Raw genomic sequence first — 57,671 nt, forward strand, 5'->3', positions numbered from 1 at the left:
CAGCCGCACGGGCTGCAGCAGGGGCGTGCCGGCAAAGACCGGCAGTGCGGGCGAATGCACCCGCAGCGTGTGTGACAGCGTGGACATGAAACCTCCCTGGTCTCGCGCCGGCGGCCTTCTGGGGATGAGGCGGCTCGGCTGGGGCGGGAGGTTAGCGGCGCGACGCGCGCGGCGCGGCGTCCGGCTCGGACCGCCGGCTCAACTTTGCAGGAGAGCGTGCATTAGTTCCGCCTCGGGCCGAGAGGCATCCGCACAGCGACGTCCGCCCCGGCCCGCCCATGCCCGCCGCAACGAACGGACCACGACACCGGTCAATCGCCGGCCGACTCCAGCACGGCGACCGGTGCAGCCTCGACGCGGTTGCGTCCGCGGTCCTTGGCCTGGTAGAGCGCCTGGTCGGCTTCGCGAAGCAGGTCCTCGATGCCGCCGCCGTCGCGGGGATGGCGGCATGCGACGCCCACGCTGACGGTCACGCCCGCAGGCAGTGCCCAGCCGGCATCGCGCGAGGCATCGATCACGCCCTGGCGCACCCGCTCGGCCACCTGCATCGCGTCGCGCAACGGGGTGGCCGGCAGCACGATGGCGAACTCCTCACCGCCCGGCCGCGCCGCCAGATCCTGCTCGCTGCGGCAGGCGTGGGCCAGCGCCGAGGCCACCGCCTGCAGGCAGCGGTCGCCTGCACCGTGGCCGTGGGCGTCGTTGTAGAGCTTGAAGCGGTCGACGTCGACGGACAGCAGGGCCACGGGCATGTCCTCGCGCAACGCACGCGCCCACACGGTGCCCAGCCATTCCATGTAGCTGCGTCGGTTGGCCAGGCCCGTGAGCGGATCGGCCCGGCTGAGCAGCTCGAGCTCGAAGTTGGCCTGCTCGAGCGCATGGCTGCGCGTGGCCAGGTCCTGCGCCAGGCGCTCGTTGTCCAGCGAGACGCGCAGCGCCTCGACATAGATGCGGCCCATGCGCCGCGCCACGGCAAGCTGGGCAAGGCAGAGCACCACCGATGCCACGGAGAGCACATGCGCGAAGCCCGGCCGCGCGATCAGCACCGCCACCGCCAGCGAACCGAGGATGGGCACCTGGAAAGCCGCATGGGTCTGCCAGTACGCCATGTTGGTCATGGTCATGGCCACCGCGCCCAACGCCGTGCCGACCACGACCGGCACCTCGTCGGCTTCGCCGTGGACCAGCATCCAGCCCAGGCCGATGCCCCAGGCCAGGCCGGTCAGGGCCATGAGCACCAGCGAGGCCCACACCCAGCGCAGGCCGGCATCGCCCCGTCGGCGGCTGCGCCGGTACGCCAGGCGCAGCCCCATGCGGGCGAAGATGGGCAGGCAGGAGGCCACCAGCCAGCCCATGACCAGCGCATGCCGGTCGGGCCGCCAGAAGACGCTGGCGAGCATGGCGGCGCCCGCCAGGCCCATGAAGCCGGAGACGGGCACGGTGTCGTAGAGCGCCTCGACGCGGCGGCGTCGCAGGATCGGATCGGCGTCGTTCAAGGAGAAGGCACGAGGGAAGGTACGCCCCTCACTGTAGACGCGAAGCGGTGCGCAGGGCCATGCGCTGGGGCAGGCTCTGCGCCGGCACCGCCACGCCGCCCGCGCGCTGCGCGGCCTTCACGTCCGGCCCGCGCACCGGCGGCGCCATCGGCTGCTGCACCACGGCCCGCGCCGGCGGACCGGCGGGCACGGTGGGCGCGCCCTGTTGCGTCATGCCCAGGCCGTCCGGCCCCAGCAGCGAGCGCGCGGGGCCGCCCACGATCTCGTCCACCCAGGGACTGACGCCGTCGGGCTCCACGCGCAGCTCGCCGGTGGCCCGGGCCAGCCGGAACTCGGTGACGCGCAGGTCGAACACGGCATCGATGTAGTCCAGCAGCAGGTTGTTGTGGTCGAGCTGCGCATCGAGCACGTTGGGCAGCGTCTCACGGCCGAACTCCAGCAGCCGGCTGCGCCCCCGGAAGGCCTCGCCCGACTCGGACACGGCCTCGCGCAGCTGCTGCTCGCGCTCGCGGCCGCTGGCGGTGCGGCCCCAGGCCGAGGCGGTGAGCTCCAGCAGGTTGCGGCGCACGCCGTCGAGCTTGGCCTCCTGCGTCTGTACCTCGGCCAGCGCCGACTTGACGCGCAGTTGGCGGTCGAAGCCGCTGCCGAAGTTCCAGTTGAGCTCCAGCGCGGCGCGCGTGGGCTCGGAGGTGGTCACGCCGCGCGGGTCCTTGGTCTTGACCACCACGGCATCCACCGTGGGCCAGACGCTGGCCTCCTGCTGCTCGACCAGCTCCCGCGCGCGTGCCACGCGCTCCTGGGCTTCGGTCAGCTCCGTGCTGCGCGATTCGGCGCGGGCGATGGCCTCCTGTTGCGAGGCGATCTGCCAGGCCGGCGGCGTGCGCAGCAGCGGCAGGCGCGCCGGGTCGGGCACGAAGCGGAAGTAGCTGTCGAACTTGGCGATGGCCTCGGCCAGTTGGGCATCGAAGTCCGCCTCGCGCGCGGCGATGCCGGCGCGGCGGGCGCTGGCCATGCGCAGGTCGTTCTGGCCGGCGCCCCCCAGGGCGACGCGGCGCTCCTCGCTCCTGGCAAGGTCCTGCACGATGCGGGTGGAGCGGCGGGCCACCTCGCGTTTGAGGTCGAAGCGCTGCACCTGCATGTAGGCCGTCAGGGCGTCGAGCACGACCTTCTGCGAGGTGGTCTTGACGGCCTCGCTCTGGGCCCGGCTGCCGGCCTCGGCGGCCCGCTCGCGCGCGCTCATGGCGCCGCCGTCGATCAGGCTCATGCGGGCCTCGGCGGTGAGCAGGGTGTAGGTCTCGCTGGAGGCGCCCTCGCGGCCGCTGTTGTAGGTGCCGCTGGCGGTGCCGACCTTGAAGCGCGGGTAACGCGCCTTCCTGGCCGCCTCGACCTCGAAGCCGCTGCTGGCGGCGGCGGCATCGGCGGCCAGCACTTCGGGATGCTCCAGCGCCAAGGTGCGCAGCGACTGCTTGAAGCGCTGGGTCTGGCCGGTGATGACGAGGCCCGGTGCGCCGGCCGCGGCGCCTGCAGAGGCCGGCGCGGCCGATGGCGTGGAGGCGGGCGCCACGGGCAGCGAGATGGGCACCGGCGCCGGTGTAGCGGCTGCTGCGGAGGGCGTGGGTGTCGTCGCGCTGCGCAGCGACGCTGGCGCCACCGCCGCGATGCGTTCACCGACCGGCATCGGCGCGGGTGACTCCGGCATCGACAGCCGCGTCGCCGTCAGCAGCCGCATGCCGTTCTCGTCGTACACGGCCACGGGCACGCCCTGCCGGCGGATCTGCACCTGAGCGGCGGCGGGCAGGCAGGCGAGCGCACAGGCCAGGGCGATGGCGGCGCGCGCCGGAGAGCGCAGCGGCCAGGCGGCGAGGCACTTCATGCGACGCCCTCCTGGCCGCGCATGGGCACCCTCCCCCTCTGGAGGAGGGCGGGGGTGGGGGCCTGCGGCGCTGGAAAGTGGCGGGCGGCGCTGGCCCCCATCCCTGCCTTCCCCCAGAGGGGGATGGGGCCAGACAACCACGCGGCCGACAGCGGGCGCATCGGCGCGACCGGTCTGACGATGGCCTCTCCTCCTCGCATCCGCTCAAGGTTCACGGAACGCCTCCCGCTGCAGCTTCAGCACGGGCCGCAGGATGTACCAGATGAAGGGATCGGTGCCCACGATCAGGTCCACCTCGGCCTCCATGCCGGGCGTGATGCGGTTCTCGGGCCGGCCCACGTGCGAGGCGCTGGTGCTCACCTGCAGCCGGTAGTAGGGCGGCGCGGTGGGCAGCGTGGCGTCGCGGTCGGCGTCGGCCGCCACCAGGTCCACGCGGCCATCCACCGTGCCGTAGCGCAGGAAGTCGTAGGCCGTGATCTTCACGCGGGCCTTCTGGCCGGCATGCACGAAGCCGCGGTCGTTGGGGCTCAGGCGCGCCTCGACCATCACCTGCGCGTCGTCGGGCACCACCTCCAGGATGGCCTCGCCGGGCTTGATGACCCAGCCGGGGCTGCCACTGCGCAGGCCCTTCACGATGCCCTCGCCCGGCGCCGTGACCACCGTGCGCGAGCGCTGGTTGCGGGCGCGCTGCAGGTCCTCGTTGAGGCTGGCGAGCTGGCGCTCGACGGTGGAGAGTTCGTCGGACGCGCGGCGGCGGAAACTGCCCTCGGTCTCGGCCAGCTTGGCCTGTGCCTCGCCGATGGCGGCGCTGGCCGAGATCACGCCCTGCCGCGCCACCGCGAGCTCGGCGCCGGCCACCTCGGCCTCGCGGCGCTTGTCGAGCACCTCCAGCTGGCCGATCAGCTTCTCGGCGGCCAGTTGCTCGGAGATCTCCAGCTCCTTGCGCGCCAGGGCCACGCGCTGCGTCAGGCCGGCCACCTTGGCCTGCTGCTCCATCTGCTTGCTGCGCGCGGCCTCCAGCGCGGCCTGGGCGCCGGCGGCGATGCCGCGCTGCTCCAGCGAACGGGCCTGGTACGCGCCCAGCTCGCCGCGCACCACGTCGGCGTCCATGGCGGGCGGAAAGCTCTCGCGCCGCAATGGCTCGCCGCGGCTCTCGGCCGTCAGGCGCAGGCGGGCAGCCTGGGTGGCGGCCTGACGGGCGGTCAGTTCCTCCAGGTTGAGGCCGCTGCCGCCCAGATCGATCTCCACCAGCGGCTGGCCGGCCTTGACGCGCTCGCCTTCGCGCACGAGCACGGCGCGCACGATGCCGCCTTCCAGATGCTGGATCGACTTCACGCGGTCGGACGGGATCACCTTGCCGTTGGCGACCACCACGGTCTCCATGGGAAAGGCCAGCGCCACCACGGCCAGCACGCCGATGGCGCCGCCGATGAGCCAGCGTCGGCGCCGGCCCGGACCGTCCGGCAGCGGCGCGCGGTCCTCGGCACGCAGCAGGACCTGGGGCAGATCGTTCTTCATGCGGCCACCTGTTGAAGGTCGGCGCGCTGGCTGCCGAAGAGCCGCGGCACCATCACCGCTGGCGCGCCCTGCTCCACGCCGCCATCGCCGGTGACGTGGTAGACGTTGTTGGCGGCGGCCACCATGCGCAGCGAATGGGTGACCACGATCACCGTGCGCGTGCGGGCGATGGCCACCAGCGTGTTGATGAGCTGGCGCTCGCTGTGGAAGTCGAGGTCGTTGCTGGGCTCGTCCAGCACCAGCACCGAGGGCTTGCGCAGGAAGGCCAGCGCCAGGCCCAGCTTGCGGCGCTCGCCCACCGACAGGCCGGTGCCACCCTCGCCGATGCGCGTGCGGTAGCCGGCGGGCAGGCGCGAGACGAAGTCGTGCGCGCCGGCCAGCTTGCAGGCCGCCACGATCTGCTCGTCGCTGTGGCCGGGCGCGCAGCGGCGCAGGGTCTCGATGATCTCGCCGGCGAACCAGTAGACCTCCTGCGAGAGGTAGCTGATCCACTTGGCGCGGTCGTCGCGGCCGAACTGGGCCAGGTCGTACTCGCCCAGGCTCACGGTGCCGGCGCTGGGCGCATACAGGCCGCAGATGAGCCGCACCAGCGTGGACTTGCCGGCGCCGTTGCGGCCCACCACGGCATGCAGGCCAGCCGGGCCGATGGCGAGGTCGAGCTTCTCGAACACCGGTCGGCCCTGCGCATGGAAGCGGAAGTCCACATCGCGCAGCTGCACCAGGCCGGGCGGCTGCGGCAGGTTCAGGCCGCTGGGCTCGCGCTCCACGGGCTCGCAGAGCACCTTTTCGAGCCGGCTGGCCGCCTCGCCCGCCGTGGCCAGCGCACGCCAGTTGGAGACCAGCCCGGCCACCGGCTGCAGCGCCCGCATGGCCAGCATGTTGGCCGCCACCAGGCCGCCGACGGTCATCCACTGCTCCATGACCGACAGCGCGCCCACCGTGATGACCACCGTCGAGAAGATGGTCAGCAGCACCGTCGTGCCGTCGCGGGCGGTCTCGATCTCGCCGTTCTTGCGGAAGCTCTCGCCCAGCCAGTGGTCGTAGGTCTGGCGCCAGCCCTCGATGGTGGGGCCGTCGTTGGCCTGGGTCTTGAGCGTTTCGCGCGCGGCGCAGATCTCGGCCGTCATGCGTTCGAGGTTGCGGCTGCGCTCGGTTTCCTCGACGCGGCCGGCGCGCACCTCGTCGGCCCACCACCAGGCCAGGAAGGACATCACGCCCAGAAAGACCACCACCACCGGCAGCACCGGCAGCGCCACGATGCCGATGACCACCAGCGCGAACAGCGCCATGGGCAGATCGAAGATCGATTGCGCGAGGCCGCTGCTGAGCGTCATGCGCACCGCGCCCACGTCGCGAAACAGCAGGAACCAGGCGGCGGCGGGCCGCTCCTCCAGCGCCCGCAGGGGTCGGTTGAGCATGGACTGCAGCAGGGCGCCGGAGATGCCGTGGTCGATGGTGGCGCCCGCGTCGCGCAGCAGGCGCGAGCGGCGGCTGCGCAGCACGAACTCGATGGCCAGGAAGAACAGGATGCCGCTGAACAGCGCCCACAGCGTGGAGGTGCCGCTGCGGTAGATGACCCGGTCGTACACCTGCAGCAGGAAGATCGACGGCAGCAGCCCGAACAGGCTGATCGGCACCGACCACCAGGCCGCCTGCCGCACGGCCGGATAGGCCGCGCCGAAGGCCCGGCCGAGCGCGTCGGCATGCGGGCTGGGCGGCTCATCGCCCTCGGCCGTGACCGAGGGAGCGACCAGCTGGCTGGGAAGCAGGTACTTCAGCATGGGCGGCCGTCGATGTTGAAAACCATGAACAGATTGTTACTCACTGAGGCGGACGCAGGTCAGGTTGAAGACAGAAAGCCGGGTAAACGCCGAGCCGACCCGATCAGGCCATCGCCTTGACGGCCTTGGCGAGGCGGGCCAGGCCGATGCGCGCGCCGCCCTTGGCCAGCACCCAGTCGCCCGGCGCCACGATGTCGCCGAAGGCGGCCACGAGCTCGACGGCGTCGTTGAACCACCGCACCGGCACCAGCGGCTTCAGCCGCTGGGCCAGAGGGCCCATGAGCGGCCCGCACAGCAGCACGCGGCCCGGCTGCGCAGCCAGCACCTCGGTCTGCAGCGCCAGGTGGTGGCGCTGCGACTCCGCGCCCAGGCCCTGCATCTCGCCCAGCACCGCCACCCGCTGCCTCGGCGCGCAGGGCGCCTGGGCCAGCAGGGCGAGTGCGGCCCGCATGGAGGTGGGATTGGCATCGTGCGTCTCGTCCACGAAGTGGAAGCTGCCGCCGGCGATGGGCACTTCCAGCACGGGCCCGCGCCATTCATGCCGCTCGAAGCCGCCCAGGGCCACCAGCGCCGCGCCCAGTTGCGCCTGCCATTCCAGGGCCAGCACGGTGGCCAGCACCGCGGTGGCGCCCAGGCCCACATGCGCGCCCACGGCCTGCAGCTTCATCCGCACCGGGCTGCCCACGACCTCGGCGCGCAGTTCGCCATGCCCCAGCGCCGTGAGGCGCACCTGCGCATCGCGATGGCTGCCGTGGTCGAACACGCGCAGGCCCCGCCGCGCCGCCAGCATGGCCAGGCCGTCGTAGCCCGGCATGTCGCGGCACAGCACGAGGCAGGCGTCTTCGGGCATGGCCTCGAAAAGCAGGGCCGCCTTGCGCTGCACGTCGGCTGCGGCAGGTTCGGCGGGATCGATGGCCAGCACCAGCACCTGCGGGCGCGCGACCTGCACCATGGCCGGCGCCGGGGCCTGGCCCAGCTCCAGCACCCAGGCGGCGGCCTCCTGCGGCAGGCAGCTCAGGGCCCAGGCCACGCCCAGCGGCAGGCGCTGGCGGGTCTCGGGCTCCCCCACCTCGCCCCAGGCGCCCAGTGTCTTGACCAGCATGGCGGCGGTCGTGTCGCGCGCGGCATTGCCGGCCACGGCGACCACACGGCCCGGAAACTGCGCGCGCGCCTGGGCCCCCAGGTCCAGCATGGCCTGCCGCACGTCCTCCACCCGCAGCACCGGCAGGCCGCGGTGCAGGTGCGGCGCCGGATGGGCGCACAGCACCGCCGCGGCGGGCCGCAGGCCGTCCAGCTCCAGCGGCGCCGGTGTGCGGCCGGCGCGCTCGTCGTGCAGGCACAGCAGGCGCTGCGGCTGCGCGAAGGGCCGGGTCGCCATGCCGACGGCATGCCAGCCCTCGGGCGGCGCGACCACCCAGTCACCGCCTGTGATGCGGGCCAGCTCGGCCGCCGACCAGCGCACGCCACGGGCCGCCGGCTCCGGCGCGGCGCGGCCGGCGGTCTCGCGCTCGGCCATCAGCCGGTGGTAGGCCACCATGCCCGACAGGTAGTGCTCCACGTCGTCGATGCGCACGCGGAAGGAATGGTGGCGGATGAAGAAGGACCCGACGACGGCGGAGGGCCGCCTGAAGTACATCGCCATCTCGGGCCAGAAATAGCCGTTCTGCAGGTAGTTGGCGCGGTAGTGCAGCGCGCGCTCGAACTTCTCCAGGTCGATCTCGTCCAGCAGGTGGACCAGGGCCGGGATGCCTTCGAGCCGGCGGATCATGGCCTGGGCCGCAAGCATCAACTCCAGCAGCGTGGGGAAGGTGGTCTTGCGGTCGAGCACGAAGTCCAGGTAGCCGGCCACGTTCTGGATGCCGAAACGGAAGTACTTCTCCAGCGGCCGCCAGCGGGTGAGTTCGTTGACGCTGTAGCTGAGCCAGTGGTCGTGCGCCTGCCAGTGCTGCTGGCCGATGAAGTGCTCGAAGGCACGCTCCACCACGGCGAGCCAGCGCTCGTCGCGCGTCAGCGCATACAGCCGCAGCAGGCCGAAGGCCGCCTCGCCGTCGTAGTAGATGATGCGCGAGACCTCCTTCACCGACAGGTCCTGCGCATGCAGCACATGCACGAAGCGGCCGGTAGCCGCGTCCTGCATGGCGGCGATGCCGGTGGCCAGGCGCTCCATCAGCGGGCGCCATTCGTCGGTACCCAGAACTTCGCTGTACTTGACCAGCGCCAGCAGCGCAACGGCGTTGCCCCCCAGCTTGATCTCGTCGCCCACGTCGACCAGGAAGGCGGCGGCGCGGCCATCGGCCAGCGTGTAGTCGCGCACCAGCTGCTGCGTCAGGTGCTGCAGGCCGCGGTCGATGGCCTGGCGCAGCGCCGGGTCGCGCGTGAGCTCCCAGGCTTCGGCCATGGCGTAGAGCGAGCTGGCATGACGCAGCGTGTTGTAGCTGGGGATCAGCCGGTCGAAGCAGGGGAAGTAGCCGTAGACGAAGCGGCCGTTGTCCTGCACCTGGCGGGCCAGATGCGCGGAGCCGGTGCGCACCAGCTCCAGCGCCGCGGCGGCATCGAGCGGCGGCACCTGGCGGCGGCCGGTGTCCAGGCCATGGCCAGCCAAGCGGTGCACCACGCCATCCTCCTGGCAGAAGACACCGCCCAGGGCCAGCAGGTAGACCTTGTCCTGCGGCTCGAGCGCCGGGGCCGGCTGGCCGCGGTAGCGCTGCTGCAGGTAGAGGCCCAGGTTGTGGCGGTTGATGACCGCATGCGGGATCTCGGGGCCGCCGTAGAGCAGCGCGTTGGCATTGATCTCCTGCTCGGTCAGGGCCATCGCGAAAGCGCCGTCGAAGGCCAGCCCCAGGCGGAAGTAATTGCGCTTGACCTGGCGCAGCTGCTGCTCGAACTCGCCGACGGGCAGTTCGCCCACGCCCTGCACCCAGTCCACACGCAGCCAGGGCGACTGCAGCTGCTGCCGCAGCACGAAGGCGCTGGCGCGGCGCGCACCGGCCTGCCAGGCCTCGTCGAAGCTGGCGCCCGTCGCATGCAGCACCTGCGCGCGGCGTTGGCCGTCGGTGACCGAGAAGAAGAGCGTGAAGGCCGGGTACGGCGCCGGGACGGGCGCGCACATCACCGCCACCTTGTCGCGGCAGGCGGCGAGCTGGGCGGCAAAGCCGCGCTCGCCGGGCTGCCCGGGCGAGCCGGCGAGCGGCAAGACCGCCCCCCCGGCGCCCGGCCGGGCGGGGGCGCTCACGTCCTGGTCCATCGTGCGGCGCCGGTCAGCGGTAGACGAACTCGACGCGGCGGTTCAGCTGGTAGCCGGCCTCGGTCTTCTCCAGCGAGGCGGGCTTTTCCATGCCCCAGCTGATGGCCTCCATGCGCTCGTTGGGCACGCCACCCAGCTGCATGGCCTGGCGCACCGCCTCGGCGCGGCGCTGGCCGAGGGCCACGTTGTACGAGCGGCCGCCGCGGGCATCGGTGTGGCCTTCGAGCACCACGCGGGCCTGCGGGCGCTCGCGCATGTAGCGCGCATGGGCCTCGACGATGGAGCGGTACTCGGGCTTCACCTCGTACTTGTCGAAGTCGAAGTACACGATGCGGGCCACGCCCGCCGGCCCCGACAGGGCCGGTGGCGGGGGCGGCGCCTGCACCGGGGCCACGGCGCTGCGGCCCTTGGGATTGGCGTAGTAGTAGGTGGTGTCTTCGCTGCCGTCCTTGGGCGCCGTGCCGCAGGCGGCCAGCAGCACGGAGACCGACAGCGCAAGGCTGAGGCGTTGGAGTGACTTCATCATGGAGGGACCTTTGGTCAACGACCGGCCCGCACGGCGGGCCGGCCACTCGACAGGGGACGACGAGGGCGCCGGACTCATCAGCCAAGCAGGTTGTGCAGCAGGCCGCCGACCGGGCTGGCCGGGCTGGTGGTGCTGCCACCGGTGCCGCTGGAGACCGGCTCGGTGACGCTGCCGAGGCCGCCGAGCAGGCCGCCCACCAGGCCGCCACTGCCGCCGCTGCCACCCAGGACATTGCCCAGCAGGCCATTGCTGCCGGCGACGGTGTCGAGCACGCCGCTGACCACGCCGTGGTCGCCCGCCACCGTGTCGAGCAGACCGCCGACCACGCCGCTGCTGCCGGTGATGCCGTCCAGCAGGCCGCCGGCGCCGCCGTCGCTGCCCGTGACGCTGCCCAGCGCACCGCCGAGCACGCCGTTGTCGCCCAGCACGGCGTTCAACAGATCGCCGGCACCGCTGGCACCGTCGGCGGCGCCCAGCACACCGCCCAGCAGGCCATCGGCACCCAGCACACTCCCCACCAGATCGCCCCCCAGGAGTTCGCCGCCGGCCACGGTGTCGAGCAGACCGCCCACGATGCCGGTGTCGCCAGCGATGCCGCCGAGCAGGTCACCGCCGGTGAGCCCACCCAGCAGACCGTCCTGGCCCAGCACGCCGCCGAGTAAGTCACCTCCCAGCAGGTCACCCCCAGTGACGCCACCCAGCAGGCCGTCGCTGCCGAGCACGCCGCCCAGCAGGTCGCCGCCGAGTGCACCGTCGGTGATGTTCGCCACGCCGTCGGTCACGTAGTCCACCTGCTGTGTCACGCCGGAGAGGACGTCGTGCACGATGTTCGAGCCCAGCAGCCCTTCGCTCAGCGGCGAGACCAGGCCGTCCACCGCGCCGGTGGCCGTGCCCACGACGTCATCCACGGGGTCCAGCACGTTCGGGTCGTTGGCCGTGAAGCTGTCGCCCAGCAGCGGCGACAGCGCACCGCTGACCGTGCCGCCCACGTTGTCCACCAGACCCGTGACCGGTGCCAGCGTGTCCGACAGGCCCAGCTCGCCCACCAGGGGCAGGCTGTCCAGGCTGGCGACGGTGTCGGAGACCACGCCCACCGCGGGGTCCAGCAGCTGGTTGCCCGTGCCACCGTCGCCCCCGCCGGTCAGGTCGCCGAGCAGGCCGCCCAGCAGGCCGTCGTTGCCCACGACGCCACCGAGCAGATCGCCGCCCAGCAAGTCACCACCAGTGAGGCCACCGAGCAGGCCGTCTTCACCGAGAACGCCGCCGAGCAGATCCCCACCCAGCAGGTCACCACCGGCGAGGCCGCCCAGCAGCCCGTCTTCACCGAGAACGCCGCCGAGCAGGTCTCCGCCAAGGAGCTCGCCTCCCAGCAGGCCGCCCACGACGCCGTTCTCGCCGACCAGTCCGCCCACCAGGCCGTCCTCGGTCAGCAGACCGCCGACCAGGCCGTCGTCGCCCAGCACGCCTCCCAGCAGCCCCTGGTCGCCCAGCACGGCATCCAGCGGGCCGCCGAGCGTGCCCCCCACCAAGCCGCCGATCAGACCGTCCTCGCCCAGCAGCGTGTCGGTCAGCCCGTCGACGATGCCGCCGTTGCCGACCACGCCACCGAGCAGGCCGTTGTCGGCCACCAGGCCGCCGACCAGGCCATCCTCGGCCAGCAGCCCGCCCACCAGGCCGTTCTCGGTCAGCAGCCCGCCGACGAGGCCGTCGTCGCCGAGCACACCGCCCAGCAGGTTGCCGACGACGCCGTCCTCGGCGAGCAGGCCGCCCACCACGCCGTCCAGGCCGGTGGCGCCGAGCACGCCGCCCAGGGGGCCGTCGCTGCTCACGAGGTTGTCCAGCAGGTTGACGACGGCGTCGGTGACGTAGTCGACCTGGGTGTCGAGGGAGCCGAGCACGGCGCCCGTGGTGCCGCTGCCCAGGAGGTCGTCCACGACAGGGGTGAGCACGGTGCCCAGGCCGTCGGTGACGCTGTCGACGCTCTGGTCGACGGGGTCGAGGGCGTTGGGGTCGTTGGCGGTGAATTCGGAGCCGACCAGGGGCGAGAGGGTGTTGTCCAGCACGGTGGTCACGTTGTCGACGACGCTGACCACGGGGTTGAGCGAGTCGCCCAGGCCCAGGGCATCGGAGACGCCCCCGACGACGGTGCCGCCGAGGCTGTCGGTGGGATCGAGCAGGGCATCGGCATCGGCATCGGCATCGGCGTCTGCGTCTGCGTCTGCGTCTGCGTCTGCATCGGCATCTGCGTCTGCATCGGCATCGGCATCGGCGTCGGCGTCGGCGTCGGCGTCGGCGTCGGCGTCAGCATCGGCATCCGCATCCGCATCCGCATCCGCGTCAGCGTCAGCATCTGCATCTGCGTCCCCATCCTCGCCCGGCTGCGGGACGAGCAACGGGAGCACGCTCCCGTCATCCCCACCGCTGTCGGCGGCGGCCACCAGGGCCGCGCCGCCCAGGGCCGCCAGCGCGAAGTCGGCCAGGCCCAGTCCGCCCGTGGCAGCCAGGGTCTTCTTCACCGCCAGCGCCGCGCCTTCGGCATCGCCGGCGGGCGCCACGGCCAGGTCGCCGGCAGCCAGGTCCACATCGACCTGCTGCAGGCCGCCCGGCAGGGCCGTCGCGGAGATGGTGGCGTCCGTGCCGCCGGTGAAGGTGCCGACCAGTGGCGCCTGGTTGGCACCGGCGCCGGGGAAATTCACGGCCGCCTGTCCGCCATCGGGAACCAGCACCCGGTCGCCGGGCAGCAGCGCCTGCGTGCCCTCGACGGGCAGGCGCACGCCCTCGCGGATCACGGCGACGCCGGGCGTGGCATTGGACAGGGTGCCCACGCCCGCCGTCGCGGCACCGCCACCCGTCGCAGAAGCAGCGACAGGCGCGGCAGAAGTCTGGGCCATCAGAACCGGCTTGTCGCCAGCAGAGGACGCCGAAAGGGCGGAGGAAGCGGAGGTCGAAGTCTGGAGCGTCATGGAGGGCCTCGTTGTGCGACGGAGATGAACCTGTGGGGCAACATGCATGCCGCCCGCGCCACCCGCCAACCGCGCGACGGACCCTGCAACCCAAGTCTTTGTCAGACAAGGAATTTCCTGCAATGCCCGCGGGCGCCTCCGCCCGCACGCGGCGCATTCGCCCGCGCTTGTTACGGGGCCGCCGCCCGTAACGCCGTAACGACATCGCCACGCCCCGGGGCCATCGATCCCGTCCGATGCCCCGATTTCCTTTTATTGCGGTCCTGCCGCTTTCCTCCCAAATATTTACATTCATTTATCAACGATATTCAAACATCTTCAATGGTCTTTTTGCCTTCTCAACAATAGGCGCGAAATTTAACAGTACACCTTTTCTGTCCTGTCTAATGGCGTCGCTTCCCCTCCAAATCGAATTACCGACCCATTTCAGGAGAGCGCGATATGCGTATTGCAGTTGTGGACGACGAGCCGGCGTCGCTGGATTTCCTGCACCGGACCATCACCCAGGAAGGCCATGAGTGTTTCGGCTTCACCACCGGGCTGGACCTCCTGCGCACCCTGCGCCATCACAGCTTCGACCTGCTGGTGATCGACTGGACCCTGCCCGACCTGACCGGGGCCGAGCTGATCCGAATGATCCGCAACGGCCTGCCCAGCACGGTGCCAATCATCTTCATCACCACCGGCGAGAGCGACGCCGACATGGTCGAAGGCCTGGGCGCCGGCGCGGATGACCACCTGTGCCGCCCGGTGCGCACCGGCGAACTGGCCGCCCGCATGCAGGCCCTGCTGCGCCGCACCTATCCGCAATTGACCGAGGCCGAATTGCATTTCGGCGTCTACACCTTCATGCCCCGCCGCCGGCAATTGACGGTGCGCAGCACCCTGGTGCCGCTCACCAACCGCGAATTCGAACTGGCCCTGCTGCTGTTCCGCAACCTGGGCCGCCTGCTGTCGCGCGAACACCTGTGCGGCACCGTGGTGGGCCCAGGCGCAGAGACCACCTCGCGCTCGCTGGATACCCATGTCTCGCGCCTGCGCCACAAGCTGGACCTGCGGCCGCACAACGGCTACCTGCTGTCGGCGATCTACCGCATGGGCTACCGCCTCGACGCCATCGAGGAGCGCGCCGTCGGCACGGCGGCCGACACCACGGCGGGGGGCGCGGAGCGTCCGCTGCTGCCGGGCCGCAGCCGCACACCGCCAGCGGCCTGACCGCCACCCTCCCGCGCCGCATGAAAGGCCGCCATCGCTGGCGGCCTTTTCGTTTTCGCAGTCCGTGTTCCGCACAGGGGGCCTCTCGGTGCAAACCCGAGGTCCGCACGCCCTCTGCATCCAGTGCATGCGCAGTGCCGTATCCGATCCACCGATGCGAAATCGGTCGAATCCCACTGCCCATCACTCCACCTACAGAGGTCACGCCGATGAGACTGTCCATCCCTGCCAAGGCGCTCGGCTTTGCCGCCGGCGCGCTGCTGATTGCGGGCGCCCACGCGTCCAGCCACCGCGAGGCGCCGTCGATCGCGGGCATGCCCAAGCTGGACGCCACCGACTTCTACATGTTCCGCAGCTACGAGGCCGGCCGGCAGGACTACCTGACGCTGATCGCCAACTACCAGCCCGACCAGAGCGCCTACGGCGGGCCCAACTACTTCAGCATGGACCCGAACGCCCTGTACGAGATCCACCTGGACACCAACGGCGACGCGGTGGAAGACCTCACCTTCCAGTTCCGCTTCAAGAACACGCTGCGCGACATCCAGCTGCCCGTGGGTGGCAAGCAGGTGTCGATCCCGCTGATCCAGGCCGGCGGCATCACGGGGCCCAACCAGGCCACCAGCAACCTGCGCGAGACCTACACCCTGAGCGTGGTGCGCGGCGACCGGCGCAAGGGCACCGTCCAGCCGGTGACCGGGCCCGGCGGCGCCACCGAGTTCGACAAGCCGACCGACAACATCGGCGAGAAGACCTTCGGTGCCGGCGCGGGCTATGCCAACTACGCCAACCAGCACATCTACGCCGTCAACATCCCCGGCTGCAGCGCGCCCGGACGCGTGTTCGTGGGCCAGCGCAAGGACCCGTTCAGTGTGGCGCTCGGCCAGGTGTTCGACCTGGTCAACCTCAACCCACTGGGTGCGCCCGATGCCAATGCCGACGCGCTCGCGGCCAAGAACGTGACGACGATGGCGGTGGAACTGCCCATCGCCTGCGTGACGACGGCGAGCCAGCCCATCGTCGGCGGCTGGACCACCGCCAGCGTGCGGCAGGGCCGGCTGATCGCCAGCCCGCCCAAGAGCGGCCACGGCACGACCGCCATCCAGGGCGGCGCCTGGGCCCAGGTCTCGCGCCTGGGCATGCCGCTGGTCAACGAGGTGGTGATCGGCCTGAAGGACAAGGACCGCTTCAACAGCTCCAAGCCCATGGACGACGCCCAGTTCGCCAACTACGTGACCAACCCCACGCTGCCGGCGCTGGTGCAGACGCTGTTCTCGGCGCCCGCCCCCACCAACTTCCCGCGCACCGACCTCGTCGCCGCCTTCCTCACCGGCGTGGACGGCCTGAACAAGCCGACCAACGTGAAGGCCTCCGAAATGCTGCGACTCAACACCAGCATCGCCGCGACGCCCAAGGCGCAGCAGAGCAACCTGGGCGTGCTGGGCGGCGACAAGGCGGGCTTTCCCAACGGCCGCCGCCCCGGCGACGACGTGGTGGACGCCGAACTGCGCGTGGCCATGGGCGCCCTGTGCGTGGCCACCGGCGCCGACGACGCGCTCAAGGTGGGCTGCAAGCCGTCGGATGCGCCCGCGGGCGGCGCGGCGCTGACCGATGGCGCCGCGCAGTCGCCGGCCCAGTTCCCGGACGCCTTCCCGTACCTCAACACACCGCTGCCGGGCGCGACCCTGGCCCGCCAGTGAGGGCGCCGCGATGAGCCGCCTGTCCATGCATCTCGCGAGCGCCCTGCTGGCTGCCGCGGCCCTGGGGGGCTGCGGCGGCGGTGGGGGTGACAGCTCCTTCGCCTTCGTGCCGGCAACGGCGCCCGGCACGGGGAGCAGCAACCCGCCCACGCCCACCAACCCCGCACCGCAGACGAGCGCCTACGACCAGTTCCTGGCCTACGTGCTCGCCCTGGTCGGCACCCAGCAGGATGGCGCCGAGCCCGCGGATGTGGCGGCGCTCGATCCGGCGCCCACGTCCGAGACGGCCGAGCCGATCGCAACACCATGAGCGGCGGGCCGCCACGCCGCCGCCACGGCGCGCACTGGCGCCCGCTGGCGCTGGGCCTGGCGGTCGCCGGCAGCGCGCTGGCGACCGTCCATGCGGCGCCGCGCCTGCCAGCGTCCGACGACCAGGTCGTCGAGACGCTGCCCGGCGGGCCGGGTGCCGCGAAAGCCAAGCGCCGGCTGCGCGCGAGCCTGCAGGAACGCGCCGGCGAGCCGGCCGCCGCGGTCGAGGCCGCCCAGGCCTACCTCACCCTGGCGCGGACGCAGGGCGATGCCCGCTATGCCGGCCAGGCGCTGGCCGCGCTGCGCGCCTGGGACGCCGTGCCGGCAGCCCAGACACCGCCGGAAGTCCTGGTGATGCGGGCCACCATCCAGCAGTTCGTCCACGACTTCGACGGCGCCGAGGCGTCGTTGAAAGCCGCCCTCGCCCGACGCCCGGCCGACGCGCAGGCCTGGCTGACGCAGGCCACCCTCCTGCGCGTGCGGGGCCGGCTTGCCGAATCCGACGCCGCCTGCCGGGCCACGGGCCGGGCGGGACCAGCCGTCTACGGCATCGCCTGCCTGGCCGAGAACGCCGCGCTGCGCGGCCGCCATGACGAGGCGCGTGCCACCTTGCGCACGCTGCTGCAGGACGCGCCGCTCCAGACCGACAGCCTGGCCGGCGTGCGGCAATGGCTGTGGACCACGCTGGCCGAAGTCGAGGAACGGGCCGCCCAGCCCGCCGCGGCCGAAGCCGCCTACCGGGAAGCGCTGCTGCTCGGCCGTGACGGCTATCTGCGGCTGGCCTATGCCGACTTCCTGCTGCAGCAGGACCGCGCCAGCGAAGTGCCGCCCTTGCTGAGTGCAGAGCCGCGCAGCGATCCGGTGCTGCTGCGCCTGGCCATCGCCGAGCGGCGCACGTCGGGTCGCCCCGGAGAGGCGGCGGAGGAACTGGCCGACCGTTTTGCGGCGGAGGCCCTCCGACCCGCAGGCGCTGCGGGCCATGCGCGCGAACAGGCACTCTTTGCCCTGGACGTGCAGGGCAATGCGAAACAGGCCCTGGCGCTGGCGCGGCAGAACATCGGCCAGCAGCGCGAGCCGACGGACCTGCTGCTGCTGGCGCGCGCCGCCCACGCCGCCGGGGACCCGGCCGCCCTTGCCGAGGCGCGCCGGGTGCGTGACGAGATCGGCCTGCGGGATGCCCGGATCGATGCGCTGCTCTGACCCCTGGCGCCGCGCCATGCGCCCGCTGCTGCTCATGGCACTCCTGGCGCTGTCCGCGCTCCTGTGCCCCCTGCCCGCACTGGCGCACAAGTCCAGCGACGCGTATCTGTGGATCACCCGGGAAGGGCCTCGGCTCGCCATCCGATGGGACATCGCCCTGCGCGACCTGGACGCCGCCCTGGACCTCGACGCCGACCAGGACCAGCGCCTGCAATGGGGCGAGGTGCGCAGACGCCTGCCGGACATCATGGCCTACGCCAGGGCGCGGCTGCAGCTGCAGCAGGGCCGCTGCATCCTGCGGCCGGGCCCGGCCGAGGGCATCGAGGAGCGGGTGGACGGCGCCTACCTAGCGCTGCGCTTCGACAGCGACTGCGCCGACACCGACCTGCTGACCATCGACTACCGGCTGTTGCGCGAGGTCGACCCCACCCACCGCGGCCTGCTGCGGCTCGGCGCGGCGAGCGACACGGCCGCCCCGAGCGCCAGCGTTCGCTCGCTCGACCCGGGCGGTGGCCCGGTGCAGGTGCGCTGGCCCTCCGACGAGGCGCCGCCACCCGCGGGCGGACATGGCTTCTTCGCCGATGGCCTGCACCACATCCTGATCGGCTACGACCACCTGCTCTTCCTGCTGTGCCTGCTGCTGCCGGCGGTGATGCGCCGCAGCGCCGCGGGGTGGACGCCGGTGGGCCGCTGGCGCGATGCCCTCTGGCCCATCGTGAGCTGGGTCACGCTGTTCACCCTGGCGCATTCGCTCACGCTCGCACTGGCGGCGCTCAAGGTCGTGAGCCTGTCGCCGCGCATCGTCGAACCGGCCATCGCCGCCACCATCCTGCTGGCGGCGCTGGACAACCTGCGGCCACTGCTCGGCACGCGCCGGCGCTTCTTCAGCTTTGGCTTCGGGCTGATCCATGGATTCGGCTTCGCGGGGGCCCTGGCCGAGCTGGACCTGCCCACCCGCGCCTTCGCCAGCGCCCTGCTGCAGTTCAACCTGGGCGTGGAGGCGGGGCAATTGCTGGTCGTGGGCATCGCCATGCTGGTGCTGCTGGGCCTTCGGCGCTGGGGCGGCTATGTGCCCATGGTGCTGCACGGTGGATCGGTGCTGGCGGCGATGCTGGCGCTGGTGTGGCTGGTAGAGCGGGTGTTCGACCTGTCGGTGCTGCCAATGGGTTGAGGGCGGTGGCCGCGAGCTGATGCGCTCGATGGCGAGCCTCTGCCCGCAGCGGGCCCATGGAGGCATGTGACCTCGGCCTAAGATAGCGCGCCCCAGACCGGGGCGGCCCCGGGGCATCCGGACGCAGCACGACCTGCGCCACGCATGCTCTTCTGGCGCCTCGGCATCCGAACGACTCGGCGTCCCACTTCATCGGGGCGCCCCCTCTGCACTCACCTTTCTCCCGACCCTGTGCCCATGACCGAACCGACCGCTCCCATCCAGGAGCCCACGCTGTGGAGCGACGAGCGCTGGACCGCGCGCGTGATCAAGAACGAAGACGACGACGGCTGGGCGGTGTCGATGACACGGCAGGGCGATGCGGAGCCGGCACTGGTCGGCCCCTGGACCATGGGCCGCGACAAGAAGAACCCCAAGCCCCTGGACACGGCCGCCTTCCATACTCTGGTCAAGACCGCCAACGAGGTGCTGCGCCGGCACGAGCAGCAACTGCATGCCCGGCTGAACAAGAGCGTGAGCGTTGGCGCGGGCTCCGAGCGCATCCGCGTGTCGCTGCAGATCGTGCCGGACGAGGACAACCCCTACGCCATCCTGCGCGCGATGGACGAGGCGGGCGAGGCGCTCGGCGAAGCGCGCGTGCCGCCGACCTTCAAACTGAATGCCGACAGCGCCGCCGCGTGGATCGAGGGCGGCTACCAGCGGCCTTCGCGCTGACGGCGACGCCGCGGCCGTCTGCGCGTCACCAACCGGCCGAACCGGGCTCGCCCTTGAAGGGGCCCACGACCTCGGGCGTGATCCAGCCCGCATAGAAGCGGCCGGGCTGAGGCACCACACGAACGCCATCCACCCAGCAGGCGAGTTGCTGCGGATAGAACGCGAGGTGGTCGCGCAGTGCGGCGTAGGTCGGCTCCGGCTCTGGATAGAACCACGCCGCTGCTTCAAACCGGTGGGTGCCCGCAACGACGGTGAGGTAGCGCGCCTCGCCCTTCCATTCGCAGTACGACGTTCCTGCGGCCGGCACCACCGCATCGGCCCGCACATCGGCGCGCGGCAGGTAGAAAGTCGGCGGGCTGGCGGTTTCGAGCAACCGCAGCGCATTGCGGGTCCGCGCGATCTCCGCATCGCCGCAGCACACCACGATCTCGCGCGAGTCCGCCTCGATGCGCGGCGGGCGCGGGTAGTCCCAGACCGATTCCTGGCCCGGGGCTGGCGTCTGGGCGAACGGAGGGCGGGCGTCGCCCACATGGCGCCACTGTGCGCGGGCGCGCTGGAGGCGTTCGATCTCTTGAGTACGGACGTCCTGGGAGGTCATGCCCGGATTTTGTGCGCGACCGTCACAAACCACACCCTGACAGCTCCGACCCAGGCGGGAACAGCACCCCACCCCAGCTTCATGGAAGGAGAGCAAATCAGGATGGCGTTGGAGACCCAATGAAAAAGCCCGGTGAGCAGGACGCTACCGGGCTTTCTGGAACCGTCATGGACGGTGACTGGCGGAGAGGGTGGGATTCGAACCCACGGTACGGGGAAACCGTACGCCTGATTTCGAGTCAGGTACATTCGACCACTCTGCCACCTCTCCACAAGCTGTGCGATTCAGTCGAAGCCTTGCATTATAGCCAGGCTTTGGGCCCGCTGGGAAGCGGCCGCAGCGATTCGATCAGGCGCGCAGCACGGCCTGGTTGCCGAGGTACGGGCGCAGCGCCTTCGGAATGGCGATGCTGCCGTCGGCCTGCTGGTGGTTCTCCAGCACCGCGACCAGCGCGCGGCCCACTGCCAGGCCGGAGCCGTTGAGGGTGTGCAGCAGCTCGTTCTTGCCTTGCGCGTTCTTGAAGCGGGCCTGCAGCCGGCGCGCCTGGAAGGCCTCGCAGTTGGAGACCGAGCTGATCTCGCGGTAGGTGGCCTGCGCCGGAATCCACACTTCCAGGTCATAGGTCTTGGACGAGCCGAAGCCCATGTCGCCGGTGCACAGCAGCACCACGCGATAGGGCAGCTCCAGCGCCTGCAGCACCGCCTCGGCATGGCGGGTCATCTCTTCCAGCGCGTCGTAGCTCTTCTCGGGGTGCACGATCTGCACCATCTCGACCTTGTCGAACTGGTGCTGGCGGATCATGCCGCGCGTGTCGCGGCCGGCGCTGCCCGCTTCGGAGCGGAAGCAGGGCGTATGCGCCGTCAGGCGGATCGGCAGCTGCGACTCGGGCACGACGGTGTCGCGCACGAAGTTGGTCAGCGGCACCTCGCTGGTGGGAATGAGGTAGAGCGCGGACAGGTCGGGCACCGGCTCGCCATCCTGGCCGCCCTTCTTGGCGGCGAAGAGGTCGCCCTCGAACTTGGGCAGTTGGCCCGTGCCGCGCAGTGTCTCGCCGTTGACGATGTAGGGCACGTAGCACTCGGTGTAGCCGTGCTGCTCGGTCTGCAGGTCGATCATGAACTGCGCCAGCGCACGGTGCAGGCGGGCGATGGCCCCCTTCATGACGGTGAAGCGCGAGCCGGCCAGCTTGACGCCCATCTCGAAGTCCAGGCCCAGCGGTTCGCCCAGTTCCACATGGTCCCGCGGCGTAAAGCCGAGCTGGGGGGCGTTGCCGCCCTCCCCGCCCTGCGGGCTCCAGCGCCGCACTTCCACGTTGCCGGCTTCGTCCTCGCCCTGCGGCACGCTCTCGTGCGGCAGGTTGGGCACCGCCAGCAACAGGGTCTGCAGTTCGGGCTGCAGCGCGTCGAGGCGCACGGCGGACGACTCCATCTCGGCCTTGAGCGCGTTGACCTCGGCCATCAGCGCATCGACCGACTCGCCCTTGGCCTTGAGCGGACCGATCTGCTTGTTCAGCGCGTTGCGGCGGGCCTGGATTTCCTCGGTGCGCGTCTGCAGTTGCTTGCGCTCGGCTTCCAGGGCGGAAAAGCGCGCGACGTCGAGGTAGGGCTGGTTCTTCTTGCGGGATTCGAGGCGCGCGACGACCGAAGGCAGGTCCTTGCGCAGGAGAGTGATGTCGAGCATCGGCTCATTGTAGGAAACGGCCCTGCGTCGCCTGCGTAAGCGCATCGCGGTCGGCGTCGCTGGCAAAGGCGGCGCTGGCCCGCTCGAAGGCCTGGCGGGCCATGGCGTCGATGGCCTGGGCGTGAGCGGGCGCGGCCCCGGCCAGCGCGGCCAGCGTCTTCTGCAGGCGGATCGATACCTCGATGGCGCCGGTGCCGTCGCGCGCCAGCGGGCGGAATGCGTCTTCCAGCAGGTCGGCCGTGGTGGGCAGCGGCACGAAGACGCGGTCGCACTCGGTCGCGTCCGATGCATCGTCAGTGCGCTCGAGCACCGCCCGGAAGGCGCGGTGCTGCGCATCGATCACTTCGATGGCGGTGCCCGCGTCGTTGACCGCCGCCGACAGCGCGCGGCTGCCGATCTCGGCCAGGGTGACCAGGCCCAGCCGCGGGTCGTGGTCGAAGCTGCGGTGGCGCTCGACGGTGAAGGCACGGGCCAGCGCGGCGCGGCAGTCGTCGTCGCCAGCGCCTTCGGCCCGCAGCAGCGGCCGCTGTGGATGCACCAGCGTACCGGGCAGCACGGCCACGTGCAGGCGCAGGTCGGCCTGCGCGGCGATGCGCTGCAGCGCGCCCACGTCCACATGGGTGACGTAGCCGGTCCGCTCGCCGAAGACCGGCCAGGCTTCGGCCGGCACCACCACGGCCGGATGCCCACCCAGGTGCGGCGCTTCGCGCCAGTCGCGGATGGCGTCGATGGCCGCGCGCTCCACGCGGTCGATCACGTCGGACATGCGGCCGAAGGCCGTCAGGTGCGCGATCCAGCGCAGCAGCGTGAACACGATCAGCGCCACCACGGCCAGCGTGCCCACGAACAGGATCACCCGCCCGCGGTCGCCGTAGAAGCCGGTCGAGAGCGCAATGATGCCAACGATGGAGAACAGGAAGGCGCCCAGAAAGGTCGAGAGCGCGTTCTGCGAGGTCGGGTCCTGGATCAGCAGCTGCGTGGCGCGCGGCGTGGCCAGCGTGGTGGCGGAGGAATAAGCCGACACCATGGCCGTGAGCGAGAAGGTGGTCACCGCCAGCATCGACGAGGCCAGGATCTGCAGGATGCCGCCCACCGAGTCCTGGCCGATGTTGCCCTCGAAGTGCTCCGGCAGCCAGGGCGCCAGGTAGCGCGCCGCCACCGCCAGCAGCACGGCCACCAGGCTGAAGACGACCGAGCGGAACCAGATGCGCCGCGCCGTGCGGCGCAGCAGCAGTCGCCAGGAAGGCAGGCTCATGGTGTGCGCACCGGACTCAGGCGACCGTCGCCGGATCGACGTTGGCGCCGCACACGATCAGGCACACGCGCTGGCCGGGCTGCAGGCGCACGGCGCCACTGTGCAGCGCCGCCAGCGGCAGCGCGGCGGCGGCCTCGACGGCCAGCTTCATCTCCTTCCACAGCCATTGCTGCGCGTCGCGGATGGCGGTCTCGGTCAACAGCAGCGCCTCGGGCACATGTTGCTTCGCGATCTCCCAGGCGATGCGGCCGATGCGGCCCGCGCCCAGCGAATCGGCGGCCAGGCCGCCCACGGCCACGTCGACCGGCTCGCCGGCTTCTCGGGCACGGTAGAGCGTGGGCGAGCCCTCGGGCTCCAGCGCGATCACGCGCGTGCGGTTCTCGAACCAGCCGGCCAGGCCGCCGATGAGGCCGCCGCCGCCCACGCTGACCAGCACCGCATCGGGCACGCCGCCGGCCTGGGCCTCGATCTCGCGGCCCAGCGTGCCGGCGCCGGCCACCACCTCGGGCTGGTCGTAGGCATGGGTGAGCAGCGCGCCCGTGGCCTGCTGGCGGGCCAGGCAGGCTTCGAGCGCATCGGCATACAGCTGGCCGACCACGTTGACCGTGGCACCCAGGTCGCGCAGCTTCTGGCGCTTGGCTTCGGGCGAGACGCCGGGCAGGAAGACCTCGCAGGGCACGCCCAGCGCGCGCGCCGCACCCGCGGTGGCGATGCCGGCATTGCCGCCGGAAGCGACGATCACACCCGCCTCGGGAATGGGGTTGGCCAGCAGGCGGTTCATCATGCCGCGGGCCTTGAAGCTGCCGCCGGACTGCAGGTGCTCCAGCTTGAGCCAGACCTCGGCGCCGGGCGCGTCCAGGCCCAGGGCCGAGGCGGGCAGTCGCCACAGCGGCGTCTCGCGCACGAAGCCGCGGCCCTGCCGCTGCAGGCGCTGGGCGGCCGCCTCGATGTCGGCGCGCCAGCTCACGGAGTCGGGCGAATCGTGCGAAGAAGAGGTCGAAGTCGTCATGGGTGGTCCATAAGTGGCACCGGCCGCATCATGCGGCCGGCTGGCGGGAGACCTCGCGCCGCGCGCCTGCGCGCTGCGGATGGCGTCCGGGAAGGATCAGGAGATGTGCTGCAACGGCGGCTGGTCGTCCAGCTTGAGGCCCTTGGGCAGCGGAAACTTGAGATGCTCCTCCACGCCCGGCAGGCTGCGCACCGACACCGCCCCCAGCGACTTGATGCGCTCGATGACCTCGGCCACGAGCACTTCGGGCGCCGAGGCGCCGGCCGTCAGGCCCACCCGGCTGCGACCCTCGAACCAGGCCGGTTCTAGCTCGGCGGCCGAGTCGACCATGTAGGCCGGCGTCCCCAGCCGCTCGGCCAGCTCGCGCAGGCGGTTGCTGTTGGAGCTGGTGGGGCTGCCCACCACGATCACCACGTCGACCTGCGGCGACAGCAGCTTGACCGCGTCCTGCCGGTTCTGCGTGGCGTAGCAGATGTCCTGCTGCTTGGGCTCGCGCACCTTGGGAAAGCGCGCCCGCACGGCAGCGGCGATCTCGGCGGCGTCGTCCACGCTCAGCGTGGTCTGGGTGACGACGGCGAGCTTGTCGGTCTGGCCGGGCTGCACGCGGGCGACGTCCTCCACGTCTTCGACGAGATGGATGCCGCTGGAGAGCTGGCCCATCGTGCCCTCGACCTCGGGGTGCCCCTTGTGGCCGATCATGATGAACTCGTAGCCTTCCTTCGCCAACTTGGCCACCTCGACATGCACCTTGGTCACCAGCGGGCAGGTGGCGTCGAAGATCGAGAAGCCGCGCGCGCGGGCCTCGTTCTCCACCGCCTTGCTCACGCCGTGGGCGCTGAAGACCAGCGTGGCGCCGGGCGGCACCTCGTCGAGCTCCTCGATGAAGATCGCGCCCTTGGCCTTGAGCTCGTTCACCACATAGGTGTTGTGCACGATCTCGTGACGCACATAGATCGGCGCGCCGAACTTGGCGAGGGCACGCTCCACGATCTCGATGGCGCGGTCCACGCCGGCGCAGAAGCCGCGCGGCTCGGCCAGGAGGATTTCGTTGAGCGCGGTACCGGTGGTCATCACAGGACGCCGATCAGGCGCACCTCGAAAGTCACCGGCTGGCCTGCCAGCGGATGGTTGAAGTCGAACTGCACCGCGCTGTCCGACAGCGCGATCACGGCGCCCGCATAGCTGCCCGCGCCATCGGGCGTGGGGAACTGCACCACGTCGCCGACGGTGTACTGCTCGTCGGGGTCGCCCAGCTGCGCGAGCAGCGTGCGCGCCACCCATTGCTGCATCTCGGCATTGCGCTCGCCGAAGGCCTCGCCGGCCGGCAGATCGAAGGTGGTGTGCGTGCCTTCTTCCAGGCCCAGCAGGCGCTGTTCGACGGCAGGCGAGAGTTCGCCTGCGCCCAGCGACAGCGTGGCAGGCTTGTCGTTGAAGGTGTTGATGATGTCGCCGGCCGGGCCGGCCAGGCGGTAGTGCAGCGTGAGGAAGGAGCCGGGCTGCACCACGGGGATTTGGGTGGACGAAGACAAGGGAGGCCCCCGATAAACTGGCCCGCGAGTTTAAAGGAGGGGGGTTGGGCCGCCGTGCCGTAGGGCCGTCGACGCCGCAACCCCCAAGGGAGGAACCTCATGGCATTCCACGACCTGCCGGCCGATGCGCGCCCGCGGGAAAAGCTGCTCGCGCGCGGGCCCGCCGCCCTGAGCGACACCGAACTGCTGGCGCTGCTGCTGCGCACCGGCCTGGCGGGCCGGCATGTGCTGCAGCTTGCGCAGGACGTGCTCGACGCCTGCGGCGGCATTGCCGGCCTGCTGCATGCCGACGGCGAGGCCCTGCGCAGGATCCGCGGCCTGGGCGGCACCGCCAAGCGGGCCGAGCTGCTCGCGGTGATGGAGCTGGCCCGCCGCGCCATGGCGCAGCGGCTGACCGAGCGCCCGGCTTTCGAGGCACCCGATGCCGTCGCGCAGTACCTGCAGCTGCACCTGGCCCACAAGCCGCACGAGGTGTTCGCGGTGCTGTTTCTCGACACCCGCCATCACCTGCTGGCGATGGAGGAGCTGTTCCGCGGCACGCTGGCACAGACCAGCGTCTACCCGCGCGAGGTGGTGCAGCGCGCCCTGCACCACGGCGCCGCGGCGGTCGTTCTGGCCCACAACCACCCCAGCGGCGACGTGCAGCCCTCGCGGGCCGACCAGCAGCTCACCGACGCGCTCAAGGCCGCGCTGGCCCTGCTCGACATCCGCGTGCTGGACCATGTGATCGTGGGCCCGGGCCGCTTCCTGTCGATGGCGCAGCAGGGACTCGTCTGACCCGCGGCGCCCCTGCCGCGGGGCCGTGAGACACTGCCCCGATGCCCCCCAAGACCCCGGCCCTGAAGAGCTTGGCCGACCTCAAGCAGGTCCAGCGCCAGCTGGCCGAGGACCGCGCGCGCGAGACGGCCGAGGCCCTGCGCCAGAAGCAGCTGGAAGAGCAGCGCCAGGCACGCCAGAACCTCTTTGCCCGCGCCATCGGCGCCGACACGGGCGCCACCAAGCCGCTCAAGCACAAGCCCATGGTCGTGCTGGCCAAGGAGCGGCCGGCGCCGGTGGCCACGCAGTTCCACCTGGACGAGGCCAAGGCGCTGCGCGAAGCGATCAGCGACGAGTTCGACGTGACGACGCTGCTGGACGCCGACGACCAGATGAGCTTCCGCCGCCCCGGCGTGGGCCTGGACGTGACGCGCCGGCTGCGTTCGGGCGACTGGTCCATCCAGCGCCAGCTGGACCTGCATGGCCTGCGCAGCGACGAAGCGCGCGAGGCGTTGGGGGGCTTCATCCGCGAGGCCCACCGCCACGGCGTGCGCTGCGTGCGCGTGGTGCACGGCAAGGGCCTGGGCTCGCCCGGCAAGCAGCCGGTGCTCAAGACCAAGGCGCAGCGCTGGCTGATCCAGAAGAAGGAAGTGCTGGCCTTCGTTCAGGCCAAGCCCGCCGAGGGCGGAGCCGGCGCGCTGGTGGTGCTGCTGGCGCCGGCGGGGCGCTGAGGGCGCCAGGCCAGGCGCTCAGGGCACGTCCCTCGGCCTCGCTGCGGGCGGGCGCGCTTCAAGCGCGCGGGGGCGCTCAGACGCCCTTGTTACGCATCCAGTCGGCCGTCTGGAAGAAGGAGTCGCGCAGGCGCGCACGCAGCGCCTCGGGCACGCCGGTCTCGCCCATGGCCTGGTCCATGCAGGCCAGCCACTGGTCGCGCTCCTTGATGCCGATGGGAAAGGGCATGTGCCGCGCCCGCAGGCGCGGATGGCCGAAGCGCTCCGTGTAGTGCTGCGGCCCACCCATCCATCCCGTGAGGAACCACGTCAGCCGCTGCCGGGCGTTGTCCAGGCTGGGGCCGTGGGCGGCGCGCAGATCGGCGTACCCGGGCTCCAGTTCCATCAGGTCGTAGAAGCGCTCGACCATGGCGCGGATCTTGTCTTCGCCGCCGATCCACTCGAAGACGGTGTCATAGGGCGGCTTTTCCTGAATCTGCATCGGTGGATTGTCGGCCGCCCGGCCAAATGCCCAGATTCAGTGCGCGCGTACGCCCCCAACGCCGCCGACCACTGGCACATGTTTTGCTCGTTTTAGTTCTTCATATTGAAATCAGTTCAATATATTGAACAAGGAGTGATGAGCATGACCATGAGCGACGCTTTCTCCCGACGCCATTTCCTTGGCGCCGCCTCCTCGCTGACGGTGGGTCTTGCCCTGCCGGCGCGGGCCGCGGGAGGCTTCACCTCCACCGTCTTCGGCGGCGTCTGGGAGAAGAACTACCGCGCCGCCATCGTCGACAGCTTCGAGAAGAAGCTGGGCGTGAAGGTCGCGCTCAAGCTGGGCACCGCCAGCGAATGGCTGACCAACGGCATGGTCAACCGGGCCAGGCCGGAGATCGACATGCTGCTGCTGCCCTATCCAGACAGCATCAAGGCGGTGCGTGCGGGCATCGGCATGCCGCTGTCGCCCGACAAGATCCCCAACATCCGCAACGTGCACCCGATGTGGTTCGACCAGTTCCGCAAGGAGGCGGTGGGCCTGGACTACGTGGCCTACGGCATCGCCTACCGCACCGACCTGGTGAAGAAGCCGCCCGAAGCCTGGAGCGACCTGTGGGACCCGGCCCTCAAGGGCCGGGTCACGGTGCCCCACATCGGCGTCTGGGGCAGCTGGGAGATGCTGGTCGCCGCCGCCCGCACGCGCGGCGGCGACGAGAGCAACCTCGACCCTGGCTTCAAGGCCCTGCGCGAGCTGCGTCCCAACATCCGGCGCTTCTTCAGCGGCTCCACCGACGCGATGCAGATGCTCGACACCGGCGAGGTCTCGGTGGTGGCGATGACCACCAACATCCCGGCCTACGCACTCATCGACAGCGGCAAACCCGTCAAGTTCGTCTTTCCCAAGGACGGCTCGATGGTGGGCATGGTCTCTTACCACGTGGCCCGCAACACGGCCAATGCCGAGCTGTGCATGCAATTCATCGACCATGCGCTGAGCAAGGAGGCGCAGGAGGCCTTCTGCAACGCCGTGATCGCCGGCCCCACCAACCGCCTGGCCCGCCTGAGCGGCAAGGCGGCCGAGCGCGTGCCGGCGCTGGAGCAGCTCAAGCTCTTCGACTGGGGCAAGGTCATTCCGCAGATGTCGGAGATCACCGACCGCTGGAACCAGGAGATCGCAGGTTGATCGCCGCGCAACTCACGCAAGAGGTGGTGCAGGACGCCGCACCCTTCGCCACGGCACTGGTGATTCCCGCCACGGCCACGCTGCGCGACGCGCAGCCGGCCGCGCTGGCGGACCTGGCAGGGCTCCTGGAGGCCGCGCGTGCCGCCCAGGTCTTCACCGTGTTCATCGCCCCGGTGGAGCACGCCTTCGCCTGGCCGCCGACGCTGGCGCCGCAGCCCGGGCCGCACGAGTTCGTGGTCCGCGCGCCCGATACCGGCGCCTTCGGCGCCAGCACGCTCAACCTGCTGCTGCGCGCCAACGCGATCGAGCAGTTGGTGGTGGCGGGCCTGCAGCTGGACCTGGCCCTGGCCAGCCTGCTGCGCGATGCCCGCGCGCGAGGCCTCCAGGCGCAGGCCGCTGTGGACGTCCCGACGATGCATGCCATCGTGCAGCGATGGCATGCAGGATCGGATGCCCCGCGCAGCTGGCAGCCGCAGGTCAAGCATGCGCGCTGGCTGCGCACGCTGGAGCAGCGCCTGGCCCCCGCCCACACCGCCCTGCTGCTGATCGATGTGCAGAACGACTTCGTGAGCCCCGAGGGCGCCACCGGGCGACGCGAGGCCATGCCGCTGGTGCAGGCCGCCGTGGCGCGGATGCCCGCCCTGCTGGAGGCGGCGCGCACCGCCGGCTGTACCGTCGTGCATGTGCATGCCGAGTACGGCCAGCACGTGCGCCACGTCGGCTCGCCCTACCGCTTTCCGAGCGCGCTGACGCGCGAGGGCGCCGTCTGGAGCCTGTCGGCCGCCGAGGTGGACGACGCGCACCAGTTCGCGCCCGGCGAGGTCGAGGTCTGCCTGCCCGGCAGCTGGGGCGGCCGCGCCCTGGAAGCGGTGGCGCCGCGGCCCGGGGAGCTGCAGATCACCAAGCACCGATTCAGCGCCTTCGTCGACACGCCGCTGGAGGTGATGCTGCGCGCCCGCGGCATCCGCACACTGATCGTGGCCGGCGTGACCACCAACTGCTGCGTCGAATCGACGGTGCGCGATGCCTCCATGCTGGACTTCCACGTGGTGGTCGCGGAGGACGCCGTGGGCGTGAAGAACTCGGTGGTGGCGCTGCACGAGGCCTCGCTCGAGCAGATGCGCACCTACTTCGCGCGGGTCGAACCCGTGGCCCGCATCGCGCAGGCGCTGCAGAGCCACGCACTGCCGGCAGAGGCCAGCCCATGAGTGCCCACGCCGCCGTGCTGGCGCCCGACTCCCTGACCGTCGTCGCGCCGGCCCGGCGCGCGCCGCCGGTGGGCCTGCTGGTGCTGCCGGGCCTGGCCCTGCTGGTGCTCGGCCTCTTCCTGCCGCTGGGCCAAGTGCTATGGATGAGCCTGAATCCGGCCGAGCCCGGCGTCATCGCACCAGTGAGCGAGCTCACGCTGGCCAACTACGCCCGGCTGATGCGCAGCGACTTCTACCTGGGCATCGTCGGCCGCACGCTGTGGCTGTCGGCGCTGACCACCCTGCTCACGGCCGTGTTCGGCATGGTGCTCGGCATGTCGGTGTGGCGGGCACGGCCATCGGTGCGCGGCATGCTGCTGGTGATGATCCTGGCGCCGCTGCTGGTGAGCATCGTCGCGCGCACCTACGGCTGGGTCGTGCTGCTGGGCGACAAGGGCGCGCTCAACACCACGCTCATGGCGCTCGGCCTCAAGGACGAACCGCTGCGCATCATGTACACCCAGCCCGCCGTGCTCATCGGGCTGGTGCATGTGTTCCTGCCCTTCATGGTGCTCTCGCTGCTGGGTGCGCTGGACCGCATCGACCCCTTGCTCACCGAGGCCGCGGCCACGCTCGGCGCGTCGCGCTGGCATGTCTTCCGGCACGTGATCCTTCCCCTGTCGGTGCCGGGCCTGGCCAGCGGCACGATCATGGTGTTCAGCCTGTCGATGTCCTCGTACGTGACGCCCGCGCTCATGGGTGGCAGCCGTTCGGGACTGATGACCACCTTCATCTACCAGCAGTTCTCGGTCACGATGAACTGGCATTTCGGCGCCACCATGGTGGCCGTGCTGCTGGCCACCACGCTGGCCCTGCTGCTGGCCGTGGTGGGCTGGAGCCGCTGGTACACGCGCCAATGGAGCCTCGGCCGATGAACCGCGCCCTGTCCCTCGGCATGCGGATGCTGACCGTGCTGCTCTACGTCTTCCTGCTCGCGCCACTGGCGATGGTGGTGATCGTGTCCTTCAACGGCGGCCCGGTGCCCAGCTTTCCGCCCACCGATCTGTCGCTGCGCTGGTATGGCGACGCCCTGGCCTCGGACAACTTCATGGGCGGGCTGGTCACCAGCCTCTGGCTGGCCGCGGCGGCCACGCTGGTGGTGCTGCCGGTCGGCGTGGCCGCGGCCTTCGCCATCGCGCGCGGGCGCTGGCCCGGTCGCACGCTGGTGGAGTCACTGTTCCTGTCGCCGCTGATCGTGCCGGGCATCGTCATCGGCATCGCGGTGCTGGTGGCCATGGCGGGCCTGGGCATCGGCAACGCGCCGCTGCGGCTGCTGCTGGGCCACGCGCTGATCGTGCTGCCCTACACGCTGCGCACCGTGCTGGCCACGCTCGCCCGCATGGACCCGACGCTGGAGGAAGCCGGCATGGTGTTCGGCGCCTCGCGCTGGCAGGTGCTGCGCCACATCCTGCTGCCGCAGCTGCGTGGCGCCATCGCGGCCGGCGCCATCCTGAGCTTCATCCTCTCCTTCGACGACGTCTCGGTCTCGCTCTTCCTCGGCAGCGCCCAGCACACCACGCTGCCCATCGCCATCATGTCCTACATGCAATACAACTTCGACCCGTCCATCGCGGCGATCTCCGCCATGCTGATCCTGGCCACGCTGGCCATCGCCCTGGGCGTCGAGCGCGTGTTCGGCCTCAAGAAGATCCTGGGGAGCTGAGCATGGCCCATGTCCGCGCCGAACGCCTGCGCAAGAGCCACGGCAGCCAGCTGGTGCTCGACGACATCTCGCTGGACATCCCCAGCGGGCAGTTCCTCACGCCGCTGGGCCCGAGCGGCTGCGGCAAGAGTTCGACGCTGCGCATCGTGGCCGGGCTCTCTTCGCCCGACGCCGGTCGCATCCTGATCGACGAGCGCGACGTCACCCGGCTGGAGGTGCAGAAGCGCAACATCGGCATGGTGTTCCAGAGCCATGCGCTGTTCCCGCACATGTCGGTGAACGAGAACGTGGCCTTCGGCCTGCGCATGCGCAAGGTCTCCGGCGCCGAACAGCAGCGCCGCGTGCGGCGTGCCCTGGCGCAGGTGCGGCTGGAGGACTTCGGCGAGCGCTTTCCGCAGCAGCTCTCGGGCGGCCAGCAGCAGCGCGTGGCCATCGCCCGCGCGCTGGTGGTGGAGCCGAGCATCCTGATCCTCGACGAGCCTTTCGGCGCGCTCGACCGCAAGCTGCGCGAGGCCATGCAGACCGAGCTCTACGGCATCACGCGCGAGCTGGGCATCACCGCCCTGTTCGTCACCCACGACCAGGAAGAGGCGCTGATGCTCAGCGACAGCGTGGCCGTGATGAACCGCGGCCGCATCGAGCAGGTCGGCCCGCCCGCCGAGTTGTACGAAAAGCCGCGCAACCGCTTCGTTGCGGAGTTCATGGGCCTGGACAACTTCGTGCGCGCGCGGCTGGAGCAGGCTGGCCCGCAGGGCAGCGTGCTCAGCGCCTTCGGCCAGCGCTTCGAGGCGCCGGCCAGCGCGCTACCCGCCGGCACCGAGGTGGAGATCGCCGTGCGGCCCGAGCGCATCCGGCTGGCCCCGCAGGCCCAGGACACCTCGGTCCGCGTGTGCGGCCGCCTGACCCAGGCGATCTACCACGGCCATGCCTCGGACTACACCGTGCAGCTGCCCGACGGGCAGCAGTTGCTGGTGCGGCAGGAGAGCGCCGGCCAGGCCCCGCTTTCCGTCGGCACCGAGGTGTGGGCGCATTGGCCGCCGCTGGCCGTGAACATCCTCGAAGCGGCGTGAGCGGCGGCGCAGCCATTCCCGAGCGCTCCCGCGTCGCAGGCGAAGCCGGAGGTTCAACCGTGCTCGCGCGCCCCGCCAAGGCACACGAGCGCCTGGCCCAGGCCGGCCTGGCCATCACGGCGGCCTGCACCATCCTGCAGACCGTGCTGGGCGGCCGTGCCTGGCAGGTGGCCGCCGCGCTGGGTCTGGCGGTGTTCATTGCGGCGGCCTGGCCGCGCGTCAGCAGACAGGCGCGGCTGTTCGCCGGCCTCGCCGTGCCCGGCGCGTTGCTGGTGTGGCTGCTGGCGCCCGCGCCGGCCCCTGTGCTGCAAGCCGCGGTGGCGCAGAGCACGCAGTTCGCCGCGCTGCTGGCCGCCCTGGCGACGCTGCGCCTGCCGATGCGCCGCTCGCCGCTGATGGGCCGCGCCGCCGCGTCCCTGCTCGCCGCCAGCCCCGGTGCGCGGCACGGCACCGTGCTGTTCGGCAGCCACTGGCTGAGTCTGATGTTCAGCTTCGGCGTGGTGCCCATGATGGGCGAACTGCTGGAGCGCGCAGGCCTGCATGTGCGCACGAGCCCCGTCGCCCGCGGCATGCTGGCGGCCGTGATCCGCGGCCTGGCCATGACCACCACCTGGTCGCCCATGGCGATCAGCTTCGCCATCGTGAGCGCGGCCTTTCCCAAGCTGGGCGTGCTGCCCTTCGTCGGCACCGGAATGCTGGTGGCCGCACTCGTGCTGGGCGCGGAGGCCTGGAGCGAGCGCCGCGCCGCGCCCGCCGGCGCCGACGCGGACGCCACGCCGGTGCCGGCATCGCCCTCGGACCGGCGCGCCCTCTGGCTCATCCTGGGCATGAGCGTGCTGCTCTTCCTGGCCACGCTGCTGCTGCACGGCTCGACCGGCTGGAGCTTCATGGCCTGCGCCACCCTGACCATTCCGGCGCTCAGCCTCGCATGGGCGCTGGCGCAATCCCGCGCCCCCCGCACGGCCGGACGGAACGGCCGTGCCGGCGCGCGTGCAGCGCTGTCGCACTTCTTCGAGGTCCTCACCGAGACCCGCAGCGAGATCTTCATCTTCTCGGCCGCCATCTTCATCGGCCAGGGCGTGCTGGCCGTCGCGCATGCGGCGGGCCTGGGCGCGGGCGGTGCTGGCCTGCCCGGCTGGCTGCTGCCGCTGCTGTGCCTGGTGTCCATTCCGCTGGTGGCCTCGCTCTCCGTGGCGCCCACCATCGCCGTGCTGATCTGGGCCCAGGTCTTCGCGGGCACCGCCTCGGCCCTGGCGGCGCCGCTCACGCATGCGCTGGCGCTCACACTGGGCTGGTCGCTGGCCATCACGGTGTCGCCGGTGAGCGCCACGCTGCTGCTGGCTGGCGCCATGACCGGCGTGCCGCCGCGGGAGATCGCGCTGGGATGGAACCGGGGCTTCGTGCTGCGCAGCGGACTGGTCGCCGGTGCCGTGCTCGCCGGCCTCTACGCGCTGGGCTGCTGAGGGCCGAGCGCGCGGGCCTGGCCTGCGATGTCTTCCTGCGCGATGCGCAGCGCGGCCTCCACACGCTGTCGCAGCGGTGCATCGAGTCGATGGGCCGGCACCGCCACCGACACCGCCGCCAGCGGCACGCCCATGGAGTTGACGATGGGCAGTGCCATCGAGGCGACCTCCGGGATGCGGCCGGGTGCGCGGAAGGCCACGGCGCCATCGGCCACCTCGCGCAGGTGCGCAAGCAGCGCGTCGGCCTCCGCACCCGCAGGCACGCCGCAGCGCGCCAGCGTGGGCGCCCATTGCGCCATGCCGCGCAGCGCCAGCATGGCCAGGCCGCCGGCGGTGTCGGTGATCGAGGCCCGCTCACCCAGCGAGAACATGTAGGTCAGGCGCCGCCGGCAGACCTCGCGCCACATCACCAGCACCTCGTCGCCTTCCGCCTGCACCAGGAAGCAGCTTTCATCGACATCCAGCACCAGCCGGCTGAGCACAGGCTGGCTGATCTGCACGATGTCGGCTTCGGAGAGATAGCGTCCGGCAATGCCGAGGATGCGCGAGCCCAGCGAATAGGCGCGGCTGAAGGCGTCGCGGCGCAGGTAGCCGGAGCGCACCAGCGTGTCGAGGATGAGCGTGGTGGTGCTCTTGGGAATGCCCAGCCGCGCGGCGATGTCGGAATGCTTGAGCAGCCGTGCCTCGGCCACCAGCTCGATGATGTCGAGGGCGCGGCGCGCGGCGCGCACCTGCTTGGAATCTTCGGAAGGGGCGTCGGACTGGGGGGAGGAGGCGGTCACGATGGGCGAGCGGATGGGCCATCGCGAGTGCACCCCGGCCAACGGCGCAGGGACTTTAGCACCCGGCGTGCCAGCCGCCCGGCATTCACTCGGCCGCCTGCCGCAGCGTGGCGGCCACCGGCCGGCGCAGCACCTCGCGCAGGCTCCACCAGCCGGCGCCCAGGGCCAGCAACGCGCCCACGATGGCGCCGCCCAGCGGCACGAAGGGCGAGGCGGTCCAGCGGAAGTCGAACACCCAGCGCGCCAGCGCCCAGCCGATGGCCGAGGCCACGATGCTGGCCAGCAGGCCGGCGAGCAGTCCGGTGCCGGCCAGCTCCGCACGCTGCACCTGGCGCAGCAGCGCGGCGCGGGCGCCCAGCGCGCGCATCACGGCGAACTCGCGCGCCCGCTCCTCGCGCGTGGCGCTCACCGCGGCGAACAGCACCACCAGGCCCGCCGCGAGCGTGAAGCCGAACAGGAACTCGACTGCGCGGATCACCTGGTCCAGCACGCGCTGCACCTGGGCGATGGTGCTGCTCATGTCGACGTTGGTCACGTTGGGAAACTGGCGGACCAGCGCGTTGTCGAAGCCTCGTTGCTCTGGAGCCCGAAAGGCCGCCAGGTAGGTCACGGGCACCTCGGCCGGCATCGCCGCCAGCGGGTACATCACGAAGAAGTTCGCATGCAGCGAGCCCCAGTCCACCTTGCGCGTCGAGGTGATGCGGCCCTCGCTGGTCACGCCGCCGATGTCGAAGCGCAGCCGGTCGCCGAGCTTCAGGCCCAGCGTCTCCATCAGGCCCTCTTCCACGCTCACGGCATTGGCTTCGCCGGAGGTCCACGCACCCTGAACGATGCTGTTGTGGCCCGGCCGGTCGGCGGCATTGCTGAGGTTGAACTCGCGATCCACCAGGCGCTTGGCGCGGTCCTCGCTGTAGTCGTCGGGCGTGACCGGCTTGTCGTTGATGGCCACCAGCCGGCCCCGGAACATCGGGTACCAGTCGTACTGCGCCACGCCGCCCTGGCGCAGCGCGTCCTGGAAGGCCTGCGCCTGATCGGGCATGACGTTGATGACGAAGCGGTTGGGCGCATCGGGCGGCGTGGCCTTGCGCCAGCTGTCCACCAGGTCGGTGCGCAGCAGCACGAGCAGCATCAGCGCCAGCAGGCCCACGGCCAGGCTGCTGACCTGAAGCACCGCATACACCGGCCGCGCCGACACCTGCCGCGTGGCCAGCACCAGCCAGCGCGGGGCGCTGCCTTCGCGGACCACGCGACGCAGCATCAGCACGGCCAGCCAGGCCAGCACGGCGAACACCGCCACCGCTCCGGCGAAACCACCGACCGCGATCAGGCCGAGCTTGAGGTCGCTGCTGGCGGCCAGCAGCAGGGCCGCGAAGCCGGCCACGCCCAGCCCGAGCACCGCCGCCGACGCCGGCCGCAGTGCGCCCAGCTCGCGGCGGATCACGCGCAACGGCGGCACCTGGGCCAGTTGCAGCACCGGCGGCAGACCGAAGGCGAAGAGCAGCGTGAGCCCCATGCCCACGCCGAATAGCGCGGGCCAGGCCGTGGCCGCGGGCAGATCGCCGTCGACCAGCCCCGCCAGCAGGCGCACGAACACATGGTGCACCGCATAGCCGATGGCCACGCCCGCCAGACTTGCGCCCAGCCCGATGACGCCGAACTCGACCGCATAGGCACCCGCGATGGTGCGCTGGCGCTGACCCAGCACGCGCAGCATGGCGGCGCCGTCCAGGTGCCGGGCCGCGAAGCCGCGCGCCGCCAGCGCCACGGCGACGGCCGACAGCAACGCGGCCAGAAGGGCCACGAGGTTCAGGAATTTCTCGGCCCGGTCCAGCGTCTGGCGCATCTCGGGCCGGCCGCTGTCCAGCGACTCCAGCCGGGCACCGCGCAGCTCGCCGGCGTCCAGGCGCTGCTGGACCTGGTCCGAGAAGCGCTTGACGGCCGGTGCCTCGCCCGCTACCGCGAGCCGGTAGCGCACGCGGCTTGCCGGCTGTACGAGGGCGGTGCGGGCCACATCGGCCTGGTTCATCATGACCCGCGGCGCGAAGTTGAGGAAGCCGGCGCCACGGTCGGGCTCGATCACCAGCACACGGCGGATCGTGAGCGAGGCGTCGCCCAGCAGCAGGGTGTCGCCCACCTTCAGGTCCAGGGCTTCGAGCAGGCTGGCATCGACCCACACATCACCGGGCGCCGGCACGTCGCGGGTGGCGGCGTCCGGCGCGCCGGCGGCATCGGCCACGCGCAGGCTGCCCCGCAGCGGATAGCCGGCCGCCACGGCCTTGAGCGCCACCAGCCGGCTGGCGCCGCCGCGATCGTCGGGCGCCCGGGCCATGGTGGGGAAGTCGTAGGTCAGGGCCGACTGCAGGCCCTGCCCGTGCGCCGCGTCCACCTGCGCCTGGGGTGGCGGGTTGTCCGTGACCAGCACTGCGTCACCGCCCAGCAACTGGCGGGCGTCGCGCGCCAGACCGCCCTTGAGCCGGTCGGCGAAGAAGCCCACCGCCGTCAACGCCGCCACGGCCAGCAGCACGGCCACGATCAGCAGGCGCAGTTCGCCCGCACGCAGGTCGCGGCGCAGCGTGCGCCAGCCAAGGAAGAGAGCGTCTTTCATAGGAGTGGCGCACGATAGCCGAGCGCTCCCGGCCGCGCGGGAATGCGGGGCAATCCCGAAGGGATTTCCCGCATGCGCATCCGGGCGGCCGGCGGCCATGATGGTCTGGCGGACGCGGCGTCTTCCGACGCTGCCATGCGGCGGGCGCTGCAACCATGGCGGCCCAACCGATACGACGTCCAAGGAAGCCCATGAACGCCCTCGCCCGATCCGCCCTCGCCATCGCCACCCTGGCCGCCGCTGGCGGCCTGCTGGCCGGCTGCGACCCCAAACCCAAGGCCGAGACGCCCACCGCCGCATCAACCTCCGGCGCCAGTGGGACACCCCAGGGCATCAACCCCGCGCCCTCCCATGCGGGCGTAGACTCCGGCGCCCACAAGGGCCCGGCCGAAGGCAGTTCGGCCATCGGCGGGGTGGCGGCAGGCCAGGCGGCTGGCGGCCACACCGTCGATGGCCCCGCACCGGCACCGTCCAGCGGCGACGGTGCGGCGCCCAAGAACTGACGAGCACCCCGGCGGCGGCCCGAAGAATTCCCACGACAGACGCATCACAGCGCGACCCACGATGAAGCCCACGAAACCCGTGTCATTGCAGGAGGTTCGGTCATGGACATGAACCGCCGCCACTTCTTCCGCGTCAGCGGTGCCGGCCTGGTTGGCTCCAGCCTGGTGGCCCTGGGCTTCTCGCCCACCGCCGCACTGGCCGAGACCCGCCAGTTCAAGCTGGCCCGCACCACCGAGACGCGCCAGACCTGCACCTACTGTTCCGTGGGCTGCGGCCTTCTGATGTACAGCCTGGGCGACAAGGCCAAGAACGTGAAGGCCTCCATCCTTCACATCGAGGGCGACCCGGACCACCCCGTCAACCGCGGCACCCTGTGCCCCAAGGGCGCCGGCCTGCTCGACTTCGTGCACAGCCCGATGCGGCTGAAGTACCCCGAGGTGCGCGAGCCCGGCAGCACCGAGTGGAAACGGGTGAGCTGGGACGAAGCCTTCGGCCGCATCGCCAAGCTGCTCAAGGCCGACCGCGACGCCAACTTCCAGGCCACCAATGCCGCCGGGCAGGTGGTCAACCGCTGGACCTCGTCGGGCATGCTGTGTGCCTCGGCCTCCTCCAACGAAACCGGCTATCTCACGCACAAGGCATTCCGCTCGCTCGGAATGCTCGTCTTCGACAACCAGGCCCGCGTTTGACACGGACCGACGGTGGCCAGTCTGGCCCCGACGTTCGGCCGCGGTGCGATGACCAACCATTGGCAGGACATCCAGAACGCTGATCTGGTCCTGATCATGGGCGGCAATGCCGCAGAAGCGCATCCGTGCGGCTTCAAGTGGGTCATCGAGGCCAAGAAGCACAACAAGGCACGCCTCGTCGTGGTGGACCCGCGCTTCACGCGCTCGGCCGCCGTGGCGGACTACTACGCGCCCATCCGCGCCGGCTCCGACATCGCCTTCCTGGGCGGCGTCATCCACTATCTGCTGAGCCAGGACAAGATCCAGACCGAGTACGTCCGCAACTACACCAACGCCCCCTTCATCGTGGGCCCGGACTACAAGTTCGAGGACGGTCTGTTCAGCGGCTACAACGCCGAAAAGCGCAGCTACGACAACAAGAGCTGGGGCTACGCGCTCGACGAGCAGGGACACGCGAAGGTCGACATGACCATGCAGGACCCGAACTGCGTGCTGCAGGTCATGAAGCGCCACTACGCGCGCTACACGCCCGAGATGGTCAGCCGCATCACGGGCACGCCCCAGGACAAGTTCCTGAAGGTCTGCGAGTACATCGCCAGCACCAGCGTGCCCGGCCGCACCATGACCATCATGTATGCGCTGGGCTGGACGCAACACAGCCAGGGCTCACAGATGATCCGCACCGGCGCCATCGTGCAGCTGCTGCTCGGCAACATCGGCGCGCCCGGCGGCGGCATGAACGCGCTGCGCGGCCACAGCAACATCCAGGGCCTGACGGACCTGGGCCTGCTGTCGAACTCGCTGCCCGGCTACCTCTCGCTGGCCCGCGACACCGAGCAGACGCTGGACGACTACTACAGGCCCCGCGCCCTCAAGCCGCTGCGGCCCAACCAGATGAGCTACTGGCAGAACTACCCCAAGTTCTTCGTCAGCATGCAGAAGGCCTGGTTCGGCAAGGCGGCCACGGCCGAGAACGACTGGGCCTTCCACTACCTGCCCAAGATCGACAAGCTCTACGACGTGCTCCAGGCCTTCGAGCTGATGGACCAGGGCAAGCTCAACGGCTACATCTGCCAGGGCTTCAACCCCGTCGGCTCGTTCCCGGACAAGCACAAGATCGTGCGCAGCCTGTCCAAGCTCAAGTTCCTGGTCACCATCGATCCGCTGATGACCGAGACCAGCGAGTTCTGGCGCAACTTCGGGGAGCACAACGACGTCGATCCCAAGCAGATCCAGACCACGGTGTTCCGCCTGCCCTCCACCTGCTTCGCGGAGGAGAACGGCTCGGTCACCAACTCCAGCCGCTGGCTGCAGTGGCACTGGAAGGGCGCCGAGCCTCCGGGCGAGGCGCTGGCCGACACCGAGATCGTGGGCCAGCTGTTCACGCGCTTGCGCGCGGCCTATGCCAAGGAAGGCGGCGCCTTCCCGGATCCGATCCTCAACCTGGCCTGGAACTACAAGATTCCGACCTCGCCCTCCCCTGAGGAGCTGGCGATGGAATACAACGGCAAGGCGCTGTCGGACCTGACGGATCCGAAGGACCCGACCAAGGTGCTGGCCAAGGCCGGCGAGCAGTTGGCCGGCTTCGGCCTGCTGCGCGACGACGGCTCCACGGCCAGCGGCTGCTGGATCTATGCCGGCGCCTGGACCCAGGCCGGCAACCAGATGGCGCGCCGCGGCAATGCCGACCCCTACGGCATCGGCATGGTGCAGGACTGGGCCTGGGCCTGGCCGGCCAACCGTCGCGTTCTCTACAACGCCGCCTCCGCCGACCCCAAGACCGGCAAGCCCTGGGTGACCAAGCGCCCGCTGGTGTTCTGGGACGGTGCCAAGTGGACCGGCGCCGACGTGCCGGACATCCGCCCCGACGCCAACCCGGCCGACCCGGACGCGGTGCGCCCCTTCATCATGACCGCCGAGGGCGTGGCGCGCCTGTTCGCGCCCACCGGCATGGCCGAAGGCCCGCTGCCGGAGCACTACGAGCCCTTCGAGTCGCCGCTGCCGAACAACCCGCTGCACCCCAACAACAAGGTGGCGCGGGCCAACCCGGCGGCACGCATCTTCAAGGGCGACCTGGAGCGCCTGGGCGTGCCCAAGGACTTCCCGTACGTGGCGACGAGCTACCGTTTGACGGAGCACTTCCACTACTGGACGAAGAACGTGATGACCTCGGCCATCATCCAGCCGCAGCAGTTCGTGGAGATCAGCGATGTGCTGGCGAAGGAAAAGGGCATCGCCAATGGCGACTGGGTCAAGGTGTCGAGCAAGCGCGGCTACATCAAGGCCGTCGCGCTGGTCTCCAAGCGCATCTCGGTGCTGCAGGTGGACGGCAAGACGGTGCACACCGTCGGCCTGCCGAACCACTGGGGATTCGTGGGCGTGGCCAAGCCGGGTTACCTGGTGAACACGCTGACGCCGTTCGTGGGAGATGCGAACACGCAGACGCCCGAATACAAGTCCTTCACCGTCAACATCGAAAAAGCCTAGGGAAGGAGCGCACCCATGTCATCACTCCAATCCCTGGACATCGCCAAGCGCTCGGCCACCACGGTGCAGCCGCCCGTGGTGCGCCACCAGCCGCAGGTGCAGCCCGTTGCCAAGCTGATCGACGTGTCGGCCTGCATCGGCTGCAAGGCCTGCCAGGTGGCCTGCATGCAGTGGAACGACCTGCGCGACGAGGTCGGCACCACCCACGGCACCTACGACAACCCGATGGACCTCTCGCCGGCCTCCTGGACGGTGATGCGCTTCTCGGAAGTCGAGCCCGAAGAGGGCAAGCTGGAGTGGCTGATCCGCAAGGACGGCTGCATGCACTGCGAGGACCCGGGCTGCCTCAAGGCGTGCCCGGCGCCCGGCGCCATCGTCAAGTACACCAACGGCATCGTCGACTTCATCAGCGAGCATTGCGTGGGCTGCGGCAACTGCGTCACGGGCTGCCCCTTCAATGTGCCGCGCATCAACAAGGCGGATAACCGGGCCTACAAGTGCTCGCTGTGCTCCGACCGCGTGGGCGTGGGCCTGGAGCCGGCCTGCGCCAAGGTCTGCCCCACCGGCGCCATCCAGTTCGGCACCAAGGAGGACATGCACGAGTACGCCGCCGAGCGCCTCGTGGACCTCAAGGAGCGCGGCTATGCCAACGCCGGCGTCTACGACCCGCAAGGCGTGGGCGGCACGCACGTCATGTACGTGCTGCAGCATGCCGACCGGCCCGAGCTCTACCACGGCCTGCCCAAGGACCCGACGATCAGCCCGCTGGTCTCGCTCTGGAAGGGCATCGCCAAGCCGCTGGGCCTGCTGGCCATGGCGGGCGCGGTGATCGGCGGCTTCTTCCACTACATGAAGGTGGGGCCGGTCGAGGCCAAGGACGACCAGGACGCCGATGGCGTGGCCGATGACGGCGAGGTCGTCGTTATCGAGAAACCCGCCGCAGACCGCCGTGAAGGAGCCCAGCCATGAGCCGTGTGTACCTGCGCCGCTACAAGGACGGCACGCGGATGAACCACTGGTTCATCGTCGTCATGTTCTTCTGCGCCGCCCTCTCGGGCCTGGCTTTCTTCCACCCGGCGCTGTTTCCGCTGACCAACCTCTTCGGCGGCGGGCAGTGGACGCGCATCCTGCACCCGTTCATGGGCCTGCTGATGGTGCTGGGCTTCGTCTTCATGTTCTTCGGCCTCTGGCGCGAGAACCTGATCGACCGCAACGACGTGGAATGGATGAAGCGTTCGGGCCAGATGCTGGCCGGCCACAAGGAGCACATGCCGCCGGTGGGCAAGTACAACGCCGGCCAGAAACTGGTGTTCTGGGTCATGGCGCTGTCGCTGCTGGTGCTGCTGGCGACGGGCTTCCTGTTCTGGAGCCCGTGGTTCGTGCACTACTTCCCGATCACGCTGCGCCGCGTCGCCGTGGTGCTGCATGCGGCCTCGGCCGTGTTCCTGGTGCTGTCGGTGATCATGCATGTGTACGCCGCCATCTGGGTCAAGGGCACCATGCGCGCCATGACGCGCGGCACTGTGACCGAAGGCTGGGCACGGCTCAACCATCCGGTGTGGCACCGCGAGATGACCGGGCGCGACTGAGCCCGACCGCAGCCCCTCGCGCGCCGGCCCGGCGCGCACGATCCGCCCCACGGCGCCGCACCCGGCCCGTGGGGTTCGTTCTTTCGCCGCCCACGCCCGGGATACCCCTGGCGTGCGCCCAGGCACCCCCATGCTCTAGCATTCGCCCCCGATGACCGAACCCAGCCACCCCGCCGCCTTCTTCGCCAGCACGCGGGTGCTCGAACCCGAGCAGATCGCGATGCAGGCCGGCCAGCGGGTGCCCTTCCTGCGCCTGCCGCAGCGCGCCACGGTGTTCGCCGACCGCGGCCTTCGCCTTCGGCAACTGGCCGCCGGCCATCCGATGCGCGACTACCTGCTCTTCGTGGCCGACATCGCTCAGGCCCAGCACGATGCGCTGCAGCATCACCCGGACGTGAAGCTGCCCGACCTGGCCGCCATCGAGGCGGCCTCGCAGGCGCTGCGCCCGCCCCTTCCGGCCGACCTGTGGCCGCGCGACCCGGCCTGGCGCGCCGTGCTGCGCCAGGTGCTGACGCCGTTGCGCGAGCGCCTGCCCGAGGGCCCCGCGCGCGCGGGCGTGCAGCGCGTGCTCGATGCCGACAGCGACTGGCTGGAGCGCCAGGCCGGCCTGCTCACCCAGGGCATCATGTTCGGCCTGGACCTGGGCACCGCGCCGCTGGTGGCGGCCGGCCTGCAGGTCTACTTCACGCACATGGCCATCGCCACGGCCGGGCAGCACGGCCTGCTGCGCGCCTTCGGCGTGACCGAGCCGCTGACGCGCTGCCCCTGCTGCGGCACGGCGCCCACCGCGGGCGTGATCCGCATCGGCGCCGACGATGCCGGCGTGCGCTACCTGCAGTGCGCGCTGTGCAGCACCCAGTGGCATTACGTGCGCATCAAGTGCGCGAACTGCGAGAGCACCAAGGGCATCCACTACCAGTCTCTGGAACCCGAGGGCGAGGCCGCGCCGGAGCGACCGGTGGGTCTCAAGCCCGGTGCCGTGCGCGCCGAATGCTGCGACGAATGCGGCCACTACCTCAAGCTCGTGGCCATGGACCGCGACCCCGAGGTCGAGCCCGTGGCCGACGACCTGGCCAGCCTGCCGCTGGACCTGCTGGTCTCCGAGGCCGGCCATGCACGCATCGGCCACAACCTGATGCTGCTCTTCGGCGATCCCGAGCCCGAAGCGGCGGGCGCACCGCCCGACGACGGCGGGGGCGGCTGATGGCCCCGCCCGACGAGTCCGTGGTCCACGGCTCCAAGGCGCATCCCAAGGATCTGCCCGCCGTCGACCGACTGCTTCGTGCCCCGGACACGCAGGCCCTTCTGGCCGTGCACGGCCACACCCTGGTGGCCGGCGAGGCACGCGCCCTGCTCGACGCCCTGCGCCCGCGTGCCATGGCCGGCGAGCTGCCCATCGCCGAGGTGCAGCCTGCGGCGCTGCAGGAAGCCCTCCAGCAGCGCGTGCAGGCCCGGCTGGCGCCGCACATGCAGCGGGTGCTCAACCTCACCGGCACCGTCATCCACACCAACCTCGGCCGCGCGCTGCTGGCCGACGAGGCCCTGGCCCATCTGCTGCGGCTGATGGCCGGCCCCAACAACCTGGAGTACGACCTCGTCACCGGCGGCCGCGGCGACCGCGACACGGTGGTGGAAGAACTGCTGACCACGCTCACCGGCGCCGAGGCCGCCACCGTGGTCAACAACAACGCCGCCGCCGTGTTGCTGACGCTGGGCGCGCTGGCGCGCGACCGCGAGGTGATCGTCTCGCGCGGCGAACTGGTGGAGATCGGCGGCGCCTTCCGCATGCCCGACGTGATGGCCTCGGCCGGCGCGCACATGGTGGAGGTGGGCACCACCAACCGCACCCATCCGCGCGATTACGAAGAGGCCATCACCGAGCGCACCGCGCTGCTGCTCAAGGTGCACACCAGCAACTACGCCGTGCAGGGCTTCACCTCGGCCGTGGATGAATCGGTGCTGGCCGGTATCGCCCATGCGCGTGGCCTGCCGGTGGCCACCGACCTGGGCAGTGGCTCGCTGGTGGACCTGGCCGCCTACGGCCTGCCGCGCGAGCCGCTGCCGCAGGAGAAGCTGGCCGCCGGCTGCGACGTGGTCACCTTCTCCGGCGACAAGCTGCTGGGCGGTCCGCAGGCCGGCCTGATCGTCGGCAGCAAGGAGGCCGTGGGCCGCATCCGCAAGTTTCCGATGAAGCGGGCCCTGCGCATGAGCAAGCTGCCGCTGGCCGCGCTGGAGGCCACGCTGATGCTCTACCTGCGTCCCGAGCGACTGGCGCAGGACCTGCCCACGCTGCGCCTGCTCACGCGTCCGCTCGAAGCCATCCAGGCCACCGCCCGCGCCGTGCACGGGCCGCTGGCCGAGGCCGTGGCGCCGCGCTTCACGGTGGAAGCCGTCGCGCTGCAGGGCCAGATCGGCAGCGGCTCGCTGCCGGTGGAGCGCCTGCCCTCGGCCGGACTGGCGCTCGCCCCGGCCGGCGTCGCCAAGAAAGGCACCGGCCGTGCCCTCGACCAGCTGGCCCAGGCGCTGCGGCAGTTGCCCCTGCCGGTGATCGGCCGCATCGCCGACGACCGCCTGCTGCTGGACCTGCGCTGCCTGGAAGACGCCGCCGATCTGCTCGGCCAGTTGCCGCGCCTGCGCGAGCGCCTCGCATGATCATCGGCACCGCCGGCCACATCGACCACGGCAAGACCACGCTGGTGCGCGCCTTGACCGGCGTGGACACCGACCGCCTGCCGGAGGAGAAGCGCCGCGGCATCTCCATCGAGCTGGGCTATGCCTACCTGCAGGCCGGCGACATCTCCCTGGGCTTCGTCGACGTGCCCGGCCACGAGCGCCTGCTGCACACCATGCTGGCCGGCGCCACCGGCATCGACCATGCGCTGCTGGTGGTGGCCGCCGACGACGGCGTGATGCCCCAGACCCGCGAGCACCTGGCCGTGGTCGCACTGCTGGGCCTGGACCGCAGCAGCGTGGCCCTGACCAAGATCGACCGCATCGATCCTGCCGGGCGCGAGGCCCGCATCGCCCAACTGCGCGCCGAGATCGCCGAACTGCTCGCGGGTACACCGCTGGCTGGGTCACCGCTGTTCCCGGTCTCGGCCCAGACCGGCGAGGGCCTGGAGCCGCTGCGCCAGCACCTGCTGCAGGCCGCAGGTGACGTGCGCGCCCACGACGACGCCCTCGCCTTCCGCCTGGCAGCCGACCGCGCCTTCACGCTGGCGGGTGTCGGCACCGTGGCCACCGGCACCGTCCACGCCGGCACCGCCCGCATCGGCGACGAACTGCGCCTGGTGCCCGGCGAACGCAGCGCCCGGCTGCGCGGCATCCACGCGCAGAACCTGCCCGCTGACAAAGCGCGCGCCGGCCAGCGCTGCGCGCTCGCCTTGGCCGGCCTCGCCAAGGAAGACGTGCGCCGCGGCGACTGGCTGTGCGACCCGGCCATCGCCCTCGCCACGACGCGCATCGACGTCCAGCTCACGCTGTGGCCCGGCGAGGCGCAGGCGCTGCGCTCGGGCGTGCCGGTGCACGTGCACCTGGGCGCCAGCGACGTGATGGCCTCCATCGCCCTGCTCGACCGCGACAGCCTGCTGCCCGGCGACACCGCCCTGGCCCAGCTGGTACTGCGCGAGCCCGTCGCCGCCTGGCACGGCGACCGCGGCGTGCTGCGCGATGCCAGCGCCACACGGACCGTGGCCGGCGTGCGCGTGCTCGACCCCTTCGCCCCCGTGCGCTACCGCCGCACGCCCCAACGCCTGGCCGAACTGGCAGCCTGGGCGCTGCCGGACCGTGCCGCCTTGCTCGATGGCCTGCTGCAGGCCGCCCCGCTGGGCCTCGATGCCGCCCGCCTGGCCCGCGCCCTGGCCCTGCCTGGCCCCGACGCACTGGCGCCCTTGCCCGCCGATGCGCTGCGCATCGACAGCATGCTGATCACGCGCCGCCATCTCGAAGCGCTGCAGGCCCAGGTCATCGAACGCCTGCGCGCCTTCCACGAGGCCCAGCCGGCGGAGATCGGCCCCGACGCGCGCCGCCTGCGCCGCCTGGCCGGCCCGCGCACCGACGATGGCCTGTGGCGCGCGCTGGTCGAATCGCTGGTGGCCGATGGCCGCCTGGTGCGCAGCGCCCACTGGCTGCACCTGCCGGACCATGCGGCCCGCCTCAATGCGGCCGAAGAGAAGCTCGCGCAGCAACTGCTGCCGAAGCTGGCGAATGGCGGTTTCGATCCGCCCTGGGTGCGCGATCTGGCCAAGGATCTGGCCGCCAGCGAGGCCATGGTGCGCCAAACGCTGGCCAGCCTGGCCCGGCGTGGCGCGGCCTTCCAGGTGGTCAAAGACCTGTACTATCCGCTGCCCACCGTCGAGCGGCTGGCGGCCCTGGCCCGCGACTGCATCAACGGCCCGGCCGGCCTGCAGGCGGCCAGCTTCCGCGACGCCACCGGCCTCGGCCGCAAGCGCGCGATCCAGATCCTGGAGTTCTTCGACCGCGTGGGCTACACGCGGCGGGTGAAGGACACGCACCTGCTGCGGCCGGATACGGCGATGTTCGGGGGGCGGGGCGCATGAGAGTCCGTGCAATGCCGGCCACGAAGGTGGCAGGGTTGGCGCCGCAGGCGACCGGGCAGCGGCGGGGCCGCGCAAGACAACATTCCATGGGCGCCGCGCAGCGGCCGCCCATTCGGAGGGGAAACGTCCCTGGTGGGGCGGCCGGGCTTCAAACCCGGTGGGTGGCGCCACGCGTCGCTGGGAGGGTTCGACTCCCTCTCCCCTCCGCCCTTTCGGGGGCATCCGCCTGCTGCGCGGGTCGATCTTGCACCTGCGATGCTCGCCGTACCCATGTACGGCTGCGCTTCTCGGCGCAACCTCGACCCGCTCGCGACGGCGGCTATCCCCCGAAAGGCGTATCGGAGTCAGGTTTGCTGCAAGTTCAAGCGTCGAGGACGGCGCGCTCTTGCTCCCTCTCCCTCTGGGAGAGGGTTGGGGTGAGGGCCCGGGCGGTGGCTCACGTGCAGCGCATCCACCGCCGCTGGCCCCTCACCCAACCTCTCCCCAGAGGGGAGAGGAGTCAAACCAGGCTCCACAAGGCCAAGGGCCGCGCCCGGCGGGCAATCCCGAAGGGGGGCCCGTCCCACGCACGCCCCGGAGCCTGGTGCGGGGTGCCCGCGGGTGGCGCCCTCAGGATGCGCCGAGGCGCGCAGCCGGATGAGCGAGGCCCGCGGTCTCCGCGGGCCGTTCCTTCTGACTCGCGGCATCTGTCTGAGCGGAGCTGCCTGCGGCAGCGCAGCGAGTTATGCCGCGCGCTCATCCGGCGAGCACCGCAGGTTCCGCGAGCGTTCAGCGAGCGGCGCAGCCTGTGGGCGACGCCCGCGGGTGCCCCGCACCAGGCGGACCTCATCGAACGCACCCTGGAAACGGCTCAAGACACCGACGCGCTTCGCCCCCAGCACCCAGGCAAGACGGCAAACACTTCAGAACGAAAAACCCACGCCCGGACACCAACGAGCGCGCTCCCCGCGGTCCGTAAAGGACCAAGCACCGTCTCAGCCTTCGACCACCAACCCCGCGGAACCCGCCTCGCAACGACCGATCACAGCCGCCGACTCGAAGCCCTCCTCGCGGAACACGCCCAGCACCGCATCGACCGCCTCCGGCGCGCAACTCACCAGCAGCCCACCCGCCGTCTGCGGATCGGTCACCAGGGCCTGTGCAACCTCAGGCAGCCCAGCGGACAAGGACACCGAGGCCCCATAGCCCGCCCAGTTGCGCCCCGACGCCCCCGTCACGAAGCCATCGGCCGCCATCGCCGCCACGCCCTCCAGCAGCGGCACGCGCGGCCACTCGATCACCACCCGCAGCCCCGCGCCCCGCGCCAGCTCCAGCCCATGGCCGGCCAGACCGAAGCCCGTCACGTCAGTGATCGCATGCACGCCGTCCAGCGCCGCCAGCTTCGGCCCCGGCGTGTTGAGCTTCGTCGTGTTGGCGATCAGCTGCCGGTAGCCCGCCTCCGGCAGCTTCTCCTTCTTGAGCGCCGCCGACAGCACGCCCACGCCCAGCGGCTTGCCCAGCACCAGCACGTCGCCCGGCCGCGCATCGGCATTGCGCCGCACGCGGTCCGGGTGCACCAGCCCCAGCGCCACCAGGCCGTAGATCGGCTCCACCGAATCGATGGTGTGGCCACCCGCGATCGGGATGCCCGCCGCGCGGCACACGTCCTGCCCGCCGCGCACGATGTCGCCGATCACCTCGACGGGCAGCTGGTTGACCGGCATCGCCACCAGCGCCAGCGCCAGGATCGGCCGGCCACCCATCGCGTAGACATCGCTGATCGCATTGGTCGCGGCGATGCGGCCGAACTCGTAGGGGTCGTCCACGATCGGCATGAAAAAATCGGTGGTCGCCACCAGCGCCTGTTCGTCGTTCAAGCGATAGACCGCCGCATCGTCGGCCGTCTCGATGCCCACCATCAGCTCGGGCGGAATCAGCCCCGCCCCGCTGCTGCGCAGGATCTCGCTGAGCACGCCCGGTGCGATCTTGCAGCCGCAGCCGCCCCCGTGCGAGAAGCTGGTCAGGCGCATCGGCGCCAGCGGGTTCATCGGTCGCAGCTGCTGCATTGCAGTGTTCTCCTGAGGGCGGATTGGGAAAGCGCCGGATTATCGAAGCGCCCCCATTCCTGCCCTTGCCATCCTGTCTTTTCAACGAGGCCAACACCATGACCTTCTCTCGCCGCGCCACCCTGGCCGCCCTGCTCGCCACCGCCGCCGTCGCCACGCTCCCGGCCCATGCCCAGACCGGCACCCTGCGCGTGTCCGCCATTCCCGACGAAGCGCCCACGGAGCTGCAGCGCAAGTTCGCCCCGCTGGGCGAATACCTCAAGCAGCAGACCGGCATGAACGTGCAGTTCACGCCCGTGACCGACTACGCCGCCGTGGTCGAGGGCCTGGCCACCAACAAGATCGACCTGGCCTGGCTGGGCGGCTTCACCTACGTGCAGGCCAGGATCCGCACCAACGGCGGCGCCAAGCCGATCGTGCAGCGCGCCGAGGACGAGGCCTTCACCAGCAAGTTCATCGTGCCGGCCGACAGCAGCGCCAAGACCCTGGCCGACCTCAAGGGCAAGACCTTCGCCTTCGGCGCGCCCTCCTCCACCTCGGGCAGCCTGATGCCGCGCTTCTTCCTGCTGAAGGACGGCATCAACCCCGAGAAGGACTTCAAGACCGTCGCCTACTCCGGCGCGCACGACGCCACCGTGGCCTTCGTGGCCGCGGGCCGGGCCGAGGCCGGCGTGCTCAACGCCTCGGTGTGGGACAAGCTGGTCGAGGCCAAGAACCCCAACGCCGCCAAGGTGCGCGTGCTGGCCACCACGCCGCCCTACTTCGACTACAACTGGACGGTGCGCCCCGGCCTGGACCCGGTGCTGACCAAGAAGCTGACCGACGCCTTCCTGCAGCTCGACCCGTCCAAGCCCGAGCACAAGGAGATCATGCAGCTGCAGCGCGCCAGCAAGTTCGTGCCCACGCAGTCGTCCAACTACGACGGCATCGAGGCCGCCGGCAAGTCGGCCGGCCTGATCAAGTAAGTCCCCCTGAAAGGCGCAGCGTGAGCTTTGCACTGGAAGGCGTGGGCCTGGTCCATCCCAACGGACAGCGGGCGCTCGAAGGCGTGACGCTGGCCGCGCGGCCGGGCGAGCGCATCGCCTTCATCGGCCCCTCGGGCGCAGGCAAGACCACGCTTCTGCGCATCCTGGGCGCGGCGCTGCGGCCGAGCGAGGGCCAGGTGCGACTGCTGGACCAGGCACCCTGGCAAGCCGACGCGCGGCGCCTGCGCGCCCTGCGCGCGCGCATCGGCACCGTGCACCAGCAGCCGCCCATCGCGCCGCGTCTGCGGGCCGTGACGGCGGTGCTCTCGGGCCGGCTGGGTCAGTGGTCCACGCTCCGCGCGCTGGGCTCGCTGCTGCGGCCCACCGACCTGCAGGGCGCGCATGCCGCGCTGGCGCAGGTGGGCATCGAGGACCGGCTCTTCGAGCGCTGCGACCGGCTCTCCGGCGGGCAGTTCCAGCGCGTAGCGGTGGCGCGCGTGCTCTACCAGAGGCCCGACCTCCTGCTGGCCGACGAGCCCGTCTCCGCCCTCGATCCCACGCTGGCCGACACCACCCTGCGCGCGCTGGCCGCGCAGAGCGAGGCCACCGGCGCGACGCTGTGCGCCTCGCTGCATGCGGTGGACCTGGCGCTGCGCTGGTTCCCGCGCGTGGTCGGGTTGCAGGCCGGGCGCGTGCTGTTCGACCTGCCGGCGGCCGCGGTCACGCCGGAGCGGCTTTCCGCGCTGTATGCGGCGGAAGGTGGCCTGCCCGCCGCCGACGAGGCCACGGCAACGGCGGTGATGCCGCCGGCCGCGGCCTTCATTCCTTCGGGCTGCCGATGATCGGGCGGCCCGCCTTTCCTGCCTTCGGGTGGCCGATGGCCCCGCGTTCCACCGGCATACGCGCCGACTTCCGATGACGCCGCAGCCCACCTTTTTCCGCTCGGAACGCCAATGCCCAGTCGCACGCTGACTGCTGCGCAGGCCCCGTCGGACGCACCACCGCTGCGCGACCCGGCTGCACGCCGCCGCCTGGTCGGCGCACTGGCGGCCCTCGCCATCGCCTGGCCGGTGCTGCAGCTGTCCGAGTTCCAGCCCTGGCAGTTGCTGACCAGCGGCAACCTGGCCGTGATCGGCGGCTTCCTCGCCGCCTTCTGGCCGCCCTCGCTGGCCCCCGACTTCTTGGCCCTGCTCGGCCGCGCCACCCTGGAGACGCTGGCCATGGCCACGGCCGGCACCACGCTGGCCTTTGTGATCGCGGTGCCGCTGGCCTTCGCTGCCACGCGGGCGCTGTCGGTGTCGCGCCTCGGCCCCGGTCCGGGCCGGCTGCGCGGTGGCATCGTGCGCCGGACGGCGCGGCTGCTGCTGATGGGCCTGCGCGCCATTCCCGAGATCGTCTGGGCGCTGCTCTTCGTGCGTGCGATGGGCCTGGGCCCGGCGGCCGGCGTGCTGGCCCTGGCCGTCACCTACGGCGGCATGCTGGGCAAGGTGTATGCCGAGATCCTGGAGTCGGTGGACAACCGGCCGGCCCAGGCGCTGCTCGAATCGGGCAGCAGCCGCATCGCCGCCCTGGCCTACGGCCTGCTGCCCAACGCGGCGCAGGAGCTGGCCTCGTACACCGTCTACCGCTGGGAATGCGCGGTGCGCGCCTCGGTGGTCATGGGCTTCGTCGGCGCCGGCGGCCTGGGCCAGCTGATGGACCAGTCGATGAAGATGCTCAACGGCGGCGAGGCCTGCAGCATCCTGCTGGTCTTCCTGGCGCTGGTGCTGCTCGCGGATGCGCTGTCGAATGGGTTGCGGAGGCTGCTGGCATGAACGGCAATGTCGCCAAGAACCTTCCCCCGCGCCCCGCGCCCTGCTGGCGTTGCCGCGGCGTGCTCGCTGCCGTGCTGGCCGCCATCGTCGCCAGCTTCGCCTGGCTGGGGCTGGACATGTCGGCGCTGGTCTCGGCCGAATCGATGGGCCACATGGGCCGCTTCGTGGCCGAGTTCTTCCCGCCCGACCTGTCGCCCGACTTCCTGGCGCGCACGGCCCACGGCGCGCTGCAGACGCTGGCTGTCTCCGCACTCGGCACGGTGCTGGCCATGGCCGCCGGCGCGGTGCTGGCGCTGCCGGCGTCGGGCCGCGCAGGCTGGCCGCTGCAGCAGGCCGCGCGCTTCGTGCTCAACCTGCTGCGCAGCGTCCCCGAGCTGGTGTGGGCCGCGCTGATGGTGCTGGCCGCTGGCATCGGCCCCTTCGCCGGCGCGCTGGCGCTGTCGCTGCACACCACCGGCGTGCTGGGCCGCCTCTTCGCCGAGGCGCTGGAGAACGCGCCGTCCGCCCCCGAGCGCGCCCTGCGCGAGGCCGGTGCCGGCCGCATCGCCGCCTTCGGCTACGCCAGCCTGCCGCTGGTGGCCCCGCAGTGGCTGGCCTACAGCCTCTACCGCTGGGAGATGAACATCCGCATGGCCGCCGTGCTCGGCTTCGTGGGCGGCGGCGGGCTGGGGCAGATGCTGTACTTCCACCTGTCGATCTTCCAGCAGGCGCAGTCGATGACGGTGCTGCTGGGCATGTTCGCGCTGGTGGCGGGGGTGGACGGCGCCAGCGGCTGGGTGCGGCGGCGCTGGGGCGCCTGAAGTGACGACGGCCGCGCTGCGCCGGCAGCCGTCCAGACCAACGCTGGCGGGACCGGCTCATGGCCGATCCCCCTTGGCGCCGCAGCACTGAGACGCCCGCCGACAATCGCGCCCCATGAGCCAGCCCCGTCCCGTCCGCCCGGAAGACCGCCACGCCTTCGACACCGTCATCGACGCACGCTCCCCCTCCGAATTCGCGCTGGACCACATTCCCGGTGCCATCAACTGCCCAGTGCTCGACGACGAGGAGCGCCGCGTCGTCGGCACGCTCTACCACCAGCAGGGCGCCTTCGAGGCACGCCGCGCGGGCGGCGCGATGGTGGCGGCCAATCTGGCGCGGCACCTGCAGAGCCCGGTCATGGCCGAACGGCCGATCAAGTGGCGGCCGCTGGTCTACTGCTGGCGCGGCGGCCTGCGCAGCGGCTCCATGGTGCAGTGGATGCGCCTGGTGGGCTGGGACGCGCAGCAGCTGGCCGGCGGCTACAAGTCCTTCCGCAAGCACGTTGTCACGCAGATCGACCAGCTGGTGCCGGCGATGCAGCTGCGCGTGATCGTCGGTGCCACCGGCAGCGCCAAGACCCGCGTGCTGGAGGCCCTGGCCAAACGCGGCGCCCAGGTGCTGGACCTGGAGGCCGCCGCCTGCCACAAGGGCTCGCTGCTGGGCGCCTGGCCCGGCGTGCCCCAGCCTTCGCAGAAGCAGTTCGAGACCCGCATCGCCGCCGCGCTGGAGGCCTGCGACCCCTCACGGCCACTGTACGTGGAAGGCGAAAGCCCGCGCATCGGGCGCCTGTCGGTGCCGCAGCCTCTGGTGGAGCGCATGCGTGCGGCCGACTGCATCGAGATCCGCGCCACGTCCGAGGCGCGCCTGGCCTACCTGCTGACCGACTATGCCTACCTGGGCGACGACCGCGAGGCGCTGGCCGAGCGCCTGGGCGCGCTCAAGGAGATGCAGGGCAAGGAGACGGTGCAGCGCTGGCAGCAGTGGGCCCGCGAGGGCGCGTTGCCGCTGCTCTTCGGTGAGCTGATGGCCTTGCACTACGACCCGCACTACGAGCGCTCGCAGGCGCGGCACTTCCATGCGTGGGCCACGCGGCGGCCAGTGGAGGTATCGGCGCTGGGGCCGCAGGACATCGCCGCGGCGGCAGACGCGGTGCTGGCGCTGGGCTGAATCCTGGCGCTGGCGCGGCGCATAGGCTTTTGCTTCCCGCCCCTTGCGGGAGAGGGGTGACGGCGTAGGCCGTTCAGGGCGTGTAGAGCACCCCGCGCGGCGCGCGGCACAGCCCCCACAGGCGCACGCCGCTGGCCTTGGCCATCTGCACACCCATGGCCGTCGGCGCGGAGATCGTGGCCATCGCAGGAATGCCCACCCGCGCGCACTTGCGCACCAGTTCGTGGCTGCCGCGGCTGGACAGCAGCACGAAGCCCGGCGTGCCCAGCCGCCCTTCGCGGGCCAGGCGGCCGATGAGCTTGTCGAGCGCGTTGTGCCGGCCGACGTCCTCCAGCACATCGCTCACCGTGCCGTCCGGCGTGGCCCAGGCGGCGGCATGGATGGCACCGGCCTCGGCGTTGAGGCGCTGGCGCGGCGGCATCTGCCCGAAGCCGCGCAGCACGGTGGGCAGGTCCACCTGCGCCAGCCAGCCCGGCGTGGGCAGCGGCACAGGCGTGAGGTCCAGCGCGGCGAAGCTCTCGACGCCGCACACGCCGCAGCCGGTGCGCCCCGCCAGGCTGCGACGTCGGCCCTTCAGGCGCTCGAAGGCGCGCGTGGAGATCTCCAGCCGCACTTCGATGCCGGGCATGCCCTCGGGCAGACCGGCCGCCGTCGCGTCGACGGCCTCGGCCTCGATGCCGCGGCAGTCGCCGACGGCATCGAGGATGCCTTCGCTCAGCGCGAAGCCCAGCGCAAAGTCCTCGATGTCCTGCGGCGTGGCCATCATCACGGCATGCGAGATGCCGTTGAAGACCAGCGCCACCGGCACCTCGGCGGCCAGCACGTCCTCGCGCTCGATGCCCTCGGGCGGCAGCCCGGCCTCGCCCTGCACATGCACGGGCAGGCGCACGAGCGGAGGCAGGAGTGCGGCGAGATCGGGAGCGGCGTTGGTGGGCATGGCGAAAACGGCAATGGCGGTCGGCACGCGCACCAGCCCGCGCCCAAAGAAAAAGGCCGTGGCGCTGCAAGCACCACGGCCTCGCGATTGTGCCCAGCCCCCGCCGGCGACGCGCCGGCCAGGGCCGCCCGCCGCACGCCGTGCGGGGGCTTGGCGCCGGTCAGGCGCGCGCCGCCTGGGCCAGCGCCTCGTCGCGCAGGCGCATGTATTCGCCTTCGGGCACCGGCGCCGCGTTGGGCTTGCCCAGGTCGTTCATCGCCAGGCGATACGTCTCGCGGGCGGTGAAGCAGGCCACGGCCGAGATCACGGTGATGCCGAAGGCCAGCGCGCCCACGGTCAGCCAGATGTTGGTGGAGCCGGGGGGCGCCACGGCGGCAAAGATGGCCGGGAGCATGGCGGTGATGGCCGTGCCCACGTTCTGCGAGATGGCCATGGCCGACACGCGGGTGCGGGTGGGGAACAGCTCCGGGTAGAAGCTGGGGAACACGGCGTTGTAGCCCTGGTACACGATGCCCCACATCAGCAGCGACATGCAGATGGCCAGCGGCACGCTGCCGATGCTGATGGCATACAGGTAGCCGAAGGCCAGCAGGCCGGCCAGCACCGAGCCCACGATCATGGGCGGGCGGCGGCCGATCTTGTCGGACAGGTTGCCGACCAGCGGGATCACCAGCACGGCCAGGATGTTGCCCAGCACGGGGATCCACAGGTACACGTCCTTGTGGAAGCCGATGCCGTAGGCCGGCTGCACCGCATAGGCGGCGCCGAAGATGGTGGCCACGACCGGGATCACGTTCATCAGCGACATCAGCACCACGCGCAGCATGTCGGGGGCGTGGTGCTTGAAGGCCTCGGTCACGGGCGAGCGCGGCTTGGCGGCGCCTTCCTGGGTGAAGGCGGGCGTCTCGTCCACCTCGCGGCGGATGATCCAGCCGATGATGATGACGATGAAGCTCAGGATGAAGGGCACGCGCCAGCCCCAGCTGTTGAACTGGTCGGTGGGCATGTAGTGCGCCAGCGGCAGGAAGACGGCAGCGGCCAGGATCTGGCCGGCCTGCACGCCCTGCAGCGTGAAGCTGGCGAAGAAGCCGCGGCGGCCGAAGGGCGCGTGCTCCAGGATCATGGAGCTGGCCCCCGAGATCTCACCGGCGACGGCGAAGCCCTGCACCAGGCGGCACAGCACCAGCAGCGCAGGCGCCCACAGGCCGATCTGGTCGTAGGTGGGCAGCAGGCCCACGGCGATGGTCGAGAAGCCCATCATGAACATGCACAGCACCAGCACCTGCTTGCGTCCGCGGGTGTCGCCCATGTGGCCCAGCACGAAGGCGCCGATGGGACGCGCCACGTAGCCCACGCCGTAGGTGGCCAGCGAGGCAATGATGGCGATGGCCGGATCGCCCTTGGGGAAGAAGATCTGGGGAAAGATCAGCGAGGCGGCCGTGGCGTAGATGAAGAAGTCGTAGTACTCCAGCGCCGAGCCGATCCAGCCGCTGGCAGCGGCCTTCTTGGACTGGCGCCGGCCTTCGGGCTCGTTCGCGTGGGAAGAGGTGGACATGGTGCGAGGTCTCCGCTGTGGTGTGGCGTGTGGTTGTGGAACGGATGAGGGTAAGAGGCGACGGCTGACTCAGGCCTGGGCCTGGGCCGCCATGCGGGCGGCGCTGTTGGCGGCGCCATAGCCGTCGTAGGCGCCGATGCGCTGCACGACTTCGAAGAACAGGCCTTCGTCCGCGGCGCGCGTGTAGATGTGCAGGAAGTCGCCCTGCGTGGAGCGGTCGAACAGCACGCCGGCCTCGCGCATGCGCGCCAGCAATGCCGGGTCGAGATCGAAGCGCGTGGGCAGGTCGTCGTAGTAGTTGGGCGAGATCGGCAGGAAGGCGACGCCGCGCGCGCGCAACCGGGCCACCGTATCGAAGATATCCTCGCAGGCGAAGGCGATGTGGTGCACGCCGCCGTCGCCGCGTCGGTTCACCGCGCGGGCGGTGAGCGTGCGCCGGCTGAGCGAGGCATTGAGCACCAGCCTCAGGCTGCGGTCGGCATCGGCCGCAGCGCGGCTGCGCACCAGGCCGAAGGGATCGGCCAGCTCCTGGCTCTCTGCCAGCGACAGGCCCAGCACGGCGCGGGTGAACAGCGTCCAGGTGTCGTACTGGTCCAGGTTCAGGCCCAGGGCCACGTGGTCCACGTGCTGCAGGCCGGCATCGGGCGCCTGCCCCTCGTCCAGCACGAAGTCGGCGGCGAACAGACCGTCGGTGCCGAGCGCCGCGTCGACGAAATGCATCAGGTTGCCGCCGGGCGAGACGATGGCCGGCACCTCCACCTCACCCGGCCCGAGCGGGCTGCGATGGCGCTGCGAGCA

At 71.3% G+C, this 57,671-nt stretch carries 46 protein-coding genes and 2 tRNA genes (1 of these 48 running past the window's edge); 27 read left to right on the plus strand and 21 right to left on the minus strand.

Annotation, left to right across the window (positions count from 1 at the left end; genetic code table 11):
* Positions 1–311 precede the first annotated feature (311 nt).
* The 7 genes from ABIC63_RS26825 to ABIC63_RS26855 form a co-directional block, all read right to left on the minus strand.
* Positions 312–1,493, minus strand: a complete 1,182-nt coding sequence (locus tag ABIC63_RS26825) for a GGDEF domain-containing protein (protein ID WP_354321993.1) — start codon at positions 1,491–1,493, stop codon at positions 312–314.
* Positions 1,494–1,521: 28 nt separating this feature from the next.
* Entirely contained in the window at positions 1,522–3,366 is a 1,845-nt protein-coding gene (locus tag ABIC63_RS26830; protein WP_354321994.1) for a TolC family protein, read from the minus strand.
* A gap of 204 nt (positions 3,367–3,570) precedes the next feature.
* The gene (locus ABIC63_RS26835; RefSeq protein WP_294370753.1) at positions 3,571–4,884 is read right to left on the minus strand and encodes an HlyD family type I secretion periplasmic adaptor subunit; all 1,314 of its coding nucleotides are present in this window, start codon (positions 4,882–4,884) and stop codon (positions 3,571–3,573) included.
* Entirely contained in the window at positions 4,881–6,665 is a 1,785-nt protein-coding gene (locus tag ABIC63_RS26840) for a peptidase domain-containing ABC transporter (RefSeq protein WP_354321995.1), read from the minus strand. Before ABIC63_RS26840 ends, ABIC63_RS26835 begins: the two co-directional genes overlap by 4 nt.
* 103 nt (positions 6,666–6,768) lie before the next feature.
* Positions 6,769–9,897 (minus strand): glutamate ligase domain-containing protein, encoded by a 3,129-nt coding sequence (locus ABIC63_RS26845; protein ID WP_354321996.1) that lies wholly within the window; start codon positions 9,895–9,897, stop codon positions 6,769–6,771.
* A 25-nt stretch (positions 9,898–9,922) separates the two neighbouring features.
* Entirely contained in the window at positions 9,923–10,435 is a 513-nt protein-coding gene (pal, locus tag ABIC63_RS26850) for a peptidoglycan-associated lipoprotein Pal (RefSeq protein WP_294370760.1), read from the minus strand.
* Between the two features lie 77 nt (positions 10,436–10,512).
* Positions 10,513–13,326 carry a beta strand repeat-containing protein gene (locus ABIC63_RS26855; protein ID WP_354321997.1) on the minus strand — a complete coding sequence of 938 codons (2,814 nt, stop codon included), beginning with the start codon at positions 13,324–13,326 and terminating at the stop codon, positions 10,513–10,515.
* Between the two features lie 513 nt (positions 13,327–13,839).
* Here ABIC63_RS26855 and ABIC63_RS26860 point away from each other — a divergent pair.
* The 6 genes from ABIC63_RS26860 (at position 13,840) to ABIC63_RS26885 (ending at position 19,707) form a co-directional block, all read left to right on the plus strand.
* Entirely contained in the window at positions 13,840–14,613 is a 774-nt protein-coding gene (locus ABIC63_RS26860; RefSeq protein ID WP_354321998.1) for a response regulator transcription factor, read from the plus strand.
* Between the two features lie 209 nt (positions 14,614–14,822).
* A complete protein-coding gene (locus ABIC63_RS26865) occupies positions 14,823–16,313 on the plus strand; it encodes a DUF4331 domain-containing protein (protein ID WP_354321999.1) in 1,491 nt (496 codons plus the stop codon).
* A 10-nt stretch (positions 16,314–16,323) separates the two neighbouring features.
* Complete coding sequence (locus ABIC63_RS26870; protein ID WP_354322000.1) at positions 16,324–16,623, plus strand: hypothetical protein; 300 nt, start codon at positions 16,324–16,326, stop codon at positions 16,621–16,623.
* Positions 16,620–17,822, plus strand: coding sequence for a hypothetical protein (locus ABIC63_RS26875; RefSeq protein ID WP_354322001.1), 1,203 nt, complete (start codon positions 16,620–16,622; stop codon positions 17,820–17,822). The genes ABIC63_RS26870 and ABIC63_RS26875 overlap by 4 nt, the downstream gene beginning before the upstream one ends.
* A gap of 16 nt (positions 17,823–17,838) precedes the next feature.
* Positions 17,839–18,993, plus strand: a complete 1,155-nt coding sequence (locus ABIC63_RS26880) for a HupE/UreJ family protein (protein WP_354322002.1) — start codon at positions 17,839–17,841, stop codon at positions 18,991–18,993.
* Between the two features lie 237 nt (positions 18,994–19,230).
* A complete protein-coding gene (locus tag ABIC63_RS26885) occupies positions 19,231–19,707 on the plus strand; it encodes a hypothetical protein (protein WP_354322003.1) in 477 nt (158 codons plus the stop codon).
* 25 nt (positions 19,708–19,732) lie between these two features.
* Here ABIC63_RS26885 and ABIC63_RS26890 read toward each other — a convergent pair whose 3' ends face one another.
* The 7 genes from ABIC63_RS26890 to ABIC63_RS26920 all read right to left on the minus strand — a co-directional run bounded on the left by ABIC63_RS26890 (position 19,733) and on the right by ABIC63_RS26920 (position 25,778).
* On the minus strand, positions 19,733–20,305 hold the full coding sequence (locus ABIC63_RS26890; RefSeq protein ID WP_354322004.1) for a DUF427 domain-containing protein: 573 nt from the start codon (positions 20,303–20,305) through the stop codon (positions 19,733–19,735).
* A gap of 179 nt (positions 20,306–20,484) precedes the next feature.
* Positions 20,485–20,575 (minus strand) — tRNA-Ser (locus ABIC63_RS26895).
* Between the two features lie 78 nt (positions 20,576–20,653).
* On the minus strand, positions 20,654–21,985 hold the full coding sequence (serS, locus tag ABIC63_RS26900) for a serine--tRNA ligase (protein WP_354322005.1): 1,332 nt from the start codon (positions 21,983–21,985) through the stop codon (positions 20,654–20,656).
* 4 nt (positions 21,986–21,989) lie between these two features.
* Positions 21,990–23,240, minus strand: a complete 1,251-nt coding sequence (locus ABIC63_RS26905; RefSeq protein WP_294378445.1) for a DUF2254 domain-containing protein — start codon at positions 23,238–23,240, stop codon at positions 21,990–21,992.
* Between the two features lie 16 nt (positions 23,241–23,256).
* Entirely contained in the window at positions 23,257–24,249 is a 993-nt protein-coding gene (locus tag ABIC63_RS26910) for a threonine/serine dehydratase (RefSeq protein ID WP_354322006.1), read from the minus strand.
* Between the two features lie 96 nt (positions 24,250–24,345).
* Positions 24,346–25,320 (minus strand): 4-hydroxy-3-methylbut-2-enyl diphosphate reductase, encoded by a 975-nt coding sequence (gene ispH / locus ABIC63_RS26915; protein WP_354322007.1) that lies wholly within the window; start codon positions 25,318–25,320, stop codon positions 24,346–24,348.
* Positions 25,320–25,778, minus strand: coding sequence for an FKBP-type peptidyl-prolyl cis-trans isomerase (locus ABIC63_RS26920; protein WP_294378438.1), 459 nt, complete (start codon positions 25,776–25,778; stop codon positions 25,320–25,322). The genes ispH and ABIC63_RS26920 overlap by 1 nt, the downstream gene beginning before the upstream one ends.
* Positions 25,779–25,877: 99 nt before the next feature.
* Between ABIC63_RS26920 and radC the strand changes: the two genes are divergently transcribed.
* Together radC and ABIC63_RS26930 are read left to right on the plus strand one after the other, a co-directional pair.
* On the plus strand, positions 25,878–26,555 hold the full coding sequence (gene radC / locus ABIC63_RS26925) for a RadC family protein (protein WP_354322008.1): 678 nt from the start codon (positions 25,878–25,880) through the stop codon (positions 26,553–26,555).
* A 41-nt stretch (positions 26,556–26,596) separates the two neighbouring features.
* Entirely contained in the window at positions 26,597–27,265 is a 669-nt protein-coding gene (locus ABIC63_RS26930) for a Smr/MutS family protein (RefSeq protein ID WP_354322009.1), read from the plus strand.
* Between the two features lie 76 nt (positions 27,266–27,341).
* On the opposite strand, the gene ABIC63_RS26935 is transcribed toward ABIC63_RS26930, so the two are convergent.
* The gene (locus tag ABIC63_RS26935) at positions 27,342–27,746 is read right to left on the minus strand and encodes a group II truncated hemoglobin (RefSeq protein WP_354322010.1); all 405 of its coding nucleotides are present in this window, start codon (positions 27,744–27,746) and stop codon (positions 27,342–27,344) included.
* Between the two features lie 144 nt (positions 27,747–27,890).
* Here ABIC63_RS26935 and ABIC63_RS26940 point away from each other — a divergent pair, with 144 nt between their 5' ends.
* Genes ABIC63_RS26940 through ABIC63_RS26965 form a run of 6 tightly spaced genes read left to right on the plus strand, consistent with a single transcriptional unit; the run spans position 27,891 to position 34,374 of the window.
* The gene (locus ABIC63_RS26940) at positions 27,891–28,931 is read left to right on the plus strand and encodes an ABC transporter substrate-binding protein (protein WP_354322011.1); all 1,041 of its coding nucleotides are present in this window, start codon (positions 27,891–27,893) and stop codon (positions 28,929–28,931) included.
* A complete protein-coding gene (locus tag ABIC63_RS26945; protein ID WP_354322012.1) occupies positions 28,928–30,139 on the plus strand; it encodes an isochorismatase family protein in 1,212 nt (403 codons plus the stop codon). The genes ABIC63_RS26940 and ABIC63_RS26945 overlap by 4 nt, the downstream gene beginning before the upstream one ends.
* Positions 30,136–31,053, plus strand: coding sequence for an ABC transporter permease (locus tag ABIC63_RS26950; protein WP_354322013.1), 918 nt, complete (start codon positions 30,136–30,138; stop codon positions 31,051–31,053). The genes ABIC63_RS26945 and ABIC63_RS26950 overlap by 4 nt, the downstream gene beginning before the upstream one ends.
* Positions 31,050–31,841, plus strand: a complete 792-nt coding sequence (locus ABIC63_RS26955) for an ABC transporter permease (RefSeq protein WP_354322014.1) — start codon at positions 31,050–31,052, stop codon at positions 31,839–31,841. Before ABIC63_RS26950 ends, ABIC63_RS26955 begins: the two co-directional genes overlap by 4 nt.
* Positions 31,842–31,843: 2 nt before the next feature.
* Entirely contained in the window at positions 31,844–32,911 is a 1,068-nt protein-coding gene (locus ABIC63_RS26960; protein ID WP_354322015.1) for an ABC transporter ATP-binding protein, read from the plus strand.
* A gap of 59 nt (positions 32,912–32,970) precedes the next feature.
* Positions 32,971–34,374: a hypothetical protein gene (locus ABIC63_RS26965; protein ID WP_354322016.1), complete on the plus strand. Its 1,404-nt coding sequence runs from the start codon at positions 32,971–32,973 to the stop codon at positions 34,372–34,374.
* Here the strand turns inward: ABIC63_RS26965 and ABIC63_RS26970 are convergent.
* Positions 34,356–35,156 (minus strand): IclR family transcriptional regulator, encoded by an 801-nt coding sequence (locus ABIC63_RS26970; RefSeq protein WP_354322017.1) that lies wholly within the window; start codon positions 35,154–35,156, stop codon positions 34,356–34,358. The two genes, ABIC63_RS26965 and ABIC63_RS26970, sit on opposite strands and share 19 nt — an antisense overlap.
* An 85-nt stretch (positions 35,157–35,241) precedes the next feature.
* Positions 35,242–37,761: an ABC transporter permease gene (locus ABIC63_RS26975; RefSeq protein WP_354322018.1), complete on the minus strand. Its 2,520-nt coding sequence runs from the start codon at positions 37,759–37,761 to the stop codon at positions 35,242–35,244.
* Between the two features lie 191 nt (positions 37,762–37,952).
* Here ABIC63_RS26975 and ABIC63_RS26980 point away from each other — a divergent pair, with 191 nt between their 5' ends.
* The 8 genes from ABIC63_RS26980 (at position 37,953) to ABIC63_RS27015 (ending at position 47,796) form a co-directional block, all read left to right on the plus strand.
* The gene (locus ABIC63_RS26980; protein WP_354322019.1) at positions 37,953–38,264 is read left to right on the plus strand and encodes a hypothetical protein; all 312 of its coding nucleotides are present in this window, start codon (positions 37,953–37,955) and stop codon (positions 38,262–38,264) included.
* A 102-nt stretch (positions 38,265–38,366) separates the two neighbouring features.
* A complete protein-coding gene (fdnG, locus tag ABIC63_RS26985; RefSeq protein WP_354322020.1) occupies positions 38,367–41,441 on the plus strand; it encodes a formate dehydrogenase-N subunit alpha in 3,075 nt (1,024 codons plus the stop codon).
* Between the two features lie 15 nt (positions 41,442–41,456).
* Positions 41,457–42,410 carry a formate dehydrogenase subunit beta gene (fdxH, locus tag ABIC63_RS26990; protein WP_354322021.1) on the plus strand — a complete coding sequence of 318 codons (954 nt, stop codon included), beginning with the start codon at positions 41,457–41,459 and terminating at the stop codon, positions 42,408–42,410.
* On the plus strand, positions 42,407–43,030 hold the full coding sequence (locus ABIC63_RS26995; protein ID WP_017760180.1) for a formate dehydrogenase subunit gamma: 624 nt from the start codon (positions 42,407–42,409) through the stop codon (positions 43,028–43,030). Before fdxH ends, ABIC63_RS26995 begins: the two co-directional genes overlap by 4 nt.
* Before the next feature lie 151 nt (positions 43,031–43,181).
* Entirely contained in the window at positions 43,182–44,234 is a 1,053-nt protein-coding gene (gene fdhE, locus ABIC63_RS27000) for a formate dehydrogenase accessory protein FdhE (RefSeq protein ID WP_354322022.1), read from the plus strand.
* Complete coding sequence (gene selA, locus ABIC63_RS27005; protein ID WP_354322023.1) at positions 44,234–45,682, plus strand: L-seryl-tRNA(Sec) selenium transferase; 1,449 nt, start codon at positions 44,234–44,236, stop codon at positions 45,680–45,682. Before fdhE ends, selA begins: the two co-directional genes overlap by 1 nt.
* Positions 45,679–47,589: a selenocysteine-specific translation elongation factor gene (gene selB / locus ABIC63_RS27010; RefSeq protein WP_354322024.1), complete on the plus strand. Its 1,911-nt coding sequence runs from the start codon at positions 45,679–45,681 to the stop codon at positions 47,587–47,589. Before selA ends, selB begins: the two co-directional genes overlap by 4 nt.
* A gap of 114 nt (positions 47,590–47,703) precedes the next feature.
* Positions 47,704–47,796 (plus strand) — tRNA-Sec (locus tag ABIC63_RS27015).
* A 767-nt stretch (positions 47,797–48,563) separates the two neighbouring features.
* Here the strand turns inward: ABIC63_RS27015 and selD are convergent.
* A complete protein-coding gene (gene selD, locus ABIC63_RS27020) occupies positions 48,564–49,634 on the minus strand; it encodes a selenide, water dikinase SelD (protein WP_502935919.1) in 1,071 nt (356 codons plus the stop codon).
* A gap of 98 nt (positions 49,635–49,732) precedes the next feature.
* On the opposite strand from selD, the gene ABIC63_RS27025 reads away from it, so the two are divergent.
* The 5 genes from ABIC63_RS27025 (at position 49,733) to mnmH (ending at position 54,381) form a co-directional block, all read left to right on the plus strand.
* Entirely contained in the window at positions 49,733–50,599 is an 867-nt protein-coding gene (locus ABIC63_RS27025; protein WP_354322025.1) for a putative selenate ABC transporter substrate-binding protein, read from the plus strand.
* A 20-nt stretch (positions 50,600–50,619) separates the two neighbouring features.
* Positions 50,620–51,441, plus strand: coding sequence for a phosphonate ABC transporter ATP-binding protein (locus ABIC63_RS27030; protein ID WP_354322026.1), 822 nt, complete (start codon positions 50,620–50,622; stop codon positions 51,439–51,441).
* Between the two features lie 111 nt (positions 51,442–51,552).
* Positions 51,553–52,413, plus strand: a complete 861-nt coding sequence (locus tag ABIC63_RS27035) for a PhnE/PtxC family ABC transporter permease (protein ID WP_354322027.1) — start codon at positions 51,553–51,555, stop codon at positions 52,411–52,413.
* Positions 52,410–53,213 (plus strand): phosphonate ABC transporter, permease protein PhnE, encoded by an 804-nt coding sequence (phnE, locus tag ABIC63_RS27040; RefSeq protein WP_354322028.1) that lies wholly within the window; start codon positions 52,410–52,412, stop codon positions 53,211–53,213. Before ABIC63_RS27035 ends, phnE begins: the two co-directional genes overlap by 4 nt.
* Before the next feature lie 115 nt (positions 53,214–53,328).
* On the plus strand, positions 53,329–54,381 hold the full coding sequence (gene mnmH / locus ABIC63_RS27045; RefSeq protein WP_354322029.1) for a tRNA 2-selenouridine(34) synthase MnmH: 1,053 nt from the start codon (positions 53,329–53,331) through the stop codon (positions 54,379–54,381).
* Positions 54,382–54,454: 73 nt separating this feature from the next.
* On the opposite strand, the gene fdhD is transcribed toward mnmH, so the two are convergent.
* The 3 genes from fdhD to ABIC63_RS27060 form a co-directional block, all read right to left on the minus strand.
* Entirely contained in the window at positions 54,455–55,318 is an 864-nt protein-coding gene (gene fdhD / locus ABIC63_RS27050) for a formate dehydrogenase accessory sulfurtransferase FdhD (RefSeq protein ID WP_354322030.1), read from the minus strand.
* 160 nt (positions 55,319–55,478) lie between these two features.
* Positions 55,479–56,873, minus strand: a complete 1,395-nt coding sequence (locus tag ABIC63_RS27055; protein ID WP_354322031.1) for an MFS transporter — start codon at positions 56,871–56,873, stop codon at positions 55,479–55,481.
* A gap of 69 nt (positions 56,874–56,942) precedes the next feature.
* A protein-coding gene (locus ABIC63_RS27060; RefSeq protein WP_354322032.1) for a bifunctional sugar phosphate isomerase/epimerase/4-hydroxyphenylpyruvate dioxygenase family protein crosses the window boundary here: on the minus strand, positions 56,943–57,671 show its 3' end. 1,176 nt of this gene lie beyond the right edge of the window; 729 of the gene's 1,905 nt are visible here — the last part of the coding sequence; the start codon falls outside the window, past its right edge; its stop codon occupies positions 56,943–56,945.

This window comes from Pseudacidovorax sp. 1753, from assembly GCF_040544975.1.
GTDB lineage: Bacteria > Pseudomonadota > Gammaproteobacteria > Burkholderiales > Burkholderiaceae_C > Xenophilus.

What these genes read in the sequence shown, in the direction of transcription:
- ABIC63_RS26830 (WP_354321994.1), bottom strand. Translation starts at nt 3,366, where the DNA reads ATGAAGTGCCTCGCCGCCTGGCCGCTGCGCTCTCCGGCGCGCGCCGCC.
- ABIC63_RS26835 (WP_294370753.1), bottom strand. Translation starts at nt 4,884, where the DNA reads ATGAAGAACGATCTGCCCCAGGTCCTGCTGCGTGCCGAGGACCGCGCG.
- ABIC63_RS26840 (WP_354321995.1), bottom strand. Translation starts at nt 6,665, where the DNA reads ATGCTGAAGTACCTGCTTCCCAGCCAGCTGGTCGCTCCCTCGGTCACG.
- pal (WP_294370760.1), bottom strand. Translation starts at nt 10,435, where the DNA reads ATGATGAAGTCACTCCAACGCCTCAGCCTTGCGCTGTCGGTCTCCGTG.
- ABIC63_RS26855 (WP_354321997.1), bottom strand. Translation starts at nt 13,326, where the DNA reads ATGGCCCAGACTTCTGCCGCGCCTGTCGCTGCTTCTGCGACGGGTGGC.
- ABIC63_RS26860 (WP_354321998.1), top strand. Translation starts at nt 13,840, where the DNA reads ATGCGTATTGCAGTTGTGGACGACGAGCCGGCGTCGCTGGATTTCCTG.
- ABIC63_RS26865 (WP_354321999.1), top strand. Translation starts at nt 14,823, where the DNA reads ATGAGACTGTCCATCCCTGCCAAGGCGCTCGGCTTTGCCGCCGGCGCG.
- ABIC63_RS26870 (WP_354322000.1), top strand. Translation starts at nt 16,324, where the DNA reads ATGAGCCGCCTGTCCATGCATCTCGCGAGCGCCCTGCTGGCTGCCGCG.
- ABIC63_RS26875 (WP_354322001.1), top strand. Translation starts at nt 16,620, where the DNA reads ATGAGCGGCGGGCCGCCACGCCGCCGCCACGGCGCGCACTGGCGCCCG.
- ABIC63_RS26880 (WP_354322002.1), top strand. Translation starts at nt 17,839, where the DNA reads ATGCGCCCGCTGCTGCTCATGGCACTCCTGGCGCTGTCCGCGCTCCTG.
- ABIC63_RS26885 (WP_354322003.1), top strand. Translation starts at nt 19,231, where the DNA reads ATGACCGAACCGACCGCTCCCATCCAGGAGCCCACGCTGTGGAGCGAC.
- ABIC63_RS26890 (WP_354322004.1), bottom strand. Translation starts at nt 20,305, where the DNA reads ATGACCTCCCAGGACGTCCGTACTCAAGAGATCGAACGCCTCCAGCGC.
- serS (WP_354322005.1), bottom strand. Translation starts at nt 21,985, where the DNA reads ATGCTCGACATCACTCTCCTGCGCAAGGACCTGCCTTCGGTCGTCGCG.
- ABIC63_RS26905 (WP_294378445.1), bottom strand. Translation starts at nt 23,240, where the DNA reads ATGAGCCTGCCTTCCTGGCGACTGCTGCTGCGCCGCACGGCGCGGCGC.
- ABIC63_RS26910 (WP_354322006.1), bottom strand. Translation starts at nt 24,249, where the DNA reads ATGACGACTTCGACCTCTTCTTCGCACGATTCGCCCGACTCCGTGAGC.
- ispH (WP_354322007.1), bottom strand. Translation starts at nt 25,320, where the DNA reads ATGACCACCGGTACCGCGCTCAACGAAATCCTCCTGGCCGAGCCGCGC.
- radC (WP_354322008.1), top strand. Translation starts at nt 25,878, where the DNA reads ATGGCATTCCACGACCTGCCGGCCGATGCGCGCCCGCGGGAAAAGCTG.
- ABIC63_RS26930 (WP_354322009.1), top strand. Translation starts at nt 26,597, where the DNA reads ATGCCCCCCAAGACCCCGGCCCTGAAGAGCTTGGCCGACCTCAAGCAG.
- ABIC63_RS26935 (WP_354322010.1), bottom strand. Translation starts at nt 27,746, where the DNA reads ATGCAGATTCAGGAAAAGCCGCCCTATGACACCGTCTTCGAGTGGATC.
- ABIC63_RS26940 (WP_354322011.1), top strand. Translation starts at nt 27,891, where the DNA reads ATGACCATGAGCGACGCTTTCTCCCGACGCCATTTCCTTGGCGCCGCC.
- ABIC63_RS26950 (WP_354322013.1), top strand. Translation starts at nt 30,136, where the DNA reads ATGAGTGCCCACGCCGCCGTGCTGGCGCCCGACTCCCTGACCGTCGTC.
- ABIC63_RS26955 (WP_354322014.1), top strand. Translation starts at nt 31,050, where the DNA reads ATGAACCGCGCCCTGTCCCTCGGCATGCGGATGCTGACCGTGCTGCTC.
- ABIC63_RS26960 (WP_354322015.1), top strand. Translation starts at nt 31,844, where the DNA reads ATGGCCCATGTCCGCGCCGAACGCCTGCGCAAGAGCCACGGCAGCCAG.
- ABIC63_RS26975 (WP_354322018.1), bottom strand. Translation starts at nt 37,761, where the DNA reads ATGAAAGACGCTCTCTTCCTTGGCTGGCGCACGCTGCGCCGCGACCTG.
- ABIC63_RS26980 (WP_354322019.1), top strand. Translation starts at nt 37,953, where the DNA reads ATGAACGCCCTCGCCCGATCCGCCCTCGCCATCGCCACCCTGGCCGCC.
- fdxH (WP_354322021.1), top strand. Translation starts at nt 41,457, where the DNA reads ATGTCATCACTCCAATCCCTGGACATCGCCAAGCGCTCGGCCACCACG.
- ABIC63_RS26995 (WP_017760180.1), top strand. Translation starts at nt 42,407, where the DNA reads ATGAGCCGTGTGTACCTGCGCCGCTACAAGGACGGCACGCGGATGAAC.
- fdhE (WP_354322022.1), top strand. Translation starts at nt 43,182, where the DNA reads ATGACCGAACCCAGCCACCCCGCCGCCTTCTTCGCCAGCACGCGGGTG.
- selA (WP_354322023.1), top strand. Translation starts at nt 44,234, where the DNA reads ATGGCCCCGCCCGACGAGTCCGTGGTCCACGGCTCCAAGGCGCATCCC.
- selB (WP_354322024.1), top strand. Translation starts at nt 45,679, where the DNA reads ATGATCATCGGCACCGCCGGCCACATCGACCACGGCAAGACCACGCTG.
- selD (WP_502935919.1), bottom strand. Translation starts at nt 49,634, where the DNA reads ATGCAGCAGCTGCGACCGATGAACCCGCTGGCGCCGATGCGCCTGACC.
- ABIC63_RS27025 (WP_354322025.1), top strand. Translation starts at nt 49,733, where the DNA reads ATGACCTTCTCTCGCCGCGCCACCCTGGCCGCCCTGCTCGCCACCGCC.
- ABIC63_RS27035 (WP_354322027.1), top strand. Translation starts at nt 51,553, where the DNA reads ATGCCCAGTCGCACGCTGACTGCTGCGCAGGCCCCGTCGGACGCACCA.
- phnE (WP_354322028.1), top strand. Translation starts at nt 52,410, where the DNA reads ATGAACGGCAATGTCGCCAAGAACCTTCCCCCGCGCCCCGCGCCCTGC.
- mnmH (WP_354322029.1), top strand. Translation starts at nt 53,329, where the DNA reads ATGAGCCAGCCCCGTCCCGTCCGCCCGGAAGACCGCCACGCCTTCGAC.
- fdhD (WP_354322030.1), bottom strand. Translation starts at nt 55,318, where the DNA reads ATGCCCACCAACGCCGCTCCCGATCTCGCCGCACTCCTGCCTCCGCTC.
- ABIC63_RS27055 (WP_354322031.1), bottom strand. Translation starts at nt 56,873, where the DNA reads ATGTCCACCTCTTCCCACGCGAACGAGCCCGAAGGCCGGCGCCAGTCC.